The sequence below is a fragment of the Arthrobacter sp. CAN_A212 genome (assembly GCF_015752345.1).
Lineage (GTDB): Bacteria > Actinomycetota > Actinomycetes > Actinomycetales > Micrococcaceae > Arthrobacter_D.
On sequence record NZ_JADOUT010000015.1, the window covers coordinates 1 to 57,671 of the forward strand.

49 protein-coding genes and 3 tRNA genes (1 of these 52 running past the window's edge) are annotated in these 57,671 nt (G+C 60.6%); 27 read left to right on the forward strand and 25 right to left on the reverse strand.

Going from position 1 to position 57,671, the window contains the following annotated elements; all coding sequences use genetic code 11:
- Positions 1 to 90: 90 nt before the first annotated feature.
- A complete protein-coding gene (locus IWX64_RS11850) occupies positions 91 to 972 on the reverse strand; it encodes a glycosyltransferase family 2 protein (RefSeq protein WP_196867336.1) in 882 nt (293 codons plus the stop codon).
- Positions 969 to 1,682: an SOS response-associated peptidase gene (locus IWX64_RS11855; RefSeq protein ID WP_196867337.1), complete on the reverse strand. Its 714-nt coding sequence runs from the start codon at positions 1,680 to 1,682 to the stop codon at positions 969 to 971. The genes IWX64_RS11850 and IWX64_RS11855 overlap by 4 nt, the downstream gene beginning before the upstream one ends.
- A 101-nt stretch (positions 1,683 to 1,783) precedes the next feature.
- On the opposite strand from IWX64_RS11855, the gene IWX64_RS11860 reads away from it, so the two are divergent.
- Genes IWX64_RS11860 through IWX64_RS11870 form a run of 3 tightly spaced genes read left to right on the forward strand, consistent with a single transcriptional unit; the run spans position 1,784 to position 7,604 of the window.
- Entirely contained in the window at positions 1,784 to 2,545 is a 762-nt protein-coding gene (locus IWX64_RS11860) for a hypothetical protein (RefSeq protein WP_334683270.1), read from the forward strand.
- 53 nt (positions 2,546 to 2,598) lie between these two features.
- On the forward strand, positions 2,599 to 4,149 hold the full coding sequence (locus tag IWX64_RS11865) for a DNA polymerase Y family protein (RefSeq protein WP_334683273.1): 1,551 nt from the start codon (positions 2,599 to 2,601) through the stop codon (positions 4,147 to 4,149).
- 35 nt (positions 4,150 to 4,184) lie between these two features.
- Positions 4,185 to 7,604 carry an error-prone DNA polymerase gene (locus tag IWX64_RS11870; RefSeq protein ID WP_196867339.1) on the forward strand — a complete coding sequence of 1,140 codons (3,420 nt, stop codon included), beginning with the start codon at positions 4,185 to 4,187 and terminating at the stop codon, positions 7,602 to 7,604.
- An 86-nt stretch (positions 7,605 to 7,690) separates the two neighbouring features.
- Here the strand turns inward: IWX64_RS11870 and IWX64_RS11875 are convergent.
- Positions 7,691 to 7,773 (reverse strand) — tRNA-Leu (locus tag IWX64_RS11875).
- Positions 7,774 to 8,095: 322 nt separating this feature from the next.
- On the opposite strand from IWX64_RS11875, the gene IWX64_RS11880 reads away from it, so the two are divergent.
- The 7 genes from IWX64_RS11880 to pknB are packed head-to-tail and all read left to right on the forward strand — an operon-like array spanning position 8,096 to position 17,382.
- Positions 8,096 to 8,821 carry an FhaA domain-containing protein gene (locus tag IWX64_RS11880; protein WP_196867340.1) on the forward strand — a complete coding sequence of 242 codons (726 nt, stop codon included), beginning with the start codon at positions 8,096 to 8,098 and terminating at the stop codon, positions 8,819 to 8,821.
- Between the two features lie 2 nt (positions 8,822 to 8,823).
- Positions 8,824 to 9,309, forward strand: coding sequence for an FHA domain-containing protein FhaB/FipA (locus tag IWX64_RS11885; RefSeq protein ID WP_281064503.1), 486 nt, complete (start codon positions 8,824 to 8,826; stop codon positions 9,307 to 9,309).
- A 15-nt stretch (positions 9,310 to 9,324) separates the two neighbouring features.
- Positions 9,325 to 10,872: a PP2C family protein-serine/threonine phosphatase gene (locus tag IWX64_RS11890; protein ID WP_245345503.1), complete on the forward strand. Its 1,548-nt coding sequence runs from the start codon at positions 9,325 to 9,327 to the stop codon at positions 10,870 to 10,872.
- Positions 10,869 to 12,272 (forward strand): FtsW/RodA/SpoVE family cell cycle protein, encoded by a 1,404-nt coding sequence (locus IWX64_RS11895; RefSeq protein ID WP_196867341.1) that lies wholly within the window; start codon positions 10,869 to 10,871, stop codon positions 12,270 to 12,272. Before IWX64_RS11890 ends, IWX64_RS11895 begins: the two co-directional genes overlap by 4 nt.
- Positions 12,269 to 13,711 (forward strand): peptidoglycan D,D-transpeptidase FtsI family protein, encoded by a 1,443-nt coding sequence (locus IWX64_RS11900; RefSeq protein WP_196867342.1) that lies wholly within the window; start codon positions 12,269 to 12,271, stop codon positions 13,709 to 13,711. The genes IWX64_RS11895 and IWX64_RS11900 overlap by 4 nt, the downstream gene beginning before the upstream one ends.
- A complete protein-coding gene (locus IWX64_RS11905) occupies positions 13,708 to 15,483 on the forward strand; it encodes a protein kinase domain-containing protein (protein WP_196867343.1) in 1,776 nt (591 codons plus the stop codon). Before IWX64_RS11900 ends, IWX64_RS11905 begins: the two co-directional genes overlap by 4 nt.
- A gap of 18 nt (positions 15,484 to 15,501) precedes the next feature.
- Positions 15,502 to 17,382 (forward strand): Stk1 family PASTA domain-containing Ser/Thr kinase, encoded by a 1,881-nt coding sequence (pknB, locus tag IWX64_RS11910; RefSeq protein WP_442859053.1) that lies wholly within the window; start codon positions 15,502 to 15,504, stop codon positions 17,380 to 17,382.
- A 10-nt stretch (positions 17,383 to 17,392) separates the two neighbouring features.
- On the opposite strand, the gene IWX64_RS11915 is transcribed toward pknB, so the two are convergent.
- Positions 17,393 to 18,037 (reverse strand): anthranilate synthase component II, encoded by a 645-nt coding sequence (locus IWX64_RS11915; RefSeq protein ID WP_196867345.1) that lies wholly within the window; start codon positions 18,035 to 18,037, stop codon positions 17,393 to 17,395.
- 270 nt (positions 18,038 to 18,307) lie between these two features.
- On the opposite strand from IWX64_RS11915, the gene IWX64_RS11920 reads away from it, so the two are divergent.
- Positions 18,308 to 18,553, forward strand: coding sequence for a cell division protein CrgA (locus tag IWX64_RS11920; RefSeq protein WP_196867346.1), 246 nt, complete (start codon positions 18,308 to 18,310; stop codon positions 18,551 to 18,553).
- 275 nt (positions 18,554 to 18,828) lie between these two features.
- On the opposite strand, the gene IWX64_RS11925 is transcribed toward IWX64_RS11920, so the two are convergent.
- Together IWX64_RS11925 and IWX64_RS11930 are read right to left on the reverse strand one after the other, a co-directional pair.
- Positions 18,829 to 19,698, reverse strand: a complete 870-nt coding sequence (locus IWX64_RS11925; RefSeq protein WP_196867347.1) for a rhomboid family intramembrane serine protease — start codon at positions 19,696 to 19,698, stop codon at positions 18,829 to 18,831.
- Positions 19,699 to 19,705: 7 nt separating this feature from the next.
- Entirely contained in the window at positions 19,706 to 20,248 is a 543-nt protein-coding gene (locus tag IWX64_RS11930) for a peptidylprolyl isomerase (protein ID WP_196867348.1), read from the reverse strand.
- 171 nt (positions 20,249 to 20,419) lie between these two features.
- Between IWX64_RS11930 and IWX64_RS11935 the strand changes: the two genes are divergently transcribed.
- Both IWX64_RS11935 and IWX64_RS11940 read left to right on the forward strand, forming a co-directional pair.
- Complete coding sequence (locus tag IWX64_RS11935) at positions 20,420 to 21,268, forward strand: hypothetical protein (protein WP_196867349.1); 849 nt, start codon at positions 20,420 to 20,422, stop codon at positions 21,266 to 21,268.
- A gap of 104 nt (positions 21,269 to 21,372) precedes the next feature.
- Positions 21,373 to 22,248: a glycosyltransferase gene (locus IWX64_RS11940; protein WP_196867350.1), complete on the forward strand. Its 876-nt coding sequence runs from the start codon at positions 21,373 to 21,375 to the stop codon at positions 22,246 to 22,248.
- On the opposite strand, the gene IWX64_RS11945 is transcribed toward IWX64_RS11940, so the two are convergent.
- The 12 genes from IWX64_RS11945 to dnaA all read right to left on the reverse strand — a co-directional run bounded on the left by IWX64_RS11945 (position 22,245) and on the right by dnaA (position 34,995).
- A complete protein-coding gene (locus tag IWX64_RS11945; RefSeq protein ID WP_196867351.1) occupies positions 22,245 to 23,147 on the reverse strand; it encodes a DMT family transporter in 903 nt (300 codons plus the stop codon). The two genes, IWX64_RS11940 and IWX64_RS11945, sit on opposite strands and share 4 nt — an antisense overlap.
- Before the next feature lie 81 nt (positions 23,148 to 23,228).
- A tRNA-Ala gene (locus IWX64_RS11950) sits at positions 23,229 to 23,301 on the reverse strand.
- 36 nt (positions 23,302 to 23,337) lie between these two features.
- Positions 23,338 to 23,454 (reverse strand): DLW-39 family protein, encoded by a 117-nt coding sequence (locus IWX64_RS17045; RefSeq protein ID WP_209728048.1) that lies wholly within the window; start codon positions 23,452 to 23,454, stop codon positions 23,338 to 23,340.
- Positions 23,455 to 23,495: 41 nt separating this feature from the next.
- Positions 23,496 to 23,569 (reverse strand) — tRNA-Ile (locus IWX64_RS11955).
- 86 nt (positions 23,570 to 23,655) lie between these two features.
- Entirely contained in the window at positions 23,656 to 24,195 is a 540-nt protein-coding gene (locus IWX64_RS11960; RefSeq protein ID WP_196867352.1) for a DUF3566 domain-containing protein, read from the reverse strand.
- The gene (gene gyrA, locus IWX64_RS11965) at positions 24,192 to 26,813 is read right to left on the reverse strand and encodes a DNA gyrase subunit A (RefSeq protein WP_196867353.1); all 2,622 of its coding nucleotides are present in this window, start codon (positions 26,811 to 26,813) and stop codon (positions 24,192 to 24,194) included. Before gyrA ends, IWX64_RS11960 begins: the two co-directional genes overlap by 4 nt.
- Positions 26,814 to 26,890: 77 nt before the next feature.
- The gene (gene gyrB / locus IWX64_RS11970) at positions 26,891 to 28,960 is read right to left on the reverse strand and encodes a DNA topoisomerase (ATP-hydrolyzing) subunit B (RefSeq protein ID WP_196867354.1); all 2,070 of its coding nucleotides are present in this window, start codon (positions 28,958 to 28,960) and stop codon (positions 26,891 to 26,893) included.
- Between the two features lie 295 nt (positions 28,961 to 29,255).
- Positions 29,256 to 29,891, reverse strand: coding sequence for a DUF721 domain-containing protein (locus tag IWX64_RS11975; RefSeq protein ID WP_245345505.1), 636 nt, complete (start codon positions 29,889 to 29,891; stop codon positions 29,256 to 29,258).
- Positions 29,875 to 31,050 carry a DNA replication/repair protein RecF gene (recF, locus tag IWX64_RS11980; RefSeq protein ID WP_196867355.1) on the reverse strand — a complete coding sequence of 392 codons (1,176 nt, stop codon included), beginning with the start codon at positions 31,048 to 31,050 and terminating at the stop codon, positions 29,875 to 29,877. Before recF ends, IWX64_RS11975 begins: the two co-directional genes overlap by 17 nt.
- A 10-nt stretch (positions 31,051 to 31,060) precedes the next feature.
- Entirely contained in the window at positions 31,061 to 31,954 is an 894-nt protein-coding gene (gene gnd / locus IWX64_RS11985; RefSeq protein ID WP_196867356.1) for a phosphogluconate dehydrogenase (NAD(+)-dependent, decarboxylating), read from the reverse strand.
- Positions 31,955 to 32,011: 57 nt separating this feature from the next.
- A complete protein-coding gene (dnaN, locus tag IWX64_RS11990; RefSeq protein ID WP_196867357.1) occupies positions 32,012 to 33,136 on the reverse strand; it encodes a DNA polymerase III subunit beta in 1,125 nt (374 codons plus the stop codon).
- Positions 33,137 to 33,588: 452 nt separating this feature from the next.
- A complete protein-coding gene (gene dnaA / locus IWX64_RS11995; protein WP_196867358.1) occupies positions 33,589 to 34,995 on the reverse strand; it encodes a chromosomal replication initiator protein DnaA in 1,407 nt (468 codons plus the stop codon).
- 446 nt (positions 34,996 to 35,441) lie between these two features.
- Here dnaA and rpmH point away from each other — a divergent pair, with 446 nt between their 5' ends.
- The 8 genes from rpmH to IWX64_RS12035 all read left to right on the forward strand — a co-directional run bounded on the left by rpmH (position 35,442) and on the right by IWX64_RS12035 (position 41,252).
- On the forward strand, positions 35,442 to 35,579 hold the full coding sequence (gene rpmH / locus IWX64_RS12000) for a 50S ribosomal protein L34 (RefSeq protein WP_022892375.1): 138 nt from the start codon (positions 35,442 to 35,444) through the stop codon (positions 35,577 to 35,579).
- 84 nt (positions 35,580 to 35,663) lie between these two features.
- Positions 35,664 to 36,017, forward strand: coding sequence for a ribonuclease P protein component (gene rnpA, locus IWX64_RS12005; RefSeq protein ID WP_196867359.1), 354 nt, complete (start codon positions 35,664 to 35,666; stop codon positions 36,015 to 36,017).
- Positions 36,014 to 36,361 carry a membrane protein insertion efficiency factor YidD gene (yidD, locus tag IWX64_RS12010; RefSeq protein WP_196867360.1) on the forward strand — a complete coding sequence of 116 codons (348 nt, stop codon included), beginning with the start codon at positions 36,014 to 36,016 and terminating at the stop codon, positions 36,359 to 36,361. Before rnpA ends, yidD begins: the two co-directional genes overlap by 4 nt.
- A gap of 13 nt (positions 36,362 to 36,374) precedes the next feature.
- Positions 36,375 to 37,337, forward strand: a complete 963-nt coding sequence (yidC, locus tag IWX64_RS12015; protein ID WP_196867361.1) for a membrane protein insertase YidC — start codon at positions 36,375 to 36,377, stop codon at positions 37,335 to 37,337.
- Positions 37,334 to 37,903, forward strand: a complete 570-nt coding sequence (locus IWX64_RS12020; RefSeq protein ID WP_196867362.1) for a Jag family protein — start codon at positions 37,334 to 37,336, stop codon at positions 37,901 to 37,903. Before yidC ends, IWX64_RS12020 begins: the two co-directional genes overlap by 4 nt.
- Positions 37,904 to 37,926: 23 nt before the next feature.
- Entirely contained in the window at positions 37,927 to 38,559 is a 633-nt protein-coding gene (gene rsmG, locus IWX64_RS12025) for a 16S rRNA (guanine(527)-N(7))-methyltransferase RsmG (RefSeq protein WP_196867363.1), read from the forward strand.
- A gap of 122 nt (positions 38,560 to 38,681) precedes the next feature.
- The gene (locus IWX64_RS12030) at positions 38,682 to 39,779 is read left to right on the forward strand and encodes a ParA family protein (protein ID WP_312883889.1); all 1,098 of its coding nucleotides are present in this window, start codon (positions 38,682 to 38,684) and stop codon (positions 39,777 to 39,779) included.
- Positions 39,780 to 40,166: 387 nt separating this feature from the next.
- Positions 40,167 to 41,252 (forward strand): ParB/RepB/Spo0J family partition protein, encoded by a 1,086-nt coding sequence (locus IWX64_RS12035; protein ID WP_442859054.1) that lies wholly within the window; start codon positions 40,167 to 40,169, stop codon positions 41,250 to 41,252.
- Positions 41,253 to 43,111: 1,859 nt separating this feature from the next.
- Here IWX64_RS12035 and trxA read toward each other — a convergent pair.
- The 5 genes from trxA to IWX64_RS12060 all read right to left on the reverse strand — a co-directional run bounded on the left by trxA (position 43,112) and on the right by IWX64_RS12060 (position 48,749).
- On the reverse strand, positions 43,112 to 43,435 hold the full coding sequence (gene trxA, locus IWX64_RS12040) for a thioredoxin (RefSeq protein WP_196867365.1): 324 nt from the start codon (positions 43,433 to 43,435) through the stop codon (positions 43,112 to 43,114).
- 25 nt (positions 43,436 to 43,460) lie between these two features.
- A complete protein-coding gene (trxB, locus tag IWX64_RS12045) occupies positions 43,461 to 44,501 on the reverse strand; it encodes a thioredoxin-disulfide reductase (protein WP_196867366.1) in 1,041 nt (346 codons plus the stop codon).
- 133 nt (positions 44,502 to 44,634) lie between these two features.
- Complete coding sequence (locus IWX64_RS12050) at positions 44,635 to 46,173, reverse strand: ABC transporter substrate-binding protein (RefSeq protein WP_196867367.1); 1,539 nt, start codon at positions 46,171 to 46,173, stop codon at positions 44,635 to 44,637.
- A 145-nt stretch (positions 46,174 to 46,318) separates the two neighbouring features.
- Complete coding sequence (murJ, locus tag IWX64_RS12055; RefSeq protein WP_334683271.1) at positions 46,319 to 48,049, reverse strand: murein biosynthesis integral membrane protein MurJ; 1,731 nt, start codon at positions 48,047 to 48,049, stop codon at positions 46,319 to 46,321.
- Positions 48,050 to 48,218: 169 nt separating this feature from the next.
- Positions 48,219 to 48,749 (reverse strand): NUDIX hydrolase, encoded by a 531-nt coding sequence (locus tag IWX64_RS12060; protein ID WP_171584857.1) that lies wholly within the window; start codon positions 48,747 to 48,749, stop codon positions 48,219 to 48,221.
- Positions 48,750 to 48,898: 149 nt separating this feature from the next.
- On the opposite strand from IWX64_RS12060, the gene IWX64_RS12065 reads away from it, so the two are divergent.
- Complete coding sequence (locus tag IWX64_RS12065; RefSeq protein ID WP_196867369.1) at positions 48,899 to 50,338, forward strand: CCA tRNA nucleotidyltransferase; 1,440 nt, start codon at positions 48,899 to 48,901, stop codon at positions 50,336 to 50,338.
- Positions 50,335 to 50,982 (forward strand): histidine phosphatase family protein, encoded by a 648-nt coding sequence (locus IWX64_RS12070; protein WP_196867370.1) that lies wholly within the window; start codon positions 50,335 to 50,337, stop codon positions 50,980 to 50,982. Before IWX64_RS12065 ends, IWX64_RS12070 begins: the two co-directional genes overlap by 4 nt.
- A 13-nt stretch (positions 50,983 to 50,995) precedes the next feature.
- Here IWX64_RS12070 and IWX64_RS12075 read toward each other — a convergent pair whose 3' ends face one another.
- Entirely contained in the window at positions 50,996 to 52,150 is a 1,155-nt protein-coding gene (locus IWX64_RS12075) for a DUF418 domain-containing protein (RefSeq protein ID WP_196867371.1), read from the reverse strand.
- A gap of 505 nt (positions 52,151 to 52,655) precedes the next feature.
- Between IWX64_RS12075 and IWX64_RS12080 the strand changes: the two genes are divergently transcribed.
- The 4 genes from IWX64_RS12080 to IWX64_RS12095 all read left to right on the forward strand — a co-directional run bounded on the left by IWX64_RS12080 (position 52,656) and on the right by IWX64_RS12095 (position 57,089).
- Positions 52,656 to 52,970, forward strand: a complete 315-nt coding sequence (locus IWX64_RS12080; protein WP_196867372.1) for a hypothetical protein — start codon at positions 52,656 to 52,658, stop codon at positions 52,968 to 52,970.
- A gap of 273 nt (positions 52,971 to 53,243) precedes the next feature.
- The gene (mshA, locus tag IWX64_RS12085; protein WP_196867373.1) at positions 53,244 to 54,503 is read left to right on the forward strand and encodes a D-inositol-3-phosphate glycosyltransferase; all 1,260 of its coding nucleotides are present in this window, start codon (positions 53,244 to 53,246) and stop codon (positions 54,501 to 54,503) included.
- Positions 54,504 to 54,532: 29 nt separating this feature from the next.
- Positions 54,533 to 55,297: a phosphatase gene (locus tag IWX64_RS12090; RefSeq protein ID WP_196867374.1), complete on the forward strand. Its 765-nt coding sequence runs from the start codon at positions 54,533 to 54,535 to the stop codon at positions 55,295 to 55,297.
- Between the two features lie 100 nt (positions 55,298 to 55,397).
- Entirely contained in the window at positions 55,398 to 57,089 is a 1,692-nt protein-coding gene (locus IWX64_RS12095) for a formate--tetrahydrofolate ligase (RefSeq protein ID WP_196867375.1), read from the forward strand.
- On the opposite strand, the gene IWX64_RS12100 is transcribed toward IWX64_RS12095, so the two are convergent.
- Positions 57,086 to 57,671, reverse strand: partial view of an IS630 family transposase gene (locus tag IWX64_RS12100; RefSeq protein ID WP_196867376.1) — the 3' portion only. Its footprint extends 515 nt past the window's final position; 586 of the gene's 1,101 nt are visible here — the last part of the coding sequence; its start codon lies off the right edge, out of view — the gene reads right to left on this strand; its stop codon occupies positions 57,086 to 57,088. The two genes, IWX64_RS12095 and IWX64_RS12100, sit on opposite strands and share 4 nt — an antisense overlap.

A 57,671-nucleotide genomic window follows, 5' to 3' on the forward strand; every position in this document is an offset into this window, starting at 1 on the left:
ATCCGAGCCCACTGAGCATCCGACAAAACAGCAGTACGTGACATACCACCAGCATCCCAAAGACCTCACCGAACAATAAGGAGACACGCCCTAGTACGGAGCGTCCACCCGCGCCGCTGCCACTTCTCCGGCGGTAGGGTGGCGGATCACTTCGATGGTTCGTGCGTCGGTCACCCACTTGATGTACCCGAGGTCCGCGAAGGCTGCCAACCAGCCAGTCATGGGCCACCGCCCCCACTTTTCACCAAACACCCGTGAGTTCGCCACGATATCGGCAAAATGCTGCAGGGGTGGCCGGGTGACCCCGTGGTGCTGATGGAACATGGTGGCTGCGGAAAACGACAGCCGGACACCTTTGTTCCGCGCGGTGAAGGAGAAATCAGTGTCCTCACCGCCGTAACCGGTGAAGGACTCATCAAAGCCGGCGATCAGTTCAAAATCTGCTGCTGCAACGGCAAAACCAAGAGACCAGAACAGTTCATACCGATCGGTGGCTGCCGGCGGCTCACCCGCGGGTGGCGCCAGCGAGGTGCGGGCATGATGGGGAATTGACGCCCGCATCAGACCGCCGTCGCCCTCGTCAGGGGGGAAACCAGCAGCTCCCAGGTATCTGGGCTGCGCCATGACCAGGCCACCGGCAACGCGGAGGTCATTCACCAGGGTTTCACACAGCGTGCTGGCGGGAATGCAATCCACGTCCAGGAAAATGAGTGTGGCCGTCGTTGCAGCTGTCGCCGCAGCATTACGGGCGGCGGCCAGGGGAAGGGCAGAAGAGTTGGTGGGAGCACAGTGAACCACCCGCACCGGAATTGACGACTTCAGAGGCGCCGGGTTCGGTTGGCCCATGTAGGCGATCACCAGCTCTGTGGGCTTCAGGGTTGATCGGTTCAGGCCGTCGACAAGATTGATGAGGTGTAGATCGCGGTGGGAACTGATGACCAGGACCGAGAAGTCCTGTATGGGTGTTCTCATGCGGAGTGGACCGGATCGATCAGCTGGGGGCCGTTGTTACGAACCGATCCGACAGCTTTGCCGACAACCCGGGGTACCAGCGTGGGTTCCGGGATGGCATCCATCAGAGCCTGGACATCAGCGGCTGCGGTCAGCCTGGGGTCCAGCCAATCGGAATAAAGATCAGCGGGCAGGATGAGTGGCGTTCGATCATGAATATGTCCCAGGGTGTCGCTGGCCGTGGTGGTGATGATGGTGCAGCTGCGCAGCCATTTCTCAGGATGGTCCTCAGGTAGTGCCGGATCCGGCCAGTATTCGTAGAGCGCGGCGAAGGCGAGCATGTCTTCTGTTTCACCGTGAAGATAGGTAGGGATCTTACCCTCAGGGCCTTTTTCCCACTCATAGTAGCCGTTGGCCATGACGATGCCGCGTCGTCGGGAGGCAGCATTGCGGAAGGAAGGCTTTTCCAGGATGGTTTCAGCGCGGGCGTTGATCAAGGGCGGTCCCTTTTTGGGATCCTTCATCCAGGAGGGAACCAATCCCCACCGTGCGGTGGTCAGCCGCCTGATGGGGTCACCGGGGGCCTCATCGAGTCGCTCCAGGAGCAACCGCACGGTATCAGTGGGTGCCACATTGTAGGAAGGAACCGGGAGAAACCTGTCGACGAAGTCAACGTCAAACAGGTCGATGAGATCCTGGTCTGACCCTGCCACCACAAAACGTCCGCACATGAGGATAGGGTACTCCGGGGTAGCCGTATGCAACATTTTGGTGGGTGTGAAAGCCGCAGAAACCGATTGACTTAATAGAAGATATATTCGAATATTAAAGGGTGAGTTCTGTAGCCATCCGCCCCGTTAACACACCGGGGTACCCCATGGACCATGACCTGTTGTCCACCGATCCGGCCCCGTCTCAAGGTAGTCAATCGGCGCTGCAGGAGAAGATCAACCAGATGCAAAGCAGCCGGCTGGGGTCCCGGAGGCTGCCTACTGTTCCAGCCCTTGGCAGGATCCTTCCCGGTGGCGGCTTGATGGCAGGAGGCACCTACATGGTGGAGAATTCCACCACTCTTGCGATGGCTCTCCTTGCTGGCCCCTCGGGATCTGGTGCATGGTGCGCTGTCATTGGAATCCCCGATTTCAATGTTGAGGCTGCAGCACATCTGGGTATCGAACTTGATCGACTCATCCTCATCCCCCATCTGGATGGCCAATGGCTCACTGTGACGGCAGCAATGATGGATGTAGTGTCGATCATTCTGACCAAGACCCCGGCCACCATCACAGGATCGGATGCGGCCCGTCTCAAAGCCAGGCTGAGGCAACGTGGTGCGGCCCTCATCAGCATCGGATCCTGGCCTCAAAGCGAGGCTGTCCTCAGCGTTTCCGACAACAGGTGGGGAGGCCTAGGTAGTGGATCGGGCCACCTTCAGAGCCGCCAGTTAAGAATCACCGCCACGGCAAACAATGGTCACGCTCGCAGCGTGGATCTCTCACTGGCCGAACTGAAGCACGGCGGATGGCCCCAGCTGAACGGTACTGCCAACAACAGGGACGTTCACCGCTTTGTCCCGAGAATGGTGAGTGCCTGATGGTTTCACGCGCACCTACCCTGGCACCTGGACAAAGTGCCACCAGAACCATGATGCTGTGGTGCCCCGACTGGCCGATTACGGCAACTTTGCGTGATCATGCCATTCCCGTCACCGCCCCGCTTGCCCTGATAGACAGGGGGGAAGTTTTCGCCTGTTCTCCTGCCGCCCGCCTGGAAGGCGTGAGGCGTGGACTCCGGGTCCGTGAAGCGCAGGCGAGGTGTCCTGACCTGACTGTCAAACACTACGATCCGGATCTTGATGAACGGGTCTTCGAACCTGTCGTAGCCGCCATCGAGCAGATCATGCCGGGGGTCCAGTTGGTGAGGCCAGGGTTATGTGCCATCCAAATCCTGGGCCCCAGCAGATATTACGGTGGGGAGACGCCTGCTGCTGCTGCGCTCCTCGCCACCATGACTGCCCTGGGCCTGACCGCTGCCAGGATCGGCATCGCCGATTCACCTTTCGCGGCGGAACACGCCGCACGCGCCACCGAAGTCCTTGTGGGGGTGGAACAGGATCCAGTCTGGGTGGTACCGGCAGGGGGGTCTGCCCAGTTTCTGGGTTCCTTCCCGCTGGAGGTACTGGAGGAACCCAAGCTCGCTGTCCTATTGAAGCGGCTTGGAATGAGAACGCTTGGCGATTTTGCTGCCCTGGCTGCAGGGGATGTGCGTAACCGGTTCGGTATCGAAGGTGCCCTTGCCCACCGTAATGCATGCGGGCTTAACCACGGCAGCGTGGTGGCGCGAACTCCACCACCGGAATTGGACGTTGCCGTCGATTTCGAGCCGGCATTGGTGCGAATAGATCAGCTGGCTTTCGCGTTTAGGACTGCCGCTGAGAGCTTTGTGGAAGGCCTTCGTGAAACGGGACTCGTCTGTACCGCTCTGAGGGTGGTCCTGCACTCGGAATCAGGTGAGGTCTCAGAACGGCTTTGGCGTCATCCACGCTGGTTCGATGCCGAAGACGTCCTCGATCGCGTGCGATGGCAACTGCAGGGTGGGGGATTGATTGAGCATGGGTTGCAGTCGGGAATTGCCCGGGTTCACACCATTCCTGACACCGTTGAGGATCTTGGGGACCACGCCGATGGGCTCTGGGGCACTGGACCGGATGAAAGTATCCATCACGGTCTTGCCCGGGTGCAAAGCATGTTGGGCCACGGAGCTGTTCTAACAGCTTCGATTGCTGGTGGACGGATGTTCAAGGACCGTAGGGTGTTCATCCCCTGGGGGGACTCACCGCCTGGTGGTCCAGTGACACCGGCGGCGTCAAGCCAGCCCTGGCCCGGGCAGATTCCTGGCCCTGCACCAGCCACCGTTTTCGATGAGCCACAACAGGTACAGGTTCTGGATGCTCAGGGAGGCTCCGTTGACGTTGACCACCGAGGAATGCTCATCAATGTGCCTACTCAATTCTCTCCCCCCGGGGTGACCGTCAGGATGACTGTCCATCATTGGGCTGGACCTTGGCCAATCACCGAACGCTGGTGGGATTCTTCAGGCCGAACACTCAATCGATTCCAGCTGGTTGATGCCACGGGGGCAGCCTGGTTGCTGTTGTTGGAGGATCACCGGTGGTGGGCTGAAGCCAGCTATGACTAGAGCAAAAATGCCTGCCGAAATATTGAGGGTGTGCCATGGGATTCAATAATCCCCCCATTTCGTGGTCAGAGTTTGAACGCACTCTTTCCGACCGTAGCCGCCCCGGCGCGCCTCCTGCAGGAGCTGACGGTGGTGACAGTCCTGCCTGGTCCCATAAACGTCAGCCTTATCTGCCACCTCAGCTGCCCGAGCCGGAACCCACGGGTCCTGTGGTCCCGTATGCAGAGCTGCATGTTCATTCGAACTTCAGTTTCCTCGACGGAGCCTCCAGCCCAGAGCAGCTGATCGAGGAGGCGCACCGGTTGCGGCTGCAGGGGCTGGCTTTGACCGACCATGACGGATTCTATGGGGTGGTCCGTTTCGCGGAAGCTGCCGAGAAGTACCCTAATTTGTCCACCGTGTTTGGTGCTGAGCTTTCCATCGATCTGTCGAAGCCACAGAACGGGGTGCCCGATCCGGAAGGTAGCCACCTGCTCATTCTTGCCCGTGGAGCGCAGGGGTACCGCAACCTCGCCGGAGCAATCACCGCTGCACAATTGGCCGATGGCTCGGAGAAAGGAAAGCCTTCCTACAGTTATCACTCATTGGCCGGCCACGCCTCGAACAGTTGGATGATCCTCACAGGATGCCGAAAAGGCGCCGTCCGTCAGGCCCTGGTCCGTGATGGTAGGCGCGGCGCGGAGGCGGCGGCAGGAAACCTGATTGATCTATTCGGGAAGGATAACGTAACCGTTGAACTCATGGACCAGGGAAACCCGTTGGACAGTGCCTTCAATGATGAGTTGGCTGCCGTTGCCGCGCGGCTGAAGCTTCCAGTCATTGCCACCAACAATGTGCACTACGCATCCCCCGTCCAGCACCGGCTCGCAACGGCACTGGCTGCAGTGCGCGCCAGAAGAAGCCTCGATGCGATGGACGGGTGGCTCCCCGCTGCTGGGGCGGCCCATCTGCGGAGCGGTGCAGAGATGGCAGCCAGGTTCGCAGCCTATCCCGGAGCCGTTGAACGAACCGTTGAGCTGGCAGATGATCTGGCTTTCCGGCTGCGGAGCGTCAAACCCGGGCTACCCAACCTCGCCCTTCCGGACGGTCACACCCAGATGAGCTACCTCAGGAAGCTGGTGTGGCAGGGTGCCGAGAAGCTGTATCCCGGGCGGCGGGACGTAGTGGAACGGATCGAGAAGGAACTCCGCGTCATTGAGGACAAAAATTTTCCGGGTTACTTCCTGATCGTTCATGACCTGGTCCACTTTGCCCGGAACAAAGGGATTTTGTGCCAGGGACGGGGATCGGCAGCAAACTCGGCGGTCTGTTACCTGTTGGAGATCACAGCGGTTGATTCGATTCTTTACAACCTGCCGTTTGAACGTTTCCTTTCCAGCATGCGCGATGAGGAGCCAGATATCGATGTTGATTTCGATTCCGACCGCCGCGAGGAGGTAATCCAGTACGTGTATAACAAGTACGGACGGTTCAACGCGGCCCAGGTGGCAAATGTCATTACGTACCGTCCTAAATTTGCGGTCCGTGACATGGCCAAAGCTCTCGGCCATAGTCCAGGCCAGCAGGACGCCTGGTCCAAGCAGGTGGAGCGCTGGGGAGCACTGGTCTCAAGTGATGACCATGACATTCCCGACGCCGTGGTTCAACTGGCGCAAAGCGTCCTTAAATTCCCGCGCCATCTGGGTATCCATTCTGGGGGAATGGTGCTGACTGACCGGCCTGTCGGTGAAGTATGCCCCATCGAGTATGGACGGATGGAGGATCGAACAGTCCTTCAGTGGGATAAGGATGACTGCGCTTGGATGGGTCTGGTGAAGTTTGATCTGCTGGGGTTGGGAATCCTTGCCGCCATCCAGTACAACTTTGACCTGGCTGAGAAACACTTCGGCGAAAAGTGGGACCTCCACAGCCTCCCCAAGGAAGAGCAGGGTGTCTATGACATGCTCTGCCTTGCTGACTCCATCGGCGTGTTCCAGGTGGAAAGTCGCGCCCAAATGGGAATGCTTCCCCGTCTTCAACCCAGGGAGTTTTACGACCTGGTCATTGAGGTGGCATTGGTACGGCCTGGACCCATCCAGGGCGGCGCTGTGCACCCCTATATCAAGCGAAAACTCGGTGAGGAAAAGGTCACGTATCTCCATCCCAAGTTGGAGCCGGTACTGGAACGGACACTTGGTGTGCCGTTGTTCCAGGAACAACTGATGCAGATGGCGATGGTGGTAGGAAACTGTTCAGGAGCTGACGCCGACCAGTTGCGCAGGGCGATGGGGTCCAAACGCGGACTGGAGCGCATCGATACGCTGCGGGACAAACTGTATGCCGGGATGGCAGCCAATGGGATCACCGGTGAGACAGCCGATTCGATCTACCTGAAGATCCAGGCCTTCGCCAATTTTGGTTTTGCTGAAAGCCATTCAATTAGTTTCGCTCTCCTGGTATATGCCAGCGCCTGGTTGCGTTTGCACTATCCAGGTGCGTTTCTCGCCTCACTACTGCGTGCACAACCCATGGGCTTCTACTCACCGCAGACACTGGTGGCTGATGCCCGTCGTCACGGAGTGACAGTCCTCCGACCGGATCTGCTGCACTCGGGGGTACACGCTGACCTTGAGCCACTATCTGGTCTGGTTCAACGCGGCACCGCATCCCCTACAGGAATGGGCTCCTGCCTCCAGCAGAAGCAACCCGCGGTCGGTCCATTTGACAAAAAGGTAGCCTTCGACTCGACACTCCATCGCCGGGATGGCAACTTCGCCGTGCGGTTGGGGCTTGATAGCGTCCAGTCAATCGGTACCAGAATCGCAGAACTGATTGTCACGGAAAGAGAGACCAATGGCATGTTCAGTGACATGGCCGACCTGGCACGACGTACCGAACTCAACGCCTCCCAACTTGAGGCGTTGGCCGCTGCCGGGGCCTTTGAATCAATGGGTTTGTCGGAACGGGAGGCACTCTGGAACGCTGGCCCTGCGGCGACAGAGCGGGCTGGACAGTTGAAGGGAACAACCGTCTACATCCAGCCCCCGCTATTCCCTGATCTGACAGCCGCGGACAGGGTCGCATCCGACCTTTGGTCTACCGGTATCACCCCGGATGACCATCCAGTACGCCATCTCAGATCGACCCTAACCAAGCGTGGTGTCCTCACAGCGGAAGATCTCATTCAGGCTGAATCGGGGCGAAGAGTGGAGGTGGGAGGAGTGGTCACACACCGGCAACGGCCCGCTACTGCAAGCGGTATTACCTTCATGAATCTTGAGGATGAGACGGGGCTGGTGAATGTTATCTGTTCCGTCGGGGTATGGCAGAGGTATCGGCGTATTGCCAGGGAGTCCAGTGGGGTACTGGTCCGGGGCATGCTGGAAAGGTCCTCGGAGGGTGTGGTGAATGTTGTGGCTGACAAATTTGAGATCCTCACCATGAAAGCGACCACCAGGTCTCGGGATTTCCAGTAGAGGATGTATTCCCACGGGATGGCGAGGACCCGCGGCCAGGTTGCGTCTTAACGAAAAAGACCCCCGGATAACCGGGGGTCTTGTCGTGCGCGAGGGGGGATTTGAACCCCCACACCCTTTCGGATACTGGCACCTGAAGCCAGCGCGTCTGCCGTTCCGCCACTCGCGCGCAACCACTCTGGATCTTTCAAAACTACCTTTGAAGAGCTCCACGAACAGCAGAAATAAGCATAACGGAGCATCACGGCAAACACCTAAACGTCCGGCCCGCACCCTGAAGATTCCGGCTCTTGTGGTCGCGGACGGTGCCGCGAGTCGAGGAATCGTTATCACTTAGTGCCCGGCAGAAATCGGTGGTTAAGGCCTTTTCCAGAGGTCCCCAGTAGTATCGAACTGATCATGTCGGTACGTTGACCATGCCTTCGCACACAAACTTGGGCTGTGGTTGGTGTACCGACCAACCACCCAGGCGAACGGTGAGGAGGCAGCAGATGGGTATTTTGGACAACGTGGAACGCGGATTGGAAAAGATGGTCCGCGGCGCCTTCTCCACCGGATCACGGTCCCAGGTACAGCCTGTCGAGATTGCCAGCGCCCTGCGTCGGGAGCTGGACAACAAATCCATTACCCTCACTGAGGGTCGCACCCTTGCCCCCAATGTGTTCACCGCCCGCCTCTCCGACTCGGACTTTGCCCTGGCCCAGGAATGGGGCTCAACGCTCGCTGAAGAACTGTGCGACGTCGTGATCAAACACGTCAACAGCCAGGGTTACACCCTGCGTGGACCTGTCAAAGTGTCCTTTACCCGCGATGCGGAGCTGAAGGCCGGCGTGTTTGAAGTGGATTCGGCGACGGAAAAGCAGGCGGGTCCCCGCAGACCGACCACCCCCAATGCTCCCACCCGGCAACCGACGCGGCTACAGCCAGTGCTCGACCTCGACGGCCAGCGCTACTCGCTGAATGCCGGATCGATCATCTTGGGACGCTCGTCAGAGGCCGACATCCTGGTTGACGACACCGGCGTGTCCAGGAAGCACCTCGAGATCCGCACCCAGGGTGGAAGCACCCGGGCCGTCGATCTCGGGTCAACCAACGGCAGCTATGTGAATGGGCAGCGAGTCCAGGGAGAGACTGACCTGTCGGATGGATCGATCATCACTATGGGCCGCACCCGGATGACCTTCCGGCTCATCCCGGTACCGAATGGTGGCCGCTAGAAATGAGCGACCTGAGTGAACTGACCCTCACGGTGCTGCGGTACGGCTTCCTGGTGCTGATCTGGATCCTGGTGATCAGCGTCGTGAGCGCGCTTCGACAGGATCTCGTCGTTGGTAGTCGTAACCGCCTGGGCACCCCCTCGGCCCGGCAGGTGCGAAAGCACCCGGAACTGGTCGAGGAAGCACCGCCCCGGGTCACCGCAAGAACGCTTGTGGTCACCGAGGGTCCGTTGCAGGGAACCACCCTTCAACTGGCATCGAGCCCCATCCTGCTTGGCCGAGCACAGGAAGCCACCCTCGTCCTTGAGGACGACTATGCCTCCGGCCGCCACGCACGCCTCTTTCCCCAGGGCAGCCGCTGGTTCATTGAGGACCTCGGGTCCACCAACGGCACCTTCCTCGCGGGCAGCCAGCTGACCCGCGCGTTGCCTGTTGATCTGGGCGTTCCTGTCCGGATCGGTAAGACGGTCATCGAATTGAGGTCATAAGCGTTGGCCTACATCATGCGTTTCGCTGCACGCTCTGACGTCGGTATGGTCCGCGCCAAGAATGATGATTCCGCCTATGTGGGGCGATACCTGGCGGTTGTGGCTGACGGCATGGGCGGGCACGCAGGCGGGAACATCGCTTCCGCCTCGACGGTCCTGGACCTGGTTCACCTGGACCGGAAAGGCTTCGACGAGGGCGAAGCCGCCAATCAGCTTGCCGACGAGATCCAGACCGCCAATTCCCTCCTTTCCGAGTTGGTCAGTACCAATCCGCAGCTGGCCGGAATGGGAACCACTGTCACCGCCCTCCTGCTCAGCGGTAACCATCTTGAGTTCGCGCACATCGGAGATTCCCGTGCCTACCGGCTCAAAAATGATGTGTTTGAGCAGATCAGCGTCGATCACACATTTGTGCAGCGCCTCATCAATGAAGGACGTCTCCGGCCTGAAGAAGCCGACGTGCACCCCCACAAGAATGTGCTGATGCGGGTTCTGGGGGACGTTGACGCCAGTCCTGAACTCGACCTGCAGTCCTTCGAGGTCACAGCGGGTGAGCGGTGGTTGCTGTGCTCGGACGGTTTGAACGCGGTGCTCAGCGACAACCTGATCGAACGGATCGTTCGTGAAACCACTGACCTTCGAGACTGCGTCAATACTCTCGTCGAGTTGACCCTCGCCGGCGGGTCACCCGACAACGTCACGATCGCCGTCGTCGAGATCGCCGAAACCACCCCGGAGGACCTCCGCACCGCCGCGCTTACTGCGATCCCACCGGCCAAGGAAGCAGCGGGTGAGAAGGACGAACCCTCGCCCGTGCAACCCGCCGCTGGCACCGCATTCCGCGCCGACGTAATCCGCCAGGACCTTTCTACCAGGCCGCACCTGCTCGTAGGGTCAGCGGCCCTGGCCACCGAAACCGGTCAGATCCCAATCGTCACCCAACGCACCACTGAACGCCGTGCCGCCATGATGCTGACCCATCGTGCCGCCGACAGCGAATTTCTGGAGGACGACGCCGATGAGCCGTCCGGGATGCGCAAGCGCTGGCTCATTCCCGCCTTCCTGAGCCTGATGTCGCTCATTCTTGTTGCAGTGCTCTGGTTCGGTTACGCCTGGACCCAGACCCGGTACTACGTCGCCGAATACGAGGACAACGTCGCCATCTTCAATGGAGTGTCACAGACCATCGGCCCGGTCCGCCTCAGCCACCTCGATCAGGAGACAGACATCCCCGTCTCCAACCTCCCCGAGTATCAGCGCGCCCGGGTGGCGAGTTCGCTACCAGCCACGGACCTCGAGCACGCCCAACGCATTGTGGAGGATCTCCGTGGTGATCTGCGTGCCGTGGCGTGCCCACCCGAATCTTCGTCGCCATCGGCCTCGCCCTCACCGTCCGATGGCCCGTCAGAGTCGCCCTCCAATGAGCCGTCAGAGTCCCCCTCCGCTTCCCCCACCGGTTCCGCGGACCCCTCCGCCGAGCCAACCCGCAGCAGACCCAGCCCGGAGAGCAGTGCAGAAGCGGCCCCGCGTGGTACACAAGACTGCCGAGATGAGACATCATGAGCGACGTCCTGACAGCTCCCAAGTCCCGACGCAACATCGAAGCCCTCCTTCTTGTGGTTGCCCTGGGAGTCGCGATCAGCGCGAACCTCATTGTGGGCCTCGACAAGGACAACCCGTTGGACTCCGCATTCTGGACCCAGAGCGGCGTCCTCGCAGGGCTTGCCCTGGTCTTCCACCTGGTGCTGCGGGTCAGGGCAAAATATGCCGATCCAGTAATACTTCCAATCGTGATTGCTCTGAACGGTATTGGGCTCGCCATGATCTACCGGATCGACCTGGCGAACGACACCACTGTCGCTGAAAGCCAGTTCCTCTGGACCTCCGTTGCCATGGCAGCATCCATTGCGGTCCTGCTGGTCTTCAAGAATCACCGGGTTCTCCGCCGGTTTACCTATATCTCCCTGATCGCAAGCGCCGTCCTCCTCCTGCTGCCCCTGACCCCCCTGGGCCTGGAGATCAACGGCGCCCGCATCTGGATCAACGTTGGTTTCGGAACGTTCCAACCAGGCGAAATCGCCAAGATCACCCTCGCAATATTCTTCGCCGGTTATCTATCCACCAACAGGGACCTGATCCTGCTTGCGGGCAAGAAGGTTGGCCCGGTCCAGTTGCCACGGTTCAGGGACCTGGCCCCGATGGTGGCCGCGTGGATGGTCAGCATCGGCGTCCTGATCTTCCAGCGCGATCTGGGGTCGTCCATGCTGTTCTTCGGCCTGTTCATGGTGATGATCTATGTCGCCACCAGCCGGTTCAGTTGGATCCTCATCGGGTTGCTGATGATCATTGCCGGCGGGTTCGCCGCGATCCAATTGTTCAGCCATGTTTCGCTACGCATCGACAGCTGGATTAACGCCTTCGACCCGGAAGTTTTTAACCGGGAGGCAGGAAGTAGCTTCCAGGTGGTCCAGGGACTCTTCGGGCTGGCCAACGGCGGCCTCTTTGGGACAGGTCTCGGTGAAGGACGACCGGATCTGGTGATCTACGCCAACAGCGACATGATCATCGCCGCCCTCGGTGAGGAGCTAGGCCTGATCGGACTCTTCGGGATCATCATGCTCTTCGTCCTCCTGGTCTCCCGAGGTATCCGCACCGCACTGGGTACCCGGGATGGCTTCGGGAAGCTGCTGGCGTGCGGCCTATCCTTCACCATCGCCCTGCAGTGCTTCGTGGTGATGGGCGGAGTGACCCGACTGATACCCCTGACCGGTCTCACAACACCCTTCATGTCCGCCGGCGGATCGTCGCTGCTCGCCAACTGGATCATCGTCGCCATCCTGCTTCTCATCTCCGAGTCGGCTCGCCGTCCGGCGGTCACCGGGCCGATGAAAGACTCTTTCCCTGACCCTCAGGATTTCCGCACCGGATCGCTCACCGGCCAATCCAGGGAGGTTACCCCGTGAACCAGGCAATAAGAAGCGCGTGGCTGGTGGCGCTGGCAATGTTCACCCTGGTCCTTGGATCCCTCACCTTTGTCCAGTTTTTTGAAGCCGAAGCGTTGAGCGACAACGATTGGAACAACCGGTCGCTGCTGCAGGACTTCGGGAAGAACCGCGGCTCGATCCTGGTCGACGGACGAGCGGTCGCCGAATCCGTCCCTTCAGACGACGAGTTCAACTTCCAGCGGGTCTACAACGAGCCGAACCTCTACGCGCACCTCACCGGCTTCTACTCGCTAGCCAACGGCGCCACACACCTGGAAAGTGTGATGGCCGACGAACTGTCCGGCACAAGCGACGAGTTGTTCTACGACCGCATCGTCCAGCTCTTCTCGGGCGCCCAGGTCCAGGGCGCCTCGGTGGAACTCACCATTGACCCGGAGATTCAGCAACTCGCCTGGGATCTGATCCCGGATGGCCAGCAGGGATCGATCGTGGTGATGGAACCCGGAACCGGCAACATCATCGCCATGGTGTCCAAGCCTTCCTATGACCCGAACCTCCTGGCCGGACACGACACCTCAATTGTGTTGCAGAACCTTGAGGAACTATCGACCGTGCCCGGGCTTTCCCCGTACTTCAACCCGGCCACCGAATCCCTGGTGGCGCCGGGGTCAGTCTTCAAGCTAGTGGTCGCCGCTGCCGCGCTGGAATCGGGAGACTTCGACGACGAGTCTGTCATCCCCAACCCTGCAGTCCTGGACCTGCCCGGCACTGATGTGGGCCTTCCGAACTTCGTCAACGGCGGCTGCGCGTCCCAGACAACCGCGACGCTCGAGTTCGCACTGGAACAGTCGTGCAACACCCCGTTTGCACAGATCGCCTGGGACCTTGGCGCCGAAGCAGTCCTGGCGCAGGCACAGGATTTCGGTTTCGGTGAAACCTTCGGCATCCCTGTTCGGGTCGAGGCCAGCCAGTTCCCGGAAGCACCCTCCGAGCCTGAGCTCGCCCAGTCGGCTATCGGGCAGTTCGACGTCCGGGTCACCCCACTCCAGATGGCCATGGTGAATGCAGCAATCGCCAACGACGGAGTCCTGATGAAACCGAACCTGGTGAAGGCCCTGCGTGCCCCCGACCTCGAACGCATCAGTGCACCCGAGCCTGAGGTGTTGAGCGAGTCGATCAGCGTCGATACTTCCAACCAGCTCACTGACTGGATGGTCAATGTCGTCAACAACGGCACTGCTCGATCAGCTGCCATTCCCGGTGTTGAGGTGGCGGGTAAAACCGGAACGGCGGAGGTATCAGGGCAGGGTGACAACGCCTGGTTCACCGGATTCGCTCCGGCTGACGACCCGGAGGTGGTGGTGTCGATCGTGATGCAGAACGTGGACATCGCGACGGGTGGCCAACTAACAAGTCCAAGCGCTAAGCAATTGATTGAGGCGGTGTTGAATAAGTGAGACCTACATCGGGTATCACCTTAGGCGGTCGGTTTAAGCTGACCGACAGGATCGCCATTGGCGGAATGGGTGAGGTCTGGAAGGCGATGGACCAGGTCCTGGGCCGCGAGGTTGCCATAAAGATTCTCAAAGAGGAATATACGGGTGATCCCAATTTCCTTGACCGCTTCCGCGCCGAAGCCCGCCACACCGCTCTGCTCAACCACGACGGAATCGCCAATGTCTTCGACTACGGCGAGGAGGGCGGATCTGCCTACCTCGTCATGGAGTTGGTTCCTGGCCAGCCCTTGTCCACCATTATCGAGCGCGAACAGATCCTTTCACCCGACCGCACCCTGTCCATCGTCGGTCAGACAGCAACGGCTCTGTCGGTTGCCCACCGTCAGGGACTGGTGCACCGGGATGTGAAGCCGGGCAACCTGCTGATCCTTCCCGATGGACGAGTCAAAATCACCGACTTCGGTATCGCGCGGCTGGCAGACCAGGTGCCGCTGACCGCGACCGGGCAGGTCATGGGTACCGCCCAGTACCTGGCGCCTGAGCAGGCAACCGGCCAGGCTGCCACCGGGTCAAGTGACATCTACGCGCTGGGCGTGATCGGGTACGAGCTTCTGGCCGGTCGACGGCCCTTCTCAGGCGAATCGCAGATCGCGATCGCGCTGGCGCAGGTCAATGACGCCCCACCGCCCCTTCCGGAAACCATTCCGCGGCCGGTCCGCGCCCTCATTGCCTCTATGCTCGCCAAAGACCCGGCCGACCGTCCAGCGGATGCCGAGCTCCTGGCCCAGGCAGTCGCTGCCATCCGCCGGAATGACATCCGCGCGGCCGAGGCCGCCGTCCCCGGGATGCTGCTCTTCGGTGGCAACACTGGCCCGATCACCGCACCCGTCCCCGCGGCTACGACGTCGGCCACGCGCGTCGTGCCGACGTCGACATCGTCAATGCCGGTGGTCGGTGCTGCGGCCGGAGCGGGGGCCGTAGGTGCATCCCGCGAATGGCAGGAAGAAGAAATCGACCGCGGCGATCCAGTCGAGCAATCCCGTGGACGCAGTCCGTGGCTGATACCCCTGGTTCTACTGTTCCTGTTGGTGGGTCTGGCCGTCGGACTGTTCTTCCTGTGGCCGGTTCTCTCCGGGGCCGACGACGATCCGACCGTCCCGCCGGTAACATCAACTTCCGCCAGTCCCTCCACCAGCGCCTCTGCGACGGAAACGGAAACGGCAACAGAAACGGAGACCGAGTCGGAGACCCCTTCGGAAGAGCCGACCACCGAACCTGTTGAAACCACTGAAGCCCCGGAGATCGTCATTAGCGCCGCCCAGTTTGAGGGTCGCCCCGTGGGCGAAGTAGTGGACGAACTCGCAGCACTGGGTTTGGCAGTCACCACGGTCGAAGAGAGCTCCGACATTGCTGAGGGACTCGTTCTCGGTGTCAGCCCGGTTGGCACCCTCGCACGTGGAGCGGCCGTCACCGTGACAGCTTCCTCGGGGCCCGCCCCGGTGGAAGTACCATCCGGCCTCATTGGATCAACGGAGCAGGAGGTTACCCAGTCTCTTGCCAACGCTGGACTCAGCGGCGCCCGGACTGGCGAACAAGAGTCCGGAGAACCAGCGGGAACTGTCCTCAGTGTGGACCCCGGCGAAGGTTCGGAAGTTGAACCGGGGAGCACTGTCAATTATGTGGTGTCCTCCGGTCCTCCCGTCGTGACCACACCACCGCCGACGGAGGAACCCACCGCCACCAGTCCCCCACCCACCACTGAAGCGCCATAGCGCTTCCCATACGATCAGATGCAGGCGGAAGGCAACCACGTGACCACTGACAGGGTCCTCAACGGACGTTACGAAGTAGGTGAGCTCATCGGCCGTGGCGGCATGGCCGATGTCCACCTCGGCCGTGACATCCGGTTGGGCCGGTCGGTCGCCATCAAGGTGCTGCGCCGGGACCTGGCCAGGGACCCCCTGTTCCAGTCGCGGTTCCGCCGGGAGGCGCAGGCCGTTGCCGCTCTGAACCATCCCACGATTGTTTCGGTCTACGACACCGGCGAAGAAGAGATTGCAGGGCGTTCGATCGACGATGTCCGGGTGCCGTTCATCGTGATGGAATACGTGGCCGGGCGGACCCTTCGCGACCTGATCCGAGCGGATGAGCTCTCCCTCGATGAGTCGGCCGAACACATGGTGGGGGTCCTGTCTGCGCTGGAGTACAGCCACAAAGCCGGAATTGTGCACCGCGACATCAAGCCCGCCAACGTAATGATCACCCCCGAGGGCAACGTCAAGGTGATGGATTTCGGTATCGCCCGAGCCATCGCCGACTCCGCCGCCACCATGACCCAAACCCAGGCTGTGATCGGGACCGCCCAGTACCTTTCACCCGAGCAGGCGAGGGGGGAGACAGTCGACGCGCGCAGTGACCTGTACTCCGCCGGTTGTCTGATGTACGAACTGTTCACCGCCCGCCCACCCTTCATCGGCGACAGCCCCGTCTCGGTGGCTTATCAGCATGTCCGGGAGGAACCAAAACCCGCGAGCCAGTTCAATCCTGAGGTGTCACCCGCGCTGGACGCAGTGTTGAAGCGAGCCCTGGAGAAGGACCGCCAGGACCGTTTCCAGGATGCCGTCGCCTTCCGCACCGCACTGCAGGACGCGCGACGGGGAGTGATCCTTTCATCTACCCAGGAGCGAGCGACCGAGGCCTTTTCGACCCTGCCCGCGGCTACAGTCGACGAGGGACCCCAGACCCGCGCCATGGCGAAGGTGCTAGCCGGCGGCTCTATGAGCTCGGGGCCCGTCACCGACGAGCAGCCTCTACTGCCCATGCCGCGAACCTTCGACGATCGGAACGATGAAAACGACGATCGCCGTCGTGCCACCCGCCGCGCCTGGACCACCACGTTCTTCATCATCGTGGCCCTGGTCCTCGCTGGTGGAACGTTTGTGCTGTTCAACCTTTTGAATACCCAGCCCGAGGGCCCGGTGCTGCAAGAGGTTCCGTCCGTCGCAGGAATGACCCAGGATGAGGCAGCAAATGCCATTTTTGCAGCAGATCTGCGCCCGCAGTTCGAAGAGGATTTCAGTGACACCATCGACCCGGGATTGGTGATTGATTCCGATCCGGGGGCCGGAGCCGACATCGAACCGGGGTCCACAGTCAATGTGACCATCTCCGAAGGTCCCTCCGAGGCGGTAATCCCCGAAGCCATCATGGGAATGACAGAGTCATCTGCCCGCGACGCTCTCTCGTCAGCAGATCTGAGCGGGGGAGAAGTCACCGAGGAGAACAGCGCAACGGTTCCCGCTGGCCGGGTAATTTCCGCCAGCCCCGCAGCGGGGGAATCAGTACCGGTCGGCTCGGAGGTGGATCTGGTGCTCTCGACGGGACTGGTGGAAGTACCGCGGGTGATCGAGCTGCCCATCGATGAGGCCACCGCACTGCTTGAAGATCCGGTCCGCGGCCTGACCGTCAGGGTGGAGGAAGTCGAGAACGCCGTCGTCGACCCCAACGTCGTGACCGACCAGAGTGTCGACCCTGAATCGACCGTCCCCCCGGGTACTGAAATCGTTCTGACCGTGGCGATTGAACCCGTCCCGGAAGAGGAGCCCTCCAGCGATCCTAAAACCACCCCATCAGCCGGTGAGACTCCGTCGGAAGCACCGGAGGAGCCCTGACGGGTATTTCCTACTTGGTGATGAGTGGGCTCAGGGTGGAGGATTTTTCGGCTGCACCTGTCAGCCCCAGGGACTCGAGCCAGTTCCCCAGCATGCGGTAGCCGCCCTCGGTGAGGACTGACTCGGGATGGAACTGCACCCCGCACAGCGGGGCTGTCCTGTGTTCCAGGCCCATGATGATACCGCTGGCCGTCCGGGCGGTAACCACCAGGTCCGGCGGCACCACCTCGCTCACCGCTGCCAGCGAATGGTACCGGGTGGCCGTCAATGGCGAAGGGAGACCGGTGAAGATGCTGCCGGAATCATGCTCCACCAGCGAGGTCTTGCCGTGCATCAGCTCTGGAGCGTGGGTGACTGTCCCGCCGAAGGCTTCAGCGAGGGCTTGGTGACCCAGGCAGACTCCGAGCATGGGCAGGGAATTCGCCCCACACCACCTGATCATGTCGACGCAGATCCCAGCATCAGCCGGCGTTCCGGGGCCGGGGGAGATCAGTACACCATCGCGCACCTCGGCGAGAGCTATCGCCTCAGCCAGCGTGACGTCGTCGTTCCTCACCACGGTCGTCTCGGCACCCAGTTCCTGAAGGTAGCCGACCAGGGTGTAGACAAAACTGTCGTAGTTGTCGATAACCAAAATGCGGGTGGTCTTGGACATAGTGCTCGTGGACTGCCAATCATTGAACTATCAAAGCGGTAAAGACCGGGGTTGTCAGCACTGACCGTGTTCGTGACGGGTACCTACCACCGACAAGCGTGGAGGGTGAGGCACCCTGCGACCGGTTCATTGGTTAGAATTAGGGTTCCACCGTGCTGATGACATTGATCCTTTTTTTCAGGATAGCTTGTGTAATCACCGACTGCCGAGCCCTTGTGAGGGTAAACACCATGGCGAAGCTGCTTTGGCTTCACCCATCTAGGAGGACCAGTGCCCGAGTCGAAGTCCCGTAAAAAGCCGACCCAGTCCAACACCCCCGCCTCCACCGAACCGAAGCCCAACCCGGTTTGGTACAAGCCAGTAATGTTTGGCCTGATGATTTTGGGCCTCCTCTGGATCATTGTCTACTACGTGTCCGAGGCTCGGTTCCCCATCCCCTCGATCGACTCGTGGAATATCCTGATTGGCTTCGGTCTGGCCATTGTTGGATTCCTGATGACCACCCGGTGGCGCTGACCCCTCCTTTCACGAAGCGCCCGCGGTTACCGTGGGAGGGGCCCCTTGGGCCACTCTCCGGGATTACCGCGGGCGCTTTTTCGTGGCTGGTCCACCCCGGAGAAGCCGGGCTCCATGCTTCGTACACATGTTGTGCACTAAGTTATCCACAGGTGTGGGTAACTTTGGGGATTTGGGGGCTCATTCCCTTAAGATCCGGGCCCATGCTTATCCACACCTGTGGAATTACATGTGTGTAAGTTATCCCCGCTGTTGATAAACCCTGTGGACAACGTTCAGCGGAGGGGAAGTTGAACCAGGGTGGCGCCGAGCAACGTCAGGGCCACCAAGATGAGGGCCAGACCTGCCAGACCGCCCCAGTGGATCAGGGCACGGTTGCTCCCCTTGGGGGCGTAGGCGATGATCGCCGCGGCGGCAGCACCGGTCAGGAGCCCCCCGAGGTGGGCCTGCCAGGAGATACCCGGTACCACGAAGCCCAGAACGCCGTTGATGGCAATCAGGACCACCAGCTGGCGCACATCACCGCCCCTCCGGCGCTGTACCACCAACATTGCGCCGAACAGGCCAAACACTGCTCCGGAGGCTCCCACCACCGACTGGAGGGGGTTCGATAGCAGCAGGACGGCGACTGAGCCGCCGAAGGCTGCCAGGAGATACAGCACCAGGAACCGGGCGCGTCCCAGCAGGGGCTCAAGGGCTTGACCCATAATCCACAGCGCGTACATGTTGAAGGCAATGTGGAGGAGGAATCCTGTGGAGTGGAGGAATGCGGCCGTCAGCATCCGCCAGGGTTCAGGGGGAATGAACTCAGAGGTATAGGCAGGCGCGTACGCCAACGCCCCGGTCAAACCGGGAATGAGATTCTGCAACAGGAACAACACTGCGCAGACGCCGATGATCGAGAAGGTGAGGATCGGTTTTCCCTGCCGGGCCAACCCTCCGAAGATGGTTCGTGGGGTGGGGGCGTTGCGTGCGCTTTCCTTCACGCAATCTACACACTGAATCCCGACGGCCGCCGGCCGCTGGCACTCCGGACACGTTGGCCTGCCACACCGCTGGCAGCGGACGTAGCTGACGCGGTCTGCGTGTCGGGGGCACACGGGGACTTCCTGTTGCGGCTGATCCGCCGGGATTCCGTATGTCATGTGGGCTTTAGAGCTGCTCTACCGTGATCGAATTGATCACAACATCCTCGAGTGGCTTGTCCCTGGAGTCGGTAGGGATCGCATTGAGCTGCTCAACGAGAGCCCGGGAGGCTTCATCGGTGACGTCGCCGAAGATGGTGTGCTTGCCCTGCAGCCACGTGGTGGGCACCGAGGTGATGAAGAACTGCGATCCGTTGGTGCCACGGCCACCCTGGATCCCCGCGTTGGCCATGGCCAGCTTGTACGGTGCCGTGAAGTCGAGGTCGGGGTTGATTTCATCGTCGAACTGGTAGCCCGGTCCGCCGATTCCCTGTCCCAGAGGGTCGCCGCCCTGGATCATGAAGTCCTTGATGACACGGTGGAAAATGGTGCCGTCGTACATCGGCTTGGTAGATTCCTCCCCGGTTTTGGGATGAGTCCAGGATTTGTCTCCCGTGGCGAGACCAGTGAAGTTCTGCACGGTCTTCGGCGCGTGATTCCCAAAAAGGTTTACCTTGATATCGCCGATGTTGGTATGGATAGTTGCCTGTGCTGTTGCAATAGCTGTCATATCCACATTCTTTCATGCACCCCCTGGTAATGAGCTGAGAATGAAGTGTTCCGCGCACAGTGAAAAATGAGCAGGAAACCGGGCAGCGAATAGCACGGCATAGCGATAACACGTAGGCTGACAGTCAACAGTCACTATCCCCGGGAGGCAGATGTGAAGAAGAACAAACGTATGACACGCGACATCGAAAAGACCGTCGCAACGAGTGCCGAAGCCGCACGGGACTGGGCAGCACCACGAGTGGACGCAGCCTACAACTGGGTGGCGCCGCGTATCGAAAAAGGCTACGGATCGGCGTCGCCTGCAATCCAGCATGGAGTGCAGCGGGCCGCTCACGGAATTTCCGATGGCATCTCGACCGTCACCCCCCGTATCCAGGACGGACTGGACAAGGTTGCCCCACGCATCTCGCACGTGGTCGACAGCACCACGCCGCACATCCAGAAGACTCTGGACCGGGCGGCTCCAGCCATCAACAATGCTCGGGACAAGGTTGTTGGCGATTACCTGCCGACCCTGTCCCACAAACTGGGTGACGCGGCGGATTCCGTCTCCCGCTCACTGTCCGGTGCAACCATCCCGGACCCAGTAAATCGTGCGGTCACCCGGGTGACCGGCGACAAAAAGGCTGTCAAGAAGGCCCAGAAAGCTGCCGCAGCGGCAGCGATGAAGGCATCCCGCGACCTGAAGAAGCGTCAGAAGAGTGGCAGCAAGGGTTGGTTGATCTTCGGCATCATTGCCGCGGCCGTCACTGCCGGCGTAGCAATCTGGCGTGCATCCAAGCCAGTCGAGGACCCTTGGAAGACTCCCGTCAAGGTTGACACCAAGCCCACCGGCGAAGCAGAGCGTGCCAAGGAGGCCAAGGATGTTGTATCAGACATCAAGGAAGCCGCCGATCGCGCAGCCGCCAAGGCAGGAGAGACTGTGGATGGCACCACCGACGCAGCCAAGTCGGCGGGGACGTCCACCACCGGGAAGATCCGGGACGCGGCTGAAGACGCAAAGGACGCCACCAAGTAGTCCATTGGTATAACACCCGAGGGAAGGGCGTCTCCACAGGAGCCGCCCTTCCCTTTTTTGTCTCCTCCGCCCCGGACAATCTCACGAGTGGTAGATTTACCGCCGTGTCCCCTCCCCAGAACGCCGTCTCGATAGTCATTCCGGCCTACAACGAGGAAAGCGTGATCAGGCAGTGCCTGATTGCGGCGATCTACCAATCCGTACCTGCTGATGAGATCCTGGTGGTCGATAACCGCTCCACCGACGGCACCAACGGTATCGTCCGCCAGATGCAACTGGAATACCCGGAAAGCCGCATCAAACTTCTTGAGTATTCGTCAGAGCAGGGTCTGATTCCCACCCGCAATTTTGGGTTCGACAATGCTGCGGGAACCATCATCGGTCGCCTTGACGCGGACTCGGTACCTGAACCCGACTGGGTGGAACAGGTTCTTGCCGGTTTCCTGGACTCCGGCGTGGCCGCAGCCACCGGCCCCGTGGTCTATTACGATATGCCAATGCGTCGCTGGGGACTGAAGGCTGACGATAGACTCCGCCAACTGGTCCTGAAACTGGCGCGCAATCAGTACCACTTTTTGTTCGGATCAAACATGGCCATTCGGCGCACGGCCTGGGAACAGATCCGCGACTCAACCTGCCGCGACCAGGCCGACGAGATGCACGAAGATATCGATCTGTCTCTCCACCTCGCCGAGCACGATTTGATGATCAGATACCTACCCACAATGATCAGCGGCATGTCAGCGCGACGGCTTGAGGACTCGCCCAAGGACTACCGCTACTACGTCACCCGCTTTGATCGCACCTACAAGGCTCACCAGATCAACAAACGGATCCTGAAGATCCCACCTCTGATCTTCATGTCCATCTACTACCCGGCAAAAATGATTCGGGCCGTGCACTCGGCGCGCAGTCCTCAGGCCGCGAAACGCGGCGGCACTCCACAGGTCCTCGCCAGCGGGTCGGCGGAGAGCCCCTAAGATCCGCCCATTGCCGGTGGCGGCACCTCTGCGGTCACGCGGGCGTTGCGGTTGGTCTGGCCCCGAACCACGATTGCCAGGCCGACAAGGATCAGAAGCAGCCCCCCGTAGGTCCCTGCTGGCAACTGTTCCCCCAGGAAGACCGCGGCGAGCAGGGCCGCCCCGGGAATCTCCAGCAGGATGATCATCGAGACCGTCAGGGGGCTCATCACCGCAAGCAGGTGGTTGAAGACCGTGTGCCCCATGAGCTGTGCCACCAGGGTGACGGCGAGAATTCCGGCCCACGCCGCCGGGGAGAATCCTGTGAGGGGTTGCCTGAAGATCAGGCATAGCGCCAGCAGGATCACTGCGCACCCTCCGTAGCACAGGGTGGTGTACGTTCCGGTCGACATGGTCCTCCGCGCGCCCGCCCCGGCCATCTGGTAGATACCGGCCAGGGCTCCTCCGGCCAGAGCCAGAAGGTCCCCGATTATCGCGTCCTGGGACAGGGTGAGGTCAAAACCCGTAATCACGACGACGCCGGCCAGCGCGACACCGAGCCCTACCATCACCTTGGTTGTGGGGCGCGACCCCTGGATCGCGTTGAACAGGGCAATCCAGGCCACCTGCAGACACACCAGCGCCGTTGCAGCGGCCACCGAGGTGAGCTTCAAGGCCGTGATGAAACAGGCAAAGTGAAGGGCCAGAGCGGTTGCCGCCACGGACAGACGAACGAAATCGGTTCGGCGGAGGGCCCTGAACTCGTGACGTTTTGAGAGCAGCGCTGGGCCGCCCATCACAATCGCGCCTATCGCGTTCCGCCAGAAGGCGATGGCCAGAGCTGGCGCCACTGTCGCCGCCATAATGGGACCTGACGCAGCCACGCCAAGGACACCCAGGACCGACAGGAAGATGATCACCCAGTAACCCTAGAGCACCTAAGAAGCATATGTTAAAAGGAAAAGGCCCCGGTCAGCAGACCAGGACCTTTTCCCCTTCGGTGGAGGCACGGGGACTCGAACCCCGAACCCCCTGCTTGCAAAGCAGGTGCGCTACCAATTGCGCCATGCCCCCGAACGATTGCTGTTACGGCAACCTCATCAGTATAGCCTAGTCAACCGTGTCGGTTGCCTTGCTCCATACTGCCTTTTCCCTCTCGGATTCCTGCCACCTTTTATAGGCGAAAGCACTGACCAGAGCTGCTGCAACTACCAACAACTTTTTCACAGTGTTCCTTCTGTCGCAGTGACCTGCGGGTGGTAGGTCCGTGGGCGTACCAGGACTTGAACCTGGGACCTCTTCGTTATCAGCGAAGCGCTCTAACCGCCTGAGCTATACGCCCCGAAGCCTGTTCGGGCCGAAATACGACTTTACAGGAGTATCTCCGCAATCATCAAATCGACCCGAAACCGGTTCGGATATGCCTGGTTAGTCGTCGGTGAGGGTGACGCCAATTCCACCCACCAGGGTGGAGGAAATGTTGTACAGGACGGCTGAAAGCATCGCCAGAGCGGTCAACAAAACCACGTTCACCACCGCAATGATGGTCGCGAAGGACACTACCTGTCCAAGTGAGGCGAACTGGCGAAGGTCAAACCCTCCGCTCTCGGTTCCCGCGATTTCGCGTAGCAGGTCATTCACGCCGTCAAAAATTCCGGTGAGGTCCAGTACCGTCCAAATGACAATCGCGGCAACCACTGTCACGATCCCCAAGGCCACCGACAGGAGGAAGGACATCTTCAGGACAGACCAGGGGTCCACCTTGCTGACCAGGAGCCTCGCCTTGCGTGCCTTGGCCTTGGGCGCCGGTTTGACCAGACCCGGACGGTTCCCGGTCGGCCGGTTGCCCGGCGCGGAATTCGACGGCTTCTGGGTGGGGCGTGCGGGAGCGTTCACCCGGGGGCCGGTGCCGGTCTGTTTGACCGATCCGCTTCCGGTTGCCCGCGGGTTTGAGTTAGGCGAACTCACTCGGTACCTCCATTATCCGGCGACTGTGCGTCTGGCTCAGCCGCTTCCTCTGACGTCAACGGTACTTCATCGATTGCGGGCCCACCGGATTCGGCCCCTTCATTCACTAGTTCCACGGTGCCTTCCTCGATGGCCAGCCCCCGTTCGCTGTTCCGCGCGACGGCGATGATCCGGTCCTTCTTGTCGGGCTTTGCAAAGATGACACCCATCGTGTCCCTCCCCTTGGCCGGGACGCCGGTGACCGCTGAACGGACCACCTTGCCTCCCCCCATGACTACGAGTACCTCATCCTCCTCCTGGACAATGAGCGCTCCCACCAGGTCGCCGCGCTCCTCGGCCAGCTTGGCCACCTTGATCCCGAGACCACCCCGACCCTGCACACGGTACTCCTCGACCTTGGTCCGCTTTGCGAAGCCGCCCTCGGTGACGATGAACACGAAGGACTCATCGGTGACCACGTTGGCGGCCAGCAGCTCGTCCTCTTCGCGGAACTTCATGCCGGTGACACCCGAGGTGGCCCGACCCATGGGTCGTAGTGCCTCGTTGGTAGCGGTGAATCGGAGCGACTGCCCCTTCCGAGACACCAGCATCATGTCATCGCTTTCGGAGACCAGCTGAGCGGAGACCAGTTCATCGCTGTCGCGCAGGTTGATGGCAATCACCCCGGCCGTGCGGTTGGTGTCATAATCTTCCAACCGGGTCTTCTTGGCGAGGCCCCGCTTGGTGGCCAGCACCAGGTAGGGGGACTGCTGGTAGTCGCGCAGATCCAGTACCTGGGCGATCGTCTCGTCCGGCTGGAACGCCAGAAGGTTCGCGACGTGCTGACCCTTCGCATCCCTCCCAGCCTCGACCAGTTCGTAGGCCTTGGCCCGGTACACCCGTCCCAGGTTCGTGAAGAAGAGCAACCAGTGGTGGGTGGTGGTGACGAAGAAGTGCTCGACCACGTCGTCGCCACGGAGTTGGGCACCCTTGATTCCCTTGCCGCCGCGAGCCTGCTGACGATAATTGTCGCTGCGGGTCCGCTTGACGTAGCCTCCCCGGGTGATGGTGACAACCATTTCCTCTTCGGGGATCAGGTCTTCCATGCTCATGTCCGAGTCGTAGCCCAGGAGAATCTCCGTGCGCCGGTCATCACCATGCTTGTCGACGATTTCCTGGAGCTCGGTGGACACAATGTCCCGTTGCAGCTCTTTGGAGGCGAGGATCTTCTGGTACTCGGTGATTTCCGCTTCGAGCTTGGCGTGCTGATCCTGGATCTTCTTTCGTTCCAGGGCGGCAAGCCGGCGAAGCTGCATATCCAGGATGGCCTGAGCCTGAATTTCATCGATTTCCAGCAGCGTGATCAACCCGTTCCGGGCATCCTCGACAGTCGATGACCTTCTGATCAGGGCGATAACATCATCGAGCGCGTCGAGTGCTTTCAGCAGGCCGCGCAGAATGTGGGCGGCCTCTTCGGCTTTCCGCAACCGATACTGGGTCCGGCGGACGATCACTTCGAGTTGGTGAGTGACCCAGTGACGGATGAAGGCGTCCAGGCTCAGGGTGCGGGGAACATCGTCAACGATGGCCAGCATGTTGGCACTGAAGTTGTCCTGCAGCTGAGTGTGCTTGTAGAGGTTGTTGAGGACTACCTTCGCGACGGCGTCGCGCTTGAGCACAACGACCAGGCGCTGGCCGGTGCGACCCGAGGTTTCATCACGCAGGTCGGCGATACCGCTGATTTTGCCGTCCTTGACGAGGTCGGCGATCTTGATGGCCAGGTTGTCGGGATTCGCCTGGTACGGCAGTTCGGTGACCACCAGGCAGGTGCGGCCCTGAATCTCCTCAACGTTCACCACTGCCCGCATGGTGATCGATCCACGGCCGGTCCGGTAGGCGTCCTCGATGCCCTTGTGGCCCAGGATCTGCGCACCGGTGGGGAAGTCCGGTCCCTTGATCCGAACCAGGAGCTCCTCGAGGAGCTCCTCCTTGGTCGCGTCGGGATTCTCGAGGTACCACTGGACACCTGAGGCAACCTCCCGCAGGTTGTGCGGCGGGATGTTCGTGGCCATACCGACGGCGATACCGGATGACCCATTGACCAGCAGGTTGGGGAACCGGGCTGGGAGGATGGTTGGTTCCTGGTTTTTCCCGTCGTAGTTGTCTTGAAAATCGACTGTTTCCTCGTCGATATCCCGCACCATTTCCATGGCCAGCGGGGCCATTTTGGTTTCGGTATACCGGGGAGCAGCCGCGCCATCGTTGCCGGGCGAGCCGAAGTTTCCCTGCCCCAGGGCAAGGGGATAGCGCATGGTCCAGTCCTGGATCAGGCGCACCAGGGCATCATAAATCGCTGTGTCGCCATGGGGGTGATACTGCCCCATGACCTCACCCACCACGCGGGCACACTTGTTGAAGGACCGGTCCGGACGGTAGCCGCCATCGAACATTGCGTAAAGAACCCTGCGGTGAACGGGCTTAAGCCCGTCCCGCACATCCGGAAGGGCACGGCCGACAATCACTGCCATCGCGTAATCCAGGTAGGACCGCTGCATTTCCGTCTGCAGGTCGACTTGCTCAACCCGATCGGCGAGGACCCGCCCTTCGAGGGGAAGGTCGGGTGTTTCTTCGTCGCTCATACGTTAGTTCCGTTCAGTTTTCTAAGTATCAAGACCGTTGGAGATGATGACGACGCTCGACCGTCGCCCCATTCCCCCTAAATATCGAGGAACCTAACGTCCTTCGCATTCTGCTGAATGAAGTTTCGCCGTGATTCCACATCTTCACCCATCAGAACCGAGAAGATCTGATCAGCGGCCGCAGCATCATCAACGGTTACCTGAAGCAACGTGCGGTTGTCCGGGTCCATGGTGGTCTCCCACAACTCGGTGTAATTCATCTCACCGAGGCCCTTGTAGCGCTGGACGCCGTTTTCCTTAGGCAGCCGCTGGTTGTTTGCCAGCCCCATCTTGATCACTTCATCCCGCTCACGGTCGCTGAAGACGTAGGAGTGGGTGGCGTTGGACCACTTGATCCGATAAAGCGGCGGCTGTGCCAGATAGACGTAGCCGTTCTCGATCAGCGGGCGCATGTAGCGGAAGAGGAGCGTCAGGAGCAGCGTGGTGATGTGCTGACCATCGACGTCGGCGTCGGCCATCAGCACAATCTTGTGATACCTGGCTTTCGCGACGTCGAAGTCCTCACCAATGCCGGCACCAAAGGCCGTAATCATCGCCTGGACCTCGCTGTTACCCAGCGCGCGATCAAGCCTCGCCCGCTCTACGTTCAGGATCTTCCCTCGCAGCGGGAGGATCGCCTGGGTATCAGGATTCCGGCCCCGCACAGCCGAGCCGCCCGCGGAGTCTCCCTCCACGATGTAGATCTCCGACTTTGAGGGGTCCTTTGACTGGCAATCCTTCAACTTGCCGGGCATGCCCCCGGATTCCAGGAGCCCCTTGCGGCGGGTGGACTCTCTAGCCTTGCGCGCGGCAAGCCGAGCCTGTGCTGCCTGAATTGACTTCCGGATCACGTCCCTGGCCGGGCCGGGATTTCGTTCCAGCCAGTCACCGAGCTGATCGGTGACAACCCGCTGAACAAAGCCCTTCGCCTCGGAGTTGCCCAGCTTGGTCTTTGTCTGGCCCTCAAACTGCGGTTCGGAAAGCTTGACAGAAATGACGGCTGTCAGACCCTCACGGATGTCGTCCCCGGTAAGGTTCTCGTCTTTTTCCTTGATGATGTTCTTGTCACGCGCATAGCGGTTGATCAACGAGGTCATGGCCGCGCGAAAACCCTCTTCGTGGGTGCCGCCTTCGTGTGTGTTGATCGTATTGGCGTAGGTGTGAACGCTTTCTGAGTAGGCGCTGGTCCACTGCATCGCTACCTCGACAGCGATCTTGCGATCGGTGTCCTCTGTCTCGAATCCGATGACGTCTTCGTGAATGACGTCGACGCGCTTTGAGGAGTTCAGGTGATTGACGTAGTCAAGCAAGCCGTTCTCATACATGTAGTCAACCTGGCGGTGCTTCGGGGTGTCCTCGCTGACGCCACCGTCCTCGGAAGACTCTGCAATTTCCTCGGTTTCCACCTCAATGACGCGCTCATCCACCAGGACAATCCGCAGTCCCTTATTGAGGAATGCCATCTGCTGAAACCGTGCCCGGAGGGTCTCGAAATCGAATTCCACCGTTTCGAAGATCGTGGCATCAGGGTAGAAGGTCTGGGTGGTGCCGGTTTCGGTAGTTTCAGCACCGCGGCGGAGCTCACCCACAGGCTTACCACCGTCGGCGAATGATTGGTTCCAGACGTATCCCTGCCGCTTGACTTCGGTTTCCACCCGCGCCGAGAGCGCGTTAACCACTGAAATACCGACTCCGTGCAGCCCGCCGGAAACAGCGTAGCCTCCGCCGCCGAACTTGCCCCCGGCGTGCAGGATGGTCATGACCACCTCAACCGTGGGGCGTCCCTCGGTGGGGTGCATATCCACGGGGATACCGCGGCCGTTGTCGATCACCCGGACGCCCCCATCCGCCAGGAGTGTCACCTTGATCGTGTCGCAATACCCGGCAAGCGCCTCATCGACCGAGTTATCCACCACCTCATTCACCAGGTGATGCAGGCCCCGGGGACCGGTGGAACCGATATACATGCCGGGGCGTTTGCGGACCGCCTCAAGGCCCTCCAGGACGCTGATATCACTTGCGTCATATCCGGTGGTCCCATTTTGGGCGCCAGCAGTATGCTGCTCAGTGCCCTGGGTCTTGGCGTCCAGCTCGTTGTCATTAGCCACAGGCGCTGTCGGCTCCTCAAAGGTAGGAATCAAGTAAGTGAATAGCTGCACTGTCTAAACCTGATGGACAGGCAACAGTTCGAAGGCATCCCCTTGGGAATGTCCACTACCCCCATTCTACCTTGCCGGGCGCGACAATACCGCACTAAACAGGCTCCTACTGGCGAATAAAGCCGGTTAGGAGCCATCAGGAGGGCGCCTACCAAGGCCGGATACCTCCCGAGGGCAATTCAAGGCCCTACACGGCGTTTATCGAACTGGCAAGAGCGGGAGTGTTGGGCATTCTGGCCCGGTCTTACCCGTAGGTGTCCCGGGGGCCCCGTCCCTTGACTGTTCGTCCACCTTTTCGCCAATTGGGAGAGGCTGGACCCAACACCGAGATGCGCGTCACGACGCCGCTTCCCAGCTCCGCGTCAAACCGCTGAATCAACATGGGGCTGATCAACCGTAGCTGGGTTGCCCAGGCCGTCGAGTCGCAGCGAACCAGTACGGTATTTCCATCAAAGCTTTCGGGGCGGCAATGGAGCGCTATTTCCTGTCCCACCAGCTCATCCCAGCGGGCAAGCACCGAGCCGACCGCCACCGGAGATTTCCAGCCCCGCTCACTCAACAATCTATTGAAGACATTTCCCAGGCCCTCCGGATCGCGCCCCGTGTAGGTTACCGACCCGGTATGCCGGCGCTTGGGCGGCGCCGAATCACGGCGTCCCTCCGGCACCCGGGTATTTCCGCGTCCTTTCGACGCGTCACGCACCCGATTCAGCAGGGACTGCGGAGCATCGAACGAGGATTCCTCGGCCAGGGGTGGAGACTTGGTGTGATCGTGGACGCCCGTTGCGGCGCCGGCAGCTGGAGCATCTGAAACCGGGGTACTCAGAGGCGGGGAGTTGCCCGCTGGGTTATCGGGAGTTGGGTTAGTCTTTTCCATCATCGGCCAACCCTCCCGGGACTACCCGGAACTGCTGTCCTGCCAGCGAATCCGGGATGTCGTCCCCCACCGCTGCGGTGACCAACACTTGTTCTGCCCCGCCAACGATCGTCGCAAGTTTCTTCCTGCGGCTTGCATCCAGTTCAGCAAAGACGTCGTCGAGAATGAGTACAGGTGTCCCTCCGGGAGTGTGATCATCTTCGATCAGCAGGTAATAGGATCCCAGCCGTAAAGACAACGCCATCGACCAGGTCTCCCCGTGGGAGGCATAGCCTTTTGCAATGGTGCCGCCGAGGATCAGCTCGATGTCATCGCGATGCGGGCCGACCAGCGAGATCCCCCGGTCCAGTTCCTTCTTTCGGTGGGCCAGGAGTTCAGCGATAAATTTCACTGTCAGCTCACTCACGCTCATCCGGTTGAGGGAGTCGTCCTCGGCGGGTTGTTCCTCACCGGCTGGACCCGCCAGGGTCGAACGGTAAGTCGCCATTGCCGCCTTGGACCCATCGGTGAGCTGCTGATAGGCATGTTGCAGATGGGGCTGCAACTGCCTGAGGACCTCGAGTCTGGCGTGCAGCAATTTGGCACCGGTATCGGCGAGATGCTGATCCCAGACATCGAGGGTTGTTTCATGGGAGGTGGTAAATCTACCGGTGGTGCGCGCGGATTTGAGGAGCGCATTTCGCTGTTTGAGAACCCTCTCGTAGTCGGCGCCGAGGCCAGCCCGATGCGGAAGCAGCGTCACCATCAGGTCATCCAGGAAACGACGGCGATTGGAAGGGTCCCCCTTGACCAGGGCCAAATCCTCCGGCGCAAAGAGCACAGTGCGCAGAATCCCGGCCGCGTTGCTGGCCCTGACTGGGTTCGCCCGGTTTATCCGGGCACGGTTGGCCCGCTCGGCATTGATTTCCACCTCGACACTGGTGGTCTGGGTTCCTCTGACGAGCCTGCCGCGAATCAGGGCCCGCTCCGCGTCGAAAGCGATCAGCGGCTTGTCGGTGCTGACACGGTGGGAGGAGAGGGAAGCAAGGTAACCGATCGCTTCGACGATGTTGGTCTTGCCCACCCCGTTTGGGCCCACGAAAACTGTTGTTCCGGTTTCAAGGGGGACCTCTACCTGGCTATAGCTGCGAAAATCCGTCAGGGACAGGTGCTGAACGTACACAATGCTCCACTCACGCGGATTCGCTGGGTGCCCGAACCGGGTGCCCACCGAACTGATTACGCAATGCCGCGACCATTTTCATAGCTGGTGCATCGTCCTGGCGCGAAGAGAACCGGGCGAACAGGGCAGCCGTGATTGCTGGTACCGGGACCTCACTTGCTATTGCTTCCTCAACAGTCCATCTGCCTTCGCCTGAATCCTCAACGTATCCGGCGACTTTGCTCAGCGCCGGGTCTTCCTCGAGCGACTTCACCAGGAGGTCCAGTAGCCAGGATCTAACCACGGTGCCGTGCTGCCAGGCCTGGAAAGTACCATGAACGTCCTTGATGATGTCTTTGGCTGCCAGAAGTTCATACCCCTCAGCGTAGGACTGCATCAATCCGTATTCGATACCGTTGTGGACCATCTTGGCGTAGTGCCCTGCCCCCACGTCTCCGACATGGACAAAACTCTCTTCTCGCTGGCCATCGGGACGTAGTGCATCAAAGACGGGAAGTACCCGCTCGACGTCAGCCTGTGAGCCCCCCACCATCAGGCCATAGCCGTTGTCCAGACCCCAGATTCCTCCGGAAACTCCGCAATCAATGAAAGCGACGTCCCGGTTCTCAAGCACGCCAGCATTTGCCTGATCTTCCGTAAATCGTGAGTTTCCACCGTCTATCACCAGATCGCCGGCGTCCAGGAGGTTGCCAAGTTCTGCAATGACCGAGCGGGTCGGTGCACCAGACGGCACCATCACCCAGACCACACGCGGCGCCGGGAGGCTGGAAACCAACGCCTCGAGTGACACCACGTCTGTTACTTCCGGGTTCCGGTCGTACCCGGTTACGGTCAGGCCCTTACGGCGGAGCCTTTCGCGCATGTTGAAACCCATTTTGCCGAGTCCGATGAGGCCAATGTGCATTGCTGCTTCGCTTCCTGGGGCGGTGAGGGAATCCGGGGGAATGACCCCCGAGGGTGCTTACTGGTTAGCCATACGTACGGGCATCAGCAGGTACCTGTAGTCAGTACGGTCCTCACCGGTGGCATCTTCCTGGGCCGAAATAACTACTGGTTTTGGTGGCGTGGTAAAGGAAAAACGTACGAACTTGCTGTTGAAAGCGCCAAGACCCTCACTCAGATAGTGCGGGTTGAACGCCACAGTGATGTCATCCCCGTCCAGAGTCGCCTCGATCGCTTCAGAGGCCTGCGCGTCTTCGCCGGTACCAGCATCGAGGGTTACCTGACCCGCGCTGAAGGCCATTCGAACGGCGGTATTCCGCTCGGCCACCAAGGAAACACGGCGAACCGCTTCGACAAGCACACTCGTTTCAACCGTCGCGTGAATCGGGGTGTTCTCCGGAAAAAGAGCACGGATCTTTGGATAATCGCCGTCGACAAGCAGCGAAGTTGTCCTCCGACCACCACTTTCGAAGCCGATCAGTTCCCGGTCGTTAGATAACGCGATGCTGAGGTCTCCTGAGCTGCCGAGAGTCTTGGCCACCTCGTTGAGTGTTTTTGCTTTGACAAGTGCGCTGGTGGAAATGCCCGGATTTCTGGGCTTCCAGGTTACTTCGCGGAGGGCGAGGCGGTACCGGTCGGTAGCCAGCAAGGTGATGAGATCGTCCTCGATCTCCATCCTTACTCCGGTCAGGATAGGAAGGGTATCGTCGCGGCTTGCAGCGATAATCACCTGGGAGACGGCTTGTGCGAAAGCATCTCCGTCGACCACGCCACTGATCTCGGGTGGTGTTGGCAATTCCGGATACTCGCCTTCGGGCATTGTCGCGAGATTGAACCTGCTGTTGCGGCAAGTCAACGTGACCTTGGTGCCTTCGGTTTCCACTTCAACCGGTGCAGAAGGCAGGCTTCGGCAGATGTCGGCCAGGAGACGGCCTGAGACCAGAATGGTCCCCTCCTCGGCAATATCTGCAGGAATTTCAAGACGAGCAGAGATCTCATAGTCGAAGCTGGCAAGGCTGAGTGAACCGTTAGAGGCCTTAATCAGCAGTCCAGAAAGTACCGGAACGGGCGGGCGAGGGGACAGGGAGCGCGCTGTCCAGGTCACGGCCTCAGCCAGTACATCCCGTTCAACTCTGAATTTCACTGAAGGGTGCCGCCTTTCTCTTTCGTGGTCATTGCGAAGTTGCTGAGCCAGCGGGTGTGAAGGAATTTGCCGCAGGGCAAGGAACAACATTAGTTACAGAAAGCTTAGCCTGACTGCGCGAACCGCCCCGCGACCTGTTTTTGGGGTTCGGCGTGGGGCATGGACCGTGGAGCAGCAGGGAAAATGTTATTTGGAAGAACTCTTGGATTTAAGGTTCGTAGTGGTAGTAACCCCTGTTGAAACTGTGGATAACCTCCGCTGAGCGGCCAGGCGTTGATGGGAGCCTGTTGAGAACCTGTGCATATAAGTTACGGACGCTTGGTGTGGGGTGTGGGCAAATTCCTTGAATTTCCGCGGATCCACAGCTCTGAGGAAGTTGTCCTCATTTTTAAGCGGGTTGTTCGACCGGTTATCCACAGTTCTATCCACACCTGTTAATACCAGCGCTGTAGTTATGCGTCTTTCCGGCGATGTTTGATCCGGTTGGTGAGTTCCGTGACCTGGTTGAAGATGGCGCGACGCTCTGCCATGAGCTCTCGAATCTTCCGGTCGGCGTGGATGACGGTGGTGTGGTCGCGGCCGCCGAGCTCTTGTCCGATCTTGGGAAGAGACATATCGGTCAGTTCCCTGCAGAGATACATGGCAATCTGCCGTGCCGTGACGAGTGTGCGTGTTCTCGATTTACTGCACAGCTCCTCCATGCTGATCTGGAAGTAGTCAGCCGTCTGCGCCATGATGACTGCCGAAGTAATTTCCTGGGCGCCGTCGTCGGTGATTAGATCTTTCAAAACCACCTCGGCCAGGGTGACATCCACTGGTTGACGGTTCAGGCTGGCGAAGGCAGTAACCCGGATCAGTGCGCCCTCGAGTTCGCGGATATTGGTGGAGATCTTGGAAGCGATGTACTCGAGGACATCGTCAGGGGCACTCATCCCCTCACTGATCGCCTTTTTCCTCAGGATGGCGATCCTGGTTTCGAGTTCGGGGGGCTGGATGTCTGTGAGTAGGCCCCACTCGAACCGTGATCGCATTCGGTCCTCGAACCCGGAGAGTTGCTTGGGTGGAAGGTCGGAAGTGATGACCACCTGCTTGTTGTGGTTGTGGAGCGCATTGAAGGTATGGAAGAACTCCTCCTGTGTACGGTCCTTTCCGGACAGGAACTGGATGTCATCAATGAGCAGGATGTCGACGTTGCGGTAGGTCTGCTTGAAACTTGTTCCTTCATCGTCACGGATGGAGTTGATGAAATCGTTGGTGAACTCTTCGGAATTCACGTACCGGACACGAATGCCGGTGTATAGGTGCCGGGCATAATGACCAATTGCATGGAGCAGGTGGGTCTTTCCCAGCCCGGAATCCCCATAGATAAACAGTGGGTTGTAGGCCTTGGCTGGTGCCTCGGCTACGGCGACCGCGGCAGCATGGGCGAAACGGTTCGAGGAACCGATGACGAAGGTGTCGAAGATGTACTTCGGATTGAGGCGCCCGAATTCGTGGGAATTGCTTGGAAGGGTGGGTGCTGGCTTGGTTTCTTCCCGAATAGGTTCGCTCACCATTGCCGGCTCGGAATCCTCCACCTCGACGGGGGTCAGCTCGGGATCGATGACGAAAGCACATTGCAGATCTTCCCGAAACACTGCCCGGAGAGCCTCGTCGAGTGCAGCCTTAAGGTGGGTCTGCAGAACCTCACGCGTCAGCTCATTGGGAACAGCAACTAACAGGGTGGTCCCGATTAGCCCTTGCGCCTGGGCTAACACCACGAAGCCGCGCTGTCGCGGGGTTACCCGTTCATCGTGTTCCAGGGTGCGGATGACCTTGCGCCAAGAACTCCCTACGTCATTTATCTCGTCCGGGCCCACAAATACCTCTCACCATGTCCATCGAAAAAATGGCCATCATCCACAGGGTTATGCACAGATAGTGGATAAATGGCTCTTGGGCAAGACTAGAGGATGGGTAGTGCAGAAGATAGCTGGTCTCCGGGCCTTCAGAGCGTCCTTCACGTGAGCCCCCGGTGGGGGTTTCGGGCCCTTGTAGGTAGAGTTGTCCACAGATTGTGCATAAAGAAACACCACAGGGTCACCTTGCGGGAGCCGAGCCACCCAGTTTGACTGGTGTGGTCGCGGTCGCCTAACGTTATGTAGTCCTATATGTCTGCATTTTGCATGCCTGCACACCGGTTCCCTGAGCCGACATGCGCGGCCCCTGCTCCACCCGCAGACAACACACATCGAAACGCCAGTCTGTTCTTCCCCCTTGTAGCAATGGACTGGACGCATCCTCAGATTGTCTTGGAGTAAATACAGTGAGCAAGCGGACCTTTCAGCCGAATAACCGCCGCCGGGCTAAGAAGCACGGCTTTCGCCTTCGGATGCGCACCCGCGCTGGCCGAGCCATCCTTTCAGCACGCCGTGGCAAAGGCCGCACCGAGCTGTCGGCATAAGCTGCCATAGCTAGTTTGACGAAGACGCGGGTCTGTTCAGCGGCGCAACACGTCCTAGCAACCCAGTTGTTCCGGAGTCTCTAAATGTTGGCTCGTATCAACAGGGTCCGGACAGCAACCGACTTCACCCATACCGTACGTTCCGGCTCCCGATCTGGGCGCCGGAACTTGGTGTTATACGCGGTAACCACGCCTGAGACGGATCCCAGTAGGTTCGGGTTCATCGTCTCAAAGGCCGTGGGGAACGCAGTGACACGAAACCTCGTTAAGAGGAGACTAAGACAAATGGCGGCGTCAGCCATCTCTCGGCATCCCAGTGGACTGGCCGTAGTGGTCCGCGCGTTGCCGCCTGCCGCTGATGCAACCTGGAGTCAGCTCGCCAGCGACTTCGACCGGGCATTCAACTCAGCGTCCAGCAGGAAGAGAGGCAGCACATGAGCACTGCCGACTCTCCTGTTTCCCAGTTTCGTGACCTCCCGGCCAACTCCGTGATCGGACTTCTGAAGCTGTATCGAACGGTCATCTCCCCTTTGTATGGACCTGTCTGCAGATTCTTCCCTTCCTGCTCGGCCTATGCCCTGGAAGCTGTCACTGTGCATGGTGCCATCAAGGGCAGCGGTCTGGCTGTGCGACGGATTTGCCGATGCCACCCCTGGAATGACGGCGGCGTGGATCATGTTCCCGCTGGCGGACGGACGTTTCCCGCGGGCAAAGTACCCCAAATTGTTGTGCTGAATCATCCTGTGATTCCCGCTGATGACGAAAGCCGCTCGGCGGCCTGAGGAGCAAATAGCTATGGATTTCTTCGGTACCATCCTTTTCCCGTTCCAGTGGTTGGTGTCATGGATCATGACGTTCTTCCACGACGGGTTCACCTTCCTGGGGATGGACGGGGCGTCCGGCTGGACCTGGACTCTCTCGATCGTCGGCCTCGTGGTGGTGATCCGTGCGGCCTTGATCCCGGTATTTGTCAAGCAGATCAAAGCCCAGCGAGGGATGCAGGCGCTGCAGCCTGACCTGCGGAAGCTGCAGAAAAAGTACAAGGGCAAAACCGATCAGCTTTCGCGCCAGGCTATGACCCAGGAGCAGATGGCGCTGTACAAGAAGCACGGCACCAACCCGTTCGCGGCCTGCCTGCCCATCCTGATTCAGATGCCGTTCTTCTTTGCCCTCTTCACTGTGCTCAATGGTGTTTCCCGGGCATCCGAGACCGGTGAGACTATCGGTGCAATGACCACGCAGGAGGTCCGTCAGTTCGACGACGCGACCATTTTTGGGGCGCCGCTGTCCTCTACCTTCCTGGGGAGCTTCGGCGAGAACGCGAACGTCAGCGTGATTATTCTGTCTGTGATCATGATTCTGGCGATGACGGCGTCTCAGTTCATCACTCAGAAGCAGATCATGGCCAAGAACATGTCGGAGGAGGCTATGCAGAGCCCCTTCATGCGGCAGCAGAAGCTGATGCTCTATATCCTCCCGCTGGTCTTCGGTATCGGCGGCATCAACTTCCCCATTGGCGTTCTGATCTACTGGACCACGACGAACATCTGGACGATGGCCCAGCAGTTCTACGTGATTCGCCGCATGCCTACTCCTGGTTCGCCAGCAGCAAAGGCGCTGGCCGAGCGTCGCGCGAAGAAGGGTCTCCCAGTGATGCCCCTACTCGGCGAGAAGAAATCCGAGCCAGTCGTCGAAGAGGTTATCGAGACCAAAGGTCAGCGCACCCAGCCGCAGCGTAAGAACAGGAAGAAAAAATGACAGCAGAGAATGTTCCCGCAGCTGGCGCCGAGGAATCGATCGATAGTGCAGCACAGGACCCGGCACAGGACGGCGAGTCCTCGGCGACAGTGAGTCGTCTCGAGGATGAGGGCGATGTCGCAGCCGACTACCTGGAGGAGCTCCTCGACATCGCTGATATCGATGGGGACATCGATATTGAGGTCAGGAACGGACGCACCTACATTTCGATTGTGTCCGAGGACCCTTCGAGCGGGTCTTTGAATGGGTTGGTGGGTCAGGATGGTGAAGTGCTTGAGGCGCTGCAGGAGCTAGCCCGGCTGTCCGTCCTCACCTCGACTGACAACCGGTCCCGCCTCGTATTGGACATCGGTGGCTTCCGTGAGGTTCGGGGTAAGGAACTCAGAGATATCGCTGCCGATGCGGTGAAGAAGACCAAGGAAACCGGCGACGAGGTCGCGCTCGAGCCCATGTCAGCTTACGAGCGGAAAATTGTGCATGATGTGGTGGCCGAACTCGGGTCCATCAGTGAGTCGGAGGGTGAGGGCTCCGGCCGGCACATCGTCGTCTCGCCTGCGGACTCCTGACGGTTTGGAGTGGATATCTAGTTATGGCTGAGATTAGCGAGTCCGACCTCAGGGCCGCCCACACACTCTTCGGGACCCGATTCGACTTGGCGGAACACTATGTTGAGCACCTTGCAACAAGTGGAATTGAACGGGGACTCCTGGGTCCCAGGGAAGTACCACGATTGTGGAGCCGGCATGTGCTCAACTGCGCGGTTACAGCAGAGTTGTTCCCCTCTGAAGCTACGGTTGCCGACGTCGGCAGTGGCGCCGGACTGCCGGGCATCGCCCTTGCGATCGCGCGCCCGGACTTATCGTTGACTCTTATTGAGCCGCTTGAACGCCGCGTGATTTGGCTTCGTGAGGTAATCACTGACCTGGAGTTGCCCAACGTGGAGGTGTTTAGGGGGCGCGCGGAGGAGGCTGTCGGTACGGTGAAGGCAACAGTGGTCACCGCACGGGCGGTGTCCGCACTCGGTGGGCTGGCAGCGATGACCATTCCGATTCTCGAGGGGAAGGGCGAGCTCCTGGCCATCAAAGGTCAAAGTGCGCCCGATGAAGTGGCTAAGTCACGCAAGCTCATCCGTAAACTTGGGGGCAGGGAAGTCTCCGTGCAACAGGTTGGAGCCGAACTTCTTGAACAGCCGACCACTGTTGTACGGATCCTGGTCGGGTAGTCCTGCGCTCCCTCCCGCGAATCTTCCGAAGCACAGGCTATCCGAGGGCTGGTTAGCCGTCACCCACCGGCTACTCTAGAAGTAGGACCGGACCCCGGCATGGTGAAAGTGAGTTATCCCGCGTGACCCCGAAAGACGCTACCAAGCGGCCGCAACCGCTCATTGCTGACGGATTTGCTCTTGCTGAAGGCCAGAGCAATATTCAACCGGAAGCGGTTGTTGATCCGTTGAAAGCCCATGATGTTTCACGTGAAACAGATGCAGAGACCGCGGCCGTTCAGAAGAATGGGACCGAACGCTCAGGTTCGTCAAATGCACCACAAAGGAACATCATGGATGCGATAGACGACAGCACACCGTTGGCCAGGGAACTGGCCAACGAGAACCGACGCCGGGAAAAGTTGAGTGGAAGGAACCTGCCGCGACCACGGGCCACCAGGGTATTTACGGTCAGCAACCAAAAGGGTGGAGTCGGAAAGACGACGACGACGGTCAATATTGCTGCTGCCCTAGCCGCTGCAGGGCTGAACGTGCTGGTCATTGACATTGACCCGCAAGGCAACGCATCCACCGCACTCGGCGTCCCGCACCATGCTGAAGTTGATAGCATCTACGACGTACTGATAGATGACCTTCCGCTGGGACAAGTGGTGGCCCAGTGTCCCGACGTTTCGAACCTCCTGTGTGCCCCCGCCACGATCCACCTGGCCGGCGCAGAGATCGAGCTGGTGTCACTGGTAGCCAGGGAACAGAGACTCCGTCGGGCAATTGACGTCTATGCGCGGGAGCGTGCGGAGCAGGGCGAGGAACGTCTCGACTACATCTTTATCGATTGTCCACCCAGTCTGGGCCTACTCACCGTCAATGCGTTTGTTGCCGCTCAAGAGGTTCTCATCCCAATTCAGTGCGAGTATTACGCGCTGGAAGGGCTGAGTCAGCTGTTGAAGAATATCGAAATGATCCAGAAGCACCTCAATGCGGAGCTTGTGGTCTCGACCATTCTTCTGACTATGTATGACGGCAGAACAAATCTTGCCGCTCAGGTAGCATCAGAGGTTCGGGAACACTTCCCTAAACAGGTCCTCAAAGCGGTAGTCCCACGTTCGGTGAGGATCTCGGAAGCGCCCAGCTACCAACAGACAGTCATGACCTATGACCCCTCGTCCAGCGGAGCACTCTCCTATCTTGAAGCTGCGTCTGAAATCGCTGAACGCGGCTAGTACTCCTCGCCCATAACAGCGATTAACGGCAGTATCATCAGATCAATAAACATACTCTGCAGATTGATTCTGCGCATCTGAAGGGACCGGCTCATGGTTGAGAAGCGACGCGGATTAGGCCGAGGCCTCGGGGCGCTCATTCCTAGCGCTCCTGCAAGTGAACCCGTTGAGACATCGGAATCCCCCACTCCCCGGAGTGGGCGACCAGCCGACATGTTCTTCCCTGCGGCGCCCGAACGAGGTGCCAGGGCCGAGGATCGCGATACCTCCGGTGGAACCACAGCCCGGACAGGCTCCGGGATCAACAAAGAAGCGCTGAGAGCCCCCACACGTGAGAAGAAGCGCGGCTCTTCAAAGAGGACCGACGCCACCGCGGGCCGTGACAAGATGGCCGGGAAGCCTCTGACCGCAAGCAAGGACGGGGGCGCTTCAGCTACAGCAGAGCGCTTGGAGCCTGAGCACAATTTCAAGAACGATGAAGTCGCGCCGGTCTCCGATTCCCGTCTCCCCGACGAGAATGCGGCTGCGGCTGCGGCTGAGGATACCGTCGGAGACGAGACGGCAGATACCGAACCTGCTGCAGATGTGAGCCCTACCGAGAACGAGGTTTCACGTGAAACAGCGGCATCGGTAAGCGCCCCGGATCTGATGACTGTGCCGGGGGCGACCTTCGCCGAGATCCAGATCGATCTCATCCATGCAAACCGGAAGCAGCCTCGAAGCGTCTTCGACGAAGACGAGATGGCCGAGTTGGTTAACTCCATCCGTGAAATCGGCGTCCTGCAGCCCATTGTTGTCCGTCCTTCCACGGAAGGTGGGGACCAGCCATACGAATTGGTGATGGGCGAAAGGCGGTGGCGAGCGACTCGAGAAGCTGGATTGGCGGCTGTCCCCGCGATCATCCGATCGACCACGGACGATGATCTTCTGAGGGATGCCCTCCTGGAGAACTTACATCGAAGTCAACTGAATCCGCTTGAGGAAGCGGCGGCCTATCAACAGTTGCTGGATGACTTCGGCTGTTCTCATGACGAGTTGGCAGAACGTATAGGAAGATCTCGACCTCAGATTTCTAACACCTTGCGGCTGATGAAACTTCCGCCCCTCGTCCAGCGTCGACTCGCGGCTGGCATTATCTCGGCGGGTCACGCCAGGGCCTTGCTGGGCCTAAGTGATCAGGTGGAGATGGAGAAGCTGGCACAGAAGATCGTGGCGGAAGGGCTTTCGGTACGCACCACCGAGGAATTGGTGTCGATGAATGATGGCCTCAGGAGACCAGTTAAGCCATCCAGTCCACGCGCTGGCGCTCGGCATGAACGCCTGGACTACCTCGCAACCAGGCTGTCCGACCGATTGGACACCAATGTGAAGATCACCCTTGGGGCACGCAAGGGTAAGGTCAGCATTGAGTTCGCCAGTGTCGATGATCTGAACCGAATCATGGGCGTCCTGGGAACCAACCAGACTTCATAGTAGTTGGCGACGTTTCACGTGAAACAGTCTCATTATGGGTTTCAGCTGGAATCCGCTCGTCACCTCCAGGCATAGGAGATATGTTCACTAGGTCGAACGGCTGAAGCGACTCGCGTGCGCGGTAGCTCGACCAGCAGTACCAGCCGCATTTTGCTCGTCCATCCCGATCCCGTTGCCTAGGCGGTTCCCTTGGTCTGCTGACAGAGTGATAGCCGGCTCTAAGGCGTCCCGATTCTCGCGATTCCAGAGGTTATCAGTCCGATAGGTCGTTCATGAGAAGTGCTTCAGGCGATATCTCAGCGTACTGGCCCAAGATTGGCGTTTTTTACGTGAGAAAATCGAGCCCGAGTCCGGTACGTCGTCTGGCGGGACGAGGTGACGCCTGTCGTTCCAGCGTAGTGGTCCTATATCGGTGCGTTTCACGTGAAACAAAGAGTCCTAGTTCGCACGTAGCTTCATCTGCCGTAATGACATTTGGCGTTTCTATATGTTGGCCCCCTGCGGATTTGTCTCACGTGACACGCGGGCAAGTTCTCTAGGTCAAAACTTCCAGAATGTCTGGAAAGCGGCCCGGACCGACCCGGATCCCATCTAGCTGTGTTTCACGTGAAACGGAGCGGCACCAGCTCACTTAAGATGAGCAGGTCCTAGTCAGCCTGATTCGCAGAAATGGGAATATTGGGTTGAGGGTAGCATCAACTGTTTCGAAGCTCGAGGCGTTGCCGCCGTAGAACCTGTCGTGAGGGCCGCGACGGGCGGGCCGGAACCCCTTCAAGATCGAAGCTATGGTTTCACGTGAAACCATAGTGCACTGGAGGCGCCGCTTGTATGGCTAATGAGACCTACTGTGAATCTAGCGTCCCCTGCGGCTAGATCACCAGCGACATTAGTTAGGTACCCTCGCCTTACCGGACAAATGGAACGTGCTTGAGCCAGCATTCTTATCACCTGGGTGGACCATCATGCTTGATGATTCCTTTCGGTACCCGGTCTCCCGCGGGAGCCTTCGGAAGTTTCGACTAGGGACCGTCCCCCTTAGCCAGCTGTGGGATGGTCCTGTGTCACGTGAAACGGACCCGTCTGATCGCCCATCGTTGATACATTGGGTGAGGAATGAAGGCCGGGGAACGGCAGATGACGCAATCTATGAAGACACATCGCCCTGCCTCCGATTACTACCCTACCGGTGACACCGGGCTCCGCTGTGGTCCCCAAGCGTTCGGACAGCCTCGAGCCTCAATCAGGGATACCCGCCGCTCCGTCCGAGTCACTATTCACGGTCCTTTTCATAGGTCGCATTCGGACCTACAAGATTCAGGGTTAGTTTCATGACCGACTAAGGTGCTGCTGTCCGATTGCTCTTGGAGCCACCATACTGAAGCATACAAAGCTATCCGTGTACTAGAAGCAACTCTGATCCTGGGACTTGATCTGATCCTGTCCAATATGCTCGTGATTATCGATGGACGCCATAGGAACAATCCCGGTGTGTGAAATGGCTGGCCTACATGGCTTCGCCACCCGTGTTTCACGTGAAACCGATGTAGACCTGTGGATTGGGAGTTTCGATCGATGGTGTGGGTGACGATGTCTGCGTCTGCGAGCTCGTACCCGGTTAGCGCCCGCCAGGAGTCTGGACCGGAGCTCGGTGGTGGTGGGATGAATCCAGAGTTGGGCCGTGGCTTATCGGGAGTCCAGGGGTTGGGTGGCCACGGGATATGGGGGGCTTCTTGCCCGCGCTGCACGAAGGTTGACCATTCCTGGTAACGGAGTCCCGCTCTACGGCGCCCGCTTTAAGCGAAAGGAGCCGCCACCCCTCGCGGTGTGACGGCTCCTTTGAATCTGGCCCAGAAGGTGCCCTATTTGATAAAGGCTTCGAATTCTTGCTCGAGAACAGCCTTGGGCTTGGCGCCGATTGATTGCGCGGCTACCACGCCATCCTTGAAGACATAGACCGCCGGAATGGAGGTGATTCCATATTTGGCAGCGGTTGCCGGGTTGTCATCAACGTTCAGTTTCACAACGTCAACCTTTTCCGCGTGTTCTCCAGCAATTTCGTCGAGAATAGGCGAAAGTTTGCGGCAGGGACCACACCATTCAGCCCAGAAATCCACCAACACGGGCTTGGTTGACTTCAGGACGTCGGCTTCAAACGATGCATCAGTTACTTCTCTGGCGGTCATAGTTCTTCTCCTTGGGTGTTGCCGGTCAGGCGGGGTCTTCGGATACGTGCTCAGCAGGTGGGGTGGGCACTTCGGCAGCGGTGTCGACCGAGTCACCAAGATCAGCAAGGTAATGCTCCACATCGATGGCGGCCACGCAGCCGGACCCTGACGCGGTTATTGCCTGACGGTAGGTCGGGTCGATGACATCTCCGGCCGCGAATACGCCTGGGATGGATGTCTTCGCCGTACGTCCCTGAACGGCAATGGTGCCTTCCGACGTGAGGTCCAAAAGGTCCTTGACCAGATCCACCCGAGGGTCGTTGCCAATGGCAACAAATACTCCGGTGACAGGCAGCTGTTGGCTGGAGTCGTCAACGGTGCTGGCGAGCCGGAGCCCTGTGACCTTAGAGTCTCCGTCAATCCCTACTACCTCGGAGTTCCAGATGAACCGGATCTTCTCGTGGCTCAGGGCACGGTCCTGCATGATCTTGGAAGCTCGGAGGGTATCGCGACGGTGAACAACAGTCACCGAGCGGGCAAACTTGGTGAGGAAGAGAGCTTCCTCCATCGCTGAGTCCCCACCGCCGATCACCGCAATATCCTGGTCCTTGAAGAAGAACCCGTCGCACGTGGCGCACCAACTTACGCCATGGCCGGATAGCCGCTTTTCATCTTCCAGGCCCAACTCGCGGTACTCGGAACCGGTTGAGACGATGATGGAACGGGCGAGATAGGTCTCTCCGGTGCCGATCGTGACCTGCTTGACGTTGCCGGATAAGTCGAGTTTAGTCACGTCCTCAAAAAGAATTTCCGTACCAAAACGAACAGCCTGTTTTTCGAACTGCTCCATCAGGTCAGGACCCATGACCCCCTCAGGGAACCCTGGATAATTCTCTACATCGGTGGTGTTCATCAATTCACCGCCGGCCTTCACCGAACTGGCAATCATCAATGGGGCCAGATTGGCCCTGGCGGTGTAGACCGCAGCGGTATAGCCTGCTGGGCCAGAGCCGACGATGATGACGTCGTGAATCTTCTGTGTGTCGCTGCTGGTAGTTCCGGACACGCCGGTATGAGTACTCACGGGTTAAATGAACCTTCCTTTGTTGACACCACCACGGAAGCCGGGGGCTCGACGAGGCGGTTATTGATAAGAACCGCCTCAAGGACCAGCTTATTCCGTTACGGGTCCGCTTCGGTCAACTCAGGAGGAAGGGTCAGGAAGCGCTGATCTCAGCGATGCGTACGCCCCAGGGGAAGACCGCCTGCACATTCGTCAGGCGCGGCAACTGGGTGAGGTTGACGATGATGTACTGGGCTGTGGCTGGTTCGCCATCGGCTCCGGGAGGAACCGGTATGTTGATGGTGGGTCCAGTGAATGAGCTTTGGGCAATCTGGTCAGCGCCCTCGAGCGTTGGTTCGTCATTCAAAAGCACGGTGAAACTACCGCCAGACCCGTTCAGCTGTTCAATTTGGATCTGATTGATCGTGGATTCCTCTTCGAGTTCGACAACCAGCGCCATGTTCTGCGCCAGGCCACCGAATGTCTCGTTAGCGAAGACAAGACTGCCCCAGAAACTTCCGGGGTTGCCGTCAATGATCTGCGGGAGGTCCGCATCGCTTTCCGCGTTCAGCTCTGCGTTATCGGGGACCAGACGGGTCACAGCCGTGGGTACTGGGGCGACCGGTTCAACAGTTGGTTCGGCGGTCTCCTCACTTTCCTCGGTGGGGGTCGCAGTTCCCTCTTCGGTTGGCTCTTCCTCTGCCTGCGTGGTGCTGGTCCCAGGACCTGCCGCCGGATCAGTGCCAAAGTTGCCGGTTAGCTGGTTGGCAGCCAGAGCCACCACCGTAACCAGAATGATGGCCAACACCACACCCACCAGTACTCGGGTGTACTTGGGATTGTTCCCGCGATCGTCGTCGTCATCGTCAAGGTCGTCGTTGTTGTCTCCGGAGCCCGAGCCCGCGCCGGCCGTGGCCGCCGCTGCCGGGAAGTGGGATGCAGAACGGCCCGGGGCTTCGCTTGCCACGTCATCATCGGACTCGTAGTCGCCGTCTTCCCACAGTGAAACCTTTGGCTGACCCTGACCTGTCGCCCTGCCCGGATCGGTAACCTGGGGCGCCGACGAGGGAGGAGGTGGCACCTTAGGCCCGGAAGAGGGCGGGGTGGATTGCGGCTGTCCCGCATCGCTTGCGCCTGCAACCGCTGCGCCCCCTGCTACAGCCGTAGCGTCTGTGGCTGCCGAATTCCTGCCGAACTTGGGGAGACGGGCTTTCGGAAGGCGGGATTTACGGGGGGCACGGGGTTCTTCGTCGTCGTACAGGTAATCGTCGTCGTCGTCGTACGTTTCAGGCTCGGTGGACCGGGGACCCCCGAAGATCTCGGACCCGAGAGTGTCAGTGAAGAACGGTTCAATGAATGGTTCGTCCTCACTGGGGGCGGCCTCGTCCTGCGGCACCACCAGATCCAGGAGGTCGGCTGCTGCCGCCCGGTTGGTTACAAGGTAGGTGCTCTCGTCCGTAACGCCGAGGTCCAGGACCTGGATGTTGCCCGCGCGTTCACCGGTGGCCACTTCCCGCGCTGTGGCTGCGATCTGGTCCGCGTTGGAAGGCGAAGCCACCAGGATGCTGACGGGCCGGTTCAGGACCTGGTCCATGCCGTCCAGCACCAGATCCCGGTCAGCAGAAGCCAGTACGTAGGCGGTGACCTTGTAGCGGCCTCCCAATACTGAACCGACGTCTACTGGTTGTGGCACGTGTTCCTCCCGCGGAATGGCTGGATTATAGGCGCTGGTCAGGATCTCCCGGCCGGCACGACGATGAAGTGCTGATGATTCCTCCCAATGCTACCGGTCAGCACCGTTGATACCCCGGTAATCCGCGGGTACGCCGGGGCTGGGTTCATTGGGTACGGCGAAACCTGGCCAGCAGTGGACCCAGGAAGTCCTTCAATTCCTCGATGTGAAGCACCTTGAGCATGAGCAGGTAGATTGCGGCCATGAGGGTCCCGCAGACGGCGAGAACGATCAACGCGGCTGGCGCTGACTGCCAGACGAACCCGTCCAGCTCGTAGCCGCCAAAGAGCCACAACCCAGCCGACCCCCCGGCGGCAGCGACGATTCCGGCAAGAGTCAGCCGCACGTGGATGTCATAGACGTGCCCGGCACCGTAGGAGCCGATCTTGCGGACGAGGAACATGTGACTGACGACGACGGCAATCACGTTGCCCAGGGTGAAGCTCGCAGCCAGGGCGGGAACGATGTACTCGGGTGACAACGTTCCGGAAAGGAGGGCCAGCCCGACGCCGACGACGGAGAGAATGAGCTGGATGCGCAGCGGCGTGACCGCGTCCTCGGCTGCATAGAACACGCGGTTCAGGAAGAAATTGGCGCTCAGGAACGGTGCGCCAATCGCGAGTAGGGAGATCAGCAGCGCATTCAGGGCACCGTCCGGGCGGATCCCGCCCGAGAACAGCATGCCCAGGGGTATCGCCAGAGCCAGGAGCACTGAGGCACCGAAGACGGTTGCCACCCCCATGATGCGCAGACCGCGGGAGAGGGTTTCCTTGATCAGGGCGAGGTCGTTGTTGCTGTGGGCGGCTGCCAGCTGGTTGAACATGACGGTGGCGATCGACAGGGCGATCACCGAGTGCGGCAGGACGTAGACGAGGGTGCCTATGTCCAGGTTGAACGGGCCGGCGATCTGCTGGGGTGGAACGCGGGCCAGGTAGTCCGGGCGGGCCTCGGCAGCGATCGATGCCACCCGGATGTTGACCAGGTACAGTCCGTTGCCCACCAGCATGGTGATGATGGTGATGGAGGCCAGCTTGCCGGTACGGCCCAGCCCCACTCCACGCCAGCCGAAGGTAGGTTTCAGGCCGAGGCCAAGTTTCTTCAGGGGCCAGAACAGGACTAGCGCCTGGATGACGATGCCCAGGGTGGTTCCACCCGCCAGCAGCAGCGTCTGGGAGGACGTCCACGACTCAGGGGTGTGGGTGCTTTCCAGCTGGGAGCCCATCAGCACGATAAACGCCACCAAGGCGGCAATCGAGACGATGTTATTTGCGACCGGGGCCCACATGTACGGGCCGAAGGACCCGTTGGCGTTTAGGACCTGACCGATGATTGCGTACAGTCCGTAAAAGAAGATCTGGGGGAGACACCAGTAGGCAAAGACGGTTGTCAGCGCGAGTCGCTCACCGGAAAAGTCAGTGACCAGGTTGGCGATCAGTGGCGCCGCCAGCGTCACCAACACCGTCAGGACCAACAGCACAATGAACGCGAGGGTGATCAGACGACTGATGAAGTCGGCTCCACGATCCGGGTTGCTGGTGGCCCTGATGATCTGCGGCACCAGGACGGCGTTGAAGACGCCGCCAGCCACCATCAGATAGATAAAGTTCGGGAGGCCGTTGGCGATCGAAAACGCGTCAACCACCCCACCGGAGGCCCCGAGCGCCGTCGCGAGCAAAGCCACCCGGACAAGGCCGAGCACCCGCGATACCAGGGTGCCCGCAGCCATGATCGCGCTGGAGCGCGCCGTGGTGTCCGGGGCGCCGACGGGTGCGGGACGGTCAGCGGTGTCTGAGGCCCGTGTTGCAGGGTCGGCGGGTTGCTCCGTGCGGCTGGGCAAGATCCCAGAATCCTGGACGGGAAGGGAGGCTGTATTTGAGTCCGACATCGTTGTCTATAGTCTCACCACTGAGACGGTGTAGATAATTGCGGCGTCACTCACCGCCGTGGCGAATTCCCGTTGTTGCCAACCGTAGTCACCCCGGCTGCGGTGACCGTTGAGGCTTCGGTCAGAGGTAGTCCGGCAGGACTTCCCGGGCGAGGTCAGCGATACGGCGCTCATTGGGGAAGGAAAGCTTCTTGCCCAGGTCGGCCAGCGGTACCCAGGCAACGTCTACTGCCTCATGATCGGGGTCGTTCTCGATGGTCAGCCTGCCACCCGTGGCAACGAGGAGGTAATGGTGGACGGTCTTGTGGACGCGATGGCCGCTGACCGTAAACCAGTAGTCGATGCTTCCGAGGGCCTTGAGGATCCGGCCCTGGATGCCGGTTTCCTCTTCGATTTCCCGAACCGCTGCCTCCGAGTTGTTCTCCCTGCCCTCGGGATGTCCCTTGGGGAGGCACCATTCAAGGCGACCCCCTCGGTTCAGCCGGGCGATGATCGCGACGTTCAGGTGCTCGTCGGAGGTGTCAACCACGATTCCGCCCGCAGAAACCTCCTCGACGGTGGGGAGAGACTGGTGGACCTGTGGCGCGCCAGCACTGCCCATTGACACTGTCAACGGGGTCCGCTTTGGTGCGCTCGGAACAGGACGGTCCATGCAGTCCACTCTAACGATCTTTCCCTCCGGCCGATGACGATCCACGGCCACTGCCCTCCTTTTGGGCCCGTTCCCGCGTGTCGTCACTGCTGGTCACCCCAGATCCCCATAGTGGAATTTTCCGTGTCATCTGGCACCCTTAAAGCACTATGGTGCACCTGCTGGACAACTCAACCCTTACCGCCCCCCTCCCACCGGTCGTTACCGAATTGGGACAGCTGTTTGCCGCCGCGGGACATGAACTGTCGCTGGTCGGCGGCCCGGTACGCGACCTCTTCCTGGGCAGGACTTCCCCGGACCTCGATTTCACTTCCAATGCCACCCCGGACCAGACGCTGGACGTGATTCGTCGGTGGGCGGATTCGTACTGGGAGATTGGCCGGGACTTCGGCACCATCGGGCTCCGCAAGGGCGGCTTCATGATCGAGGTGACCACGTACCGGGCGGAGGCCTACGACCCTGCCTCACGCAAGCCGGTAGTGGCCTTCGGCGACACCCTTGAGGATGACCTGCTCCGCCGGGATTTCACGATCAACGCCATGGCGCTGCGCTTGCCTTCGCTGGAACTCGTCGATCCGTATGGCGGTGTCAGGGACCTACGGGCGGGGGTGTTGCGCACACCCGGGGCGCCGTCGTCGTCGTTCTCGGATGACCCGCTTCGGATGATGCGGGCCGCACGCTTCGCATCCCAGCTGGGTATCACCGTTTCCAGCGAGGTCTCCGACGCCATGGCGGCAATGGCCAGCCGGATCACCATTATTTCTGCTGAACGGGTACGGGACGAGCTGACGAAGCTCATTATTGGTGACGCGCCGCAGCGAGGCATCGACCTGATGGTGGAGACCGGCCTGGCGGACTTTGTGCTGCCGGAGGTGTCGGCGTTGCGGCTGGAAATCGATGAGCACCACCGGCACAAGGATGTCTATCAACATTCCCTGACCGTGCTGGAGCAGGCCTGCCGGCTCGAAACCGGGGCGGAAGGGCCGGTCCCCGGCCCGGACTTTGTGCTGCGCTTCGCGGCGCTTATGCACGACGTCGGCAAGCCCGCCACCCGCAAATTTGAGCCGTCCGGGGCGGTGAGTTTTCGGCACCACGACATGGTGGGATCGAAGCTCACCGCGAAGCGGATGAAGGCACTGCGGTTCGACAATGATTCAATCAAGGCGGTTTCACGGCTGGTGGAGTTGCATATGCGGTTCTACGGCTATGGGGAAGCCGGGTGGTCGGACTCCGCGGTCCGCCGATACGTCAACGACGCGGGAAGCCTGCTGGAGCGCCTACATCGGTTGACCCGTTCTGACGTCACCACCCGCAACCAGCGCAAGGCGGAACGCCTGGCCTTCGCCTACGATGATCTTGAGGCCCGGATCGCAGCTCTTGCCGAACAGGAAGGGCTGGAATCTATCCGGCCTGACCTGGACGGGGCGCAGATTATGGAGCTGCTGGAAATCACACCTGGACCCGTGGTGGGCAGGGCCTACCGGTTCCTTTTGGAGGAACGAATGGAACACGGCCCGCAGTCGCCTCACGAAGCGGAGATGAAGCTTCGCGCCTGGTGGGAAACGCAGCCCGAGTCGGTGACCCCATGAGCCTGTCCGGCGCTGCCTCACCCGACCTGACGCCAGCCGGCACTCCGCTGCCGCACCTGTGGTTACTCCGGCACGGCGAGACCGAGTGGTCGAGGGACGGAAACTACACCGGACTCACCGACCTCCCGTTGACTGCCAACGGGGAACGACAGGCCGTGGAGTCGGCCCGGCACCTCGCAGGAATTCAGTTTGACGCCGTGTTTTCATCCCCGTTGCAGCGGGCGGTGCGGACCGCGCACCTGGCGGGCTACAACAATCCCCAGATCCTGCCCTATGCGCACGAATGGGATTACGGCGACAACGAGGGCCGCAGCAGCTCCCTGGTCCGCGCTGAGAACCCCGGATACCTGATCTGGAACGACGGGGTGCCCAACGGTGAAAGCCTTGCCCAGGTAGCCGGTCGAGCCGACCGGGTGGTCTCCCTGGTGCAGGCCGGCTGCGGCACGCCCGCCGATCAGGACCCTTCGGCGTCACCGGCACGTAACGTGTTGCTGGTTGCCCACGGGCACTTCCTGCGGGTGGTCGCCGCGCGCTGGCTGGAGATGAGTCCAGCCGAAGGGCGCAGGTTTGTGCTGGGCACCGCAGCGGTCTGCGCGCTCGGCTGGGACAAACGGACGCCCGCGATCGTGCACTGGAATCTTTGACGACCCAAATCAGTTACCCGGCGGGCTTCCGGTGCCGCCGTCCATAGGTGACACTGCGCAGCAGCGCCTCCAGAGGGCCAGCGTTGAACCTCGACAGCCAGAGCCTACTCAGGACCATCTGGGCAGCGAACAGGGCGACGACGACCCCCAGCACCGATGCGGGCGGGAGGGCGTTGGTCAGGCCCAGTCCGAGCCCGGTGAAGAGCAACGCCAGGACGAGCGACTGCCCGACATAGTTTGTCAGCGCCATGCGACCCGTGGGAGCGAGCATTTTGAGGACAGTCCCGCCAAGCCGTGAGCGGAACAACAGCAGGACCAGGCATACATAGCCGGCGGTTTGTAGAGGAGCAGTGAGGGTGGTCAGCCCGGTTGCAAGCACTGAGAAGCGGTCCCGGTCCGCGTAGTACAGCAGGTAGGCCTGGCTTCCCGCCGCGAGCAAGCCAATGGGGAGGCAGATGATCGCGGTGCGGCGGAGCACTGAGCTCTCCACGCGCCGCTCCAGCACACCGCCGCGTGCGGCGGCCATGCCCAGCAGGAACATCGAGAGGGCAAGCGGGCCCTGGAAGAAGAGCACCGACGGCAGGACCACCAGGTAGCTCTCAAGGTTCGCTGCCACCGCCGCGCCTGGCCCAGCGGTCAAGGCTGCCACGTCAGGTGCGGGTAGCACGCCCTCCTCAAGCGGGGCATTGACGGCGGCAACAATAACTCCGACCACGATGAGCAGGGTCCCCATGGCCGCGGTGATACCCACCGCGGCGAGGACTGCGGCACGCTGGCCAATGCTCCGGAGTCCAAGCAGGATCAGCCCGATGACAGCGTAGGTGAGCAGTATGTCGCCGAAGTACAGCAGCATCCCGTGCGCGAGGCCGAGGATCGCGAGGCCGGTCAGCCGACGCAGCGTGCGGGGTACCGGGGATACGTTCGCCCGGTAAGCGGCCCGCTCCTGGAGGTGGAAGCTGTAGCCGAAGAGGAACGAAAACAGGATGTAGAACTTCCCCTCGAACAACGTCGTCGCAACGAAGCGTACTCCGACATCCGTCGCCGAGGAGTGATCGGGACTGATCCTGCCGGAGAAGGTCCACGGGTCAGCGAAGAACCAGATATTTACGGCAAGGATGCCGAGAAGGGCAAACGCACGAAGCCCATCAAGCTCACGAAGCCGCTCCACGACCGCTTCCCCATTCCACAGTTCCCGTTGCCTGCAGTCGCAGGTTTACTCAGCGTAACCCGTTGTGTTGGGGAGCCGCTGAAGTGGGAAAGACCGACGGGAAGTTCGGCACCAGGCAAATTTTTTATTATTCGTGGCCGAAAAGGCTAGCCGGTAGTGCGCAGCGTGGGGTAGCTTTGGGATGTGCCATTGGGAGTTCTCAATCCGATCAGCAGATTTGCTGGTCGTTTGATGAATTCGGGCACTGTTTCTATTGGCGCACTACACGAAAGGGAGGTGGGAACTGTGAATAACAAACTACGCCGAACATTTACCGCGTACACCAGTCCGGCCTCCGTCGTTGCTGCGCACTAACTAGCTGCCGACTTCCCGCCCCCGAATTTTTCGGGGCGTTTCTTCTGGCGCCACCCTTTGCTCAGGCGACTTCCGCCTCCAAGCGTGCGCCCTTTTGCGCGCCGTCCTCGTCAGAGGACTCTTCCGTGACCCCTCAAACCCAGGAGATCCTGTGCCTACCTTGTTGCCCATCACCTCACCCGTCTTGCCGGGCCCTCGAAGCCCCCAGACCGTCGACACCCGTCGACATGGCGAATTCATCATGGCCGGCAGCCTTACCTCCACTGATGATCCGGAGCAGGAGGCGCTCGCCACGCCAGCAACCGTGATGCCCAACTATGCCCACCGGGAGGAGGTGCAGATCATGTTGAAGAAGCTCAGGGACAGTGTTTCCCTGTGGAAGCGAATACCCACCGCGCCTCCCGACTCGGCCAGGGAATCAATTTCCCGTTTTGTCCTACCGCAGCACACCATGCACATCAAGTAACTGGTTCATCCACGCTGCTGAAGGATGGTTTCCTGGCTTTTCAACGACCGCGAAGGAGGACCTGATGCACGTCATTAGTCCCACCGAGAGTGAAGCCCGCGCTTCCCAGCGCGGGCTTCGCGCCTTTAACCGGAGAATGACAATTCGGGACAGCGGGCCGTACCCGGAATGTGCAGCCAGTACGGCGCGTTATATGGTCAATAGCGGCGGCTACCTGTCCGCCGATGCAAGCGCCCTGCAGCTCCAGGGGGCAACCAGGCGAGAGGAGACCTCATGCCGCCAGTGAAACGCGTCGCAATGCTGTCTCTGCACACCTCCCCGCTGGATCAACCAGGGGCAGGTGACGCCGGTGGGATGAACGTGTACGTCAGGTCCCTGGCCCTTGAACTCGCCCGCGTCGGCATTGACGTCGAGATTTTCACCCGCGCGGCCGCCGAAGGCCAGCCACACTCCGAGGAATTGGCTCCCGGAGTCATGGTCAGGCACCTTCGGGCTGGCCCCCAGCGCAAAGTGCCCAAGGAACAGTTGCCGGGCCTCTCTGAATCGTTCACCGACGCTATCGCTGAGGTCACCGATCTCCTGGCTGACGGTCACTTCGATGTAATCCACTCCCACTACTGGGTGTCCGGGAGCGTAGGCCTGAAAGTCGGAGCCAGCCTGAACCTTCCGCTGGTCCATTCAATGCACACCATGGCGCGGGTCAAGAATATTCGGCTGCACTCCGGTGGTACACCCGAGCCGGACGTTCGGGTGCTCGGGGAACAGGCAATCGTCGACGGCGCATCCCGGCTCATTGCCAATACCACCACCGAGGCCGCCGAACTCGAGTCCCTGTACGGCGCCGTCCCCGAAAGGGTGGACATCGTCGCCCCCGGCGTGGACCTGGAAACCTTCAATCCCGATTCCCGGCAAGAGTCCCGGGCCAGCCTGAACTTCCCACCCGAGGCGTTCCATGTGGTTTTCGCCGGACGGATCCAGAAATTGAAGGGTCCCCAGGTGTTGGTCGCCGCGGCCGCCGACCTGGCAGCCCGCCGCCCGGACATCCCCCTGCAGCTGAGCATTCTTGGCTCCGGTAGCGGCGCGGAGGCATTGCGGTTGCAGCCTCTCATCGACGACGCCGGCCTGCAGGGCCGGGTCCAGCTCTACCCGCCGGTGCAGGCCAACCAGCTGGCGCACTGGTTCCGCGCAGCAGACCTCGTGGCCATGCCGTCCTTCAGCGAGTCCTTCGGTCTGGTGGCGCTCGAGGCTCAGGCATGCGGCACCCCGGTACTCGCCGCAAATGTCGGTGGGCTACCCCAGGCCATCAGCGACGGACGCACCGGTATCCTGGTGAACGGGCATACGCCGGAGCTCTGGTCGGCAGCATTGGAGTCCATGTACGACGACGCCGGCACCCGCGCGTCGCTGGGCCGGGGCGCGGCCATCCACGCGCTGGCCTTTGGTTGGCAGCGCACGGCCCTCCTAACCGCGCAAAGCTACCGCACCGCCGTCGAACGCTTCCAGGAAGCCGCAGCCCGCCGACCTACCCGGTGACGCCCGCAGGCCTCACCTAGGATGGAAGCGTGAACTCCACCGAACTGGCCGCCTACCTCGACTCTGTCCTGATCACCGGAGCGGTCACCACCGACCGCCGGGATAACCTCCGCCACATGCAGCTGTTTCTTGAGGGCAGCGAGCACCTGGGGTTCGGGGTCCGCACCACGCGCGAGTGGACCGTTGATGAGGTGTTCGACCTGATGCACGAACGGGTGGGCATCAACCCTGACCGTTCCCACCTGTCGGGGCAGGACACGATCGACTCGGCCAAGTGTGTCGCCGCCCTGGATCGATTTGCCGCGGTCTTCGGTGCGGCGGTCGCGGCGGGACAGCGGATCCTCTTCGCCACCGGCCACCCCGCGGGCCTCCTTCCGGTCCACGCTGCCCTGGCCGCCGCGGCGCGCGCGGCGGGCGCCACAGTCGTTGAGGTGCCCGAGGGACAACACTTCAAGGCAGGCGACATCCGACAGCTCTTCGGGGTGCTGGTCTGGCACCAGCACGGTTCGCTGATGCACACCCACTCCCCGGATCCCATGCAGCTCAGCTTCGAGTTGCTGGCAGCGACAGGGGAGCCTGCCCCCGACCTGGTGGTGGCCGACCACGGCTGGGCGGGATTCGCTGCCAGCGCTGGCGTCCCTGCCCTGGGCTTCGCCGACTGCAACGACCCCGGCCTGTTCGTTTCGGAGGCGGAGGGTCAGCTGGCCGTTGCCGTCCCCCTCGACGACAACGTGTGTCCCGGACTCTATGAACCGATGATCCAGTACCTGTTGGAGCGGGCCGGGCTCCGCTGAGCACGGGTGGACCGCTGGTAGATTTGACGCTGTACCCCGACCCCCCGGGTACACGCCGGACCCCCATCCCCGCGCCACGAGCCCAGAGGATACGTCGACAATGAAGTCTTTGCCCACGCCAGCGAGTGACCTGGACATCGCCCGCAATGCTGCCATCCAACCCATCGACGACATTGCCGCCGGAGCAGGTATCCCAGCGGAAGCACTTGTCCACTACGGGCGGTACAAGGCCAAGATCGACACCCACAAATTGCGAACTATCCCGGGGAAGGAACCGGGCAAGGTCGTGTTGGTCAGTGCCATGAGCCCTACCCCGGCCGGTGAGGGAAAATCGACCTGCACCGTAGGTCTGGCGGATTCCCTGGCGCGATCCGGACGCAGCGTGATGATTGCCCTGCGAGAGCCATCGCTCGGACCGATTCTTGGGATGAAGGGTGGTGCGACGGGCGGCGGGTACTCCCAGGTACTGCCGATGGAGGACATCAACCTGCACTTCACCGGCGATTTCCATGCGGTGACCTCAGCGAACAACGCCCTCATGGCGTTGGTGGACAATCACATCTACCAGGGCAACCAGCTGAACATTGACCCCCGCCGGATCACTTTCAAACGTGTCCTGGACATGAATGACCGGGCGCTGCGGGAGGTGGTGATCGGGCTGGGTGGGCCGACCCAGGGCACCCCCCGCCAGGATGGGTTCGACATCACCGTTGCCTCCGAGATTATGGCTGTCTTCTGCCTGGCCTCGGATCTGGCGGACCTGAAGAAACGGCTGGCGCGGATCACCTTCGGGTACACCTTCGACCGTCAGCCCGTCACCGTGGGAGACCTCGGTGTGGAAGGAGCGCTCACCCTGCTGCTCCGCGACGCGATCAAGCCCAACCTGGTGCAGAGCATCGCCGGGACCCCGGCCCTGGTGCACGGAGGCCCCTTCGCCAACATCGCGCACGGCTGCAACTCGGTGATCGCTACCACCACGGCCCGGCAGTTGGCGGACATCGTGGTCACCGAGGCTGGCTTCGGCGCAGACCTTGGCGCCGAGAAGTTCATGGATATCAAGGCGCGCTACGCCGACGTCGCGCCCGCCGCCGTCGTTATTGTCGCCACCATCCGGGCCCTGAAAATGCACGGTGGCGTAGCGAAGGCCGACCTGCGGGAACCGGACGCCGCGGCCCTTGAATCGGGGGTCGCGAACCTGCGACGCCATGTGCACAACGTGGAAAAGTTTGGCATCACACCGGTGGTGGCGATCAACCGGTTCACCACCGACACCGAGGATGAGCTTCAGTGGCTGCTGTCCTGGTGCGCGGGCGAGGGGATCGAAGCGGCCGTCGCCGACGTCTGGGGAGCCGGTGGCGGCGGGTCAGGTGGGGACGAGCTGGCAGCAAAGGTCCTCACCGCATTGGACCGACCCCAGGACTTCCATCACCTGTACCCGCTGGAGCTCCCGGTCGAGGACAAGATCCGCACGATCGTCCAGGAGATCTACGGTGCAGACGGCGTCGATTTCTCCGTCCCGGCGCTCCGTCGGCTCGCCGAGATCGAAGCCAACGGCTGGGGACACCTACCGGTCTGCATGGCGAAGACCCAATACTCCTTCTCCGATGACCCCACGGTCCTCGGAGCGCCCAAGGGGTTCACCGTGCATGTCCGCGACCTCATCACCAAGACCGGGGCCGGTTTCATCGTCGCGCTGACCGGCACGGTAATGACCATGCCGGGACTCCCCAAGGATCCCGCGGCGATGCGCATGGACGTGGACGACGACGGCGGCGCTGCGGGGCTGTTCTAGTGGTCTGTCCCAGTTTTGGTTGATGTTTGGAGTGCGACGCGGCCTCGGGCTACTTTTTCGAGGATGCTTTCAGCGGTTGCGGTCCAGATCAGTGGTTTGGGGGCGTTGTTATGGGCGGCGAGATAGCTTTCGATCGCGGCGATCAGCTCGGGTACGCAGTGAAAGGTTCCGCGCCGTAGTGCTTTCTCGGTGAGTTCGCGAAACCAGCGCTCGACCAGGTTCAGCCAGGATGATGAGGTGGGGGTGAAGTGCAGGTGGAACCGGGGGTGTTTGGCCAGCCAGGTCTTGATGTTGGCGTGTTTGTGGGTGGCATAGTTATCGAGAATCAGGTGCACATCCAGTGCCGTCGGCACTTCGCTGTCGATCTTTTTGAGGAAGGTCAGGAACTCGTTGTGCCGGTGTTTGGGTAGGCAGGACCCGATGACCGTACCGGTGGCCACGTCCAAGGCGGCGAACAGGGTCGTGACCCCGTTGCGCTTGTAGTCGTGAGTCATCGTTTCTGCCCGGCCCTTCTTCATCGGCAGCGACGGCTGCGTCCGGTCCAGTGCCTGGATGGAGGATTTCTCGTCCATACACAAAACA

What these genes read in the sequence shown, in the direction of transcription:
- IWX64_RS11850 (WP_196867336.1), bottom strand. Translation starts at nt 972, where the DNA reads ATGAGAACACCCATACAGGACTTCTCGGTCCTGGTCATCAGTTCCCAC.
- IWX64_RS11855 (WP_196867337.1), bottom strand. Translation starts at nt 1,682, where the DNA reads ATGTGCGGACGTTTTGTGGTGGCAGGGTCAGACCAGGATCTCATCGAC.
- IWX64_RS11865 (WP_334683273.1), top strand. Translation starts at nt 2,599, where the DNA reads ATGCTGTGGTGCCCCGACTGGCCGATTACGGCAACTTTGCGTGATCAT.
- IWX64_RS11870 (WP_196867339.1), top strand. Translation starts at nt 4,185, where the DNA reads ATGGGATTCAATAATCCCCCCATTTCGTGGTCAGAGTTTGAACGCACT.
- IWX64_RS11880 (WP_196867340.1), top strand. Translation starts at nt 8,096, where the DNA reads ATGGGTATTTTGGACAACGTGGAACGCGGATTGGAAAAGATGGTCCGC.
- IWX64_RS11885 (WP_281064503.1), top strand. Translation starts at nt 8,824, where the DNA reads ATGAGCGACCTGAGTGAACTGACCCTCACGGTGCTGCGGTACGGCTTC.
- IWX64_RS11890 (WP_245345503.1), top strand. Translation starts at nt 9,325, where the DNA reads ATGCGTTTCGCTGCACGCTCTGACGTCGGTATGGTCCGCGCCAAGAAT.
- IWX64_RS11895 (WP_196867341.1), top strand. Translation starts at nt 10,869, where the DNA reads ATGAGCGACGTCCTGACAGCTCCCAAGTCCCGACGCAACATCGAAGCC.
- pknB (WP_442859053.1), top strand. Translation starts at nt 15,502, where the DNA reads ATGCAGGCGGAAGGCAACCACGTGACCACTGACAGGGTCCTCAACGGA.
- IWX64_RS11915 (WP_196867345.1), bottom strand. Translation starts at nt 18,037, where the DNA reads ATGTCCAAGACCACCCGCATTTTGGTTATCGACAACTACGACAGTTTT.
- IWX64_RS11925 (WP_196867347.1), bottom strand. Translation starts at nt 19,698, where the DNA reads ATGACATACGGAATCCCGGCGGATCAGCCGCAACAGGAAGTCCCCGTG.
- IWX64_RS11930 (WP_196867348.1), bottom strand. Translation starts at nt 20,248, where the DNA reads ATGACAGCTATTGCAACAGCACAGGCAACTATCCATACCAACATCGGC.
- IWX64_RS11935 (WP_196867349.1), top strand. Translation starts at nt 20,420, where the DNA reads ATGACACGCGACATCGAAAAGACCGTCGCAACGAGTGCCGAAGCCGCA.
- gyrA (WP_196867353.1), bottom strand. Translation starts at nt 26,813, where the DNA reads ATGAGCGACGAAGAAACACCCGACCTTCCCCTCGAAGGGCGGGTCCTC.
- IWX64_RS11975 (WP_245345505.1), bottom strand. Translation starts at nt 29,891, where the DNA reads ATGATGGAAAAGACTAACCCAACTCCCGATAACCCAGCGGGCAACTCC.
- gnd (WP_196867356.1), bottom strand. Translation starts at nt 31,954, where the DNA reads ATGCACATTGGCCTCATCGGACTCGGCAAAATGGGTTTCAACATGCGC.
- rnpA (WP_196867359.1), top strand. Translation starts at nt 35,664, where the DNA reads ATGTTGGCTCGTATCAACAGGGTCCGGACAGCAACCGACTTCACCCAT.
- yidD (WP_196867360.1), top strand. Translation starts at nt 36,014, where the DNA reads ATGAGCACTGCCGACTCTCCTGTTTCCCAGTTTCGTGACCTCCCGGCC.
- yidC (WP_196867361.1), top strand. Translation starts at nt 36,375, where the DNA reads ATGGATTTCTTCGGTACCATCCTTTTCCCGTTCCAGTGGTTGGTGTCA.
- IWX64_RS12020 (WP_196867362.1), top strand. Translation starts at nt 37,334, where the DNA reads ATGACAGCAGAGAATGTTCCCGCAGCTGGCGCCGAGGAATCGATCGAT.
- rsmG (WP_196867363.1), top strand. Translation starts at nt 37,927, where the DNA reads ATGGCTGAGATTAGCGAGTCCGACCTCAGGGCCGCCCACACACTCTTC.
- IWX64_RS12035 (WP_442859054.1), top strand. Translation starts at nt 40,167, where the DNA reads ATGGCCGGGAAGCCTCTGACCGCAAGCAAGGACGGGGGCGCTTCAGCT.
- trxA (WP_196867365.1), bottom strand. Translation starts at nt 43,435, where the DNA reads ATGACCGCCAGAGAAGTAACTGATGCATCGTTTGAAGCCGACGTCCTG.
- IWX64_RS12060 (WP_171584857.1), bottom strand. Translation starts at nt 48,749, where the DNA reads ATGGACCGTCCTGTTCCGAGCGCACCAAAGCGGACCCCGTTGACAGTG.
- IWX64_RS12065 (WP_196867369.1), top strand. Translation starts at nt 48,899, where the DNA reads ATGGTGCACCTGCTGGACAACTCAACCCTTACCGCCCCCCTCCCACCG.
- IWX64_RS12070 (WP_196867370.1), top strand. Translation starts at nt 50,335, where the DNA reads ATGAGCCTGTCCGGCGCTGCCTCACCCGACCTGACGCCAGCCGGCACT.
- mshA (WP_196867373.1), top strand. Translation starts at nt 53,244, where the DNA reads ATGCCGCCAGTGAAACGCGTCGCAATGCTGTCTCTGCACACCTCCCCG.
- IWX64_RS12095 (WP_196867375.1), top strand. Translation starts at nt 55,398, where the DNA reads ATGAAGTCTTTGCCCACGCCAGCGAGTGACCTGGACATCGCCCGCAAT.